Annotated in this window: 53 protein-coding genes and 1 pseudogene; 21 read left to right on the top strand and 33 right to left on the bottom strand. The window is 67.4% G+C overall.

What is annotated here, in order from left to right:
* Complete coding sequence (tcuC, locus tag FBZ88_RS21140) at positions 1-1,299, top strand: MFS transporter (RefSeq protein ID WP_145619130.1); 1,299 nt, start codon at positions 1-3, stop codon at positions 1,297-1,299.
* 543 nt (positions 1,300-1,842) lie between these two features.
* Positions 1,843-3,693, top strand: a complete 1,851-nt coding sequence (locus FBZ88_RS21135; protein ID WP_186464528.1) for a phosphoenolpyruvate carboxykinase (GTP) — start codon at positions 1,843-1,845, stop codon at positions 3,691-3,693.
* A 199-nt stretch (positions 3,694-3,892) separates the two neighbouring features.
* Here the strand turns inward: FBZ88_RS21135 and FBZ88_RS21130 are convergent, their stop codons facing one another.
* Together FBZ88_RS21130 and FBZ88_RS21125 are read right to left on the bottom strand one after the other, a co-directional pair.
* A complete protein-coding gene (locus FBZ88_RS21130) occupies positions 3,893-4,270 on the bottom strand; it encodes an SRPBCC family protein (protein ID WP_088874689.1) in 378 nt (125 codons plus the stop codon).
* Between the two features lie 96 nt (positions 4,271-4,366).
* Positions 4,367-5,707 carry an MFS transporter gene (locus FBZ88_RS21125; protein WP_246138781.1) on the bottom strand — a complete coding sequence of 447 codons (1,341 nt, stop codon included), beginning with the start codon at positions 5,705-5,707 and terminating at the stop codon, positions 4,367-4,369.
* 189 nt (positions 5,708-5,896) lie between these two features.
* On the opposite strand from FBZ88_RS21125, the gene rraA reads away from it, so the two are divergent.
* Positions 5,897-6,373 (top strand): ribonuclease E activity regulator RraA, encoded by a 477-nt coding sequence (gene rraA, locus FBZ88_RS21120; RefSeq protein ID WP_004272192.1) that lies wholly within the window; start codon positions 5,897-5,899, stop codon positions 6,371-6,373.
* A 3-nt stretch (positions 6,374-6,376) separates the two neighbouring features.
* Here the strand turns inward: rraA and FBZ88_RS21115 are convergent, their stop codons facing one another.
* From FBZ88_RS21115 to FBZ88_RS21105, 3 genes are all read right to left on the bottom strand, one after another.
* Complete coding sequence (locus tag FBZ88_RS21115; protein WP_145619128.1) at positions 6,377-7,240, bottom strand: pirin family protein; 864 nt, start codon at positions 7,238-7,240, stop codon at positions 6,377-6,379.
* Between the two features lie 84 nt (positions 7,241-7,324).
* A complete protein-coding gene (locus FBZ88_RS21110) occupies positions 7,325-7,645 on the bottom strand; it encodes an AzlD family protein (RefSeq protein ID WP_145619127.1) in 321 nt (106 codons plus the stop codon).
* Positions 7,642-8,415: an AzlC family ABC transporter permease gene (locus FBZ88_RS21105; protein WP_211102747.1), complete on the bottom strand. Its 774-nt coding sequence runs from the start codon at positions 8,413-8,415 to the stop codon at positions 7,642-7,644. Before FBZ88_RS21105 ends, FBZ88_RS21110 begins: the two co-directional genes overlap by 4 nt.
* 193 nt (positions 8,416-8,608) lie before the next feature.
* On the opposite strand from FBZ88_RS21105, the gene FBZ88_RS21100 reads away from it, so the two are divergent.
* The 4 genes from FBZ88_RS21100 to FBZ88_RS21085 all read left to right on the top strand — a co-directional run bounded on the left by FBZ88_RS21100 (position 8,609) and on the right by FBZ88_RS21085 (position 11,360).
* On the top strand, positions 8,609-9,055 hold the full coding sequence (locus tag FBZ88_RS21100) for a MaoC family dehydratase (protein ID WP_145619126.1): 447 nt from the start codon (positions 8,609-8,611) through the stop codon (positions 9,053-9,055).
* Positions 9,056-9,279: 224 nt separating this feature from the next.
* Positions 9,280-9,705: a hypothetical protein gene (locus FBZ88_RS21095; protein WP_145619125.1), complete on the top strand. Its 426-nt coding sequence runs from the start codon at positions 9,280-9,282 to the stop codon at positions 9,703-9,705.
* A gap of 277 nt (positions 9,706-9,982) precedes the next feature.
* The gene (locus tag FBZ88_RS21090; RefSeq protein WP_145619124.1) at positions 9,983-10,399 is read left to right on the top strand and encodes a hypothetical protein; all 417 of its coding nucleotides are present in this window, start codon (positions 9,983-9,985) and stop codon (positions 10,397-10,399) included.
* 316 nt (positions 10,400-10,715) lie between these two features.
* Complete coding sequence (locus FBZ88_RS21085; protein WP_145619123.1) at positions 10,716-11,360, top strand: hypothetical protein; 645 nt, start codon at positions 10,716-10,718, stop codon at positions 11,358-11,360.
* A gap of 60 nt (positions 11,361-11,420) precedes the next feature.
* On the opposite strand, the gene purU is transcribed toward FBZ88_RS21085, so the two are convergent.
* Together purU and FBZ88_RS21075 are read right to left on the bottom strand one after the other, a co-directional pair.
* Positions 11,421-12,299, bottom strand: a complete 879-nt coding sequence (purU, locus tag FBZ88_RS21080; protein ID WP_246138780.1) for a formyltetrahydrofolate deformylase — start codon at positions 12,297-12,299, stop codon at positions 11,421-11,423.
* Positions 12,300-12,420: 121 nt separating this feature from the next.
* Positions 12,421-13,251 carry an IclR family transcriptional regulator gene (locus tag FBZ88_RS21075; RefSeq protein WP_145619122.1) on the bottom strand — a complete coding sequence of 277 codons (831 nt, stop codon included), beginning with the start codon at positions 13,249-13,251 and terminating at the stop codon, positions 12,421-12,423.
* A 180-nt stretch (positions 13,252-13,431) separates the two neighbouring features.
* Here FBZ88_RS21075 and FBZ88_RS21070 point away from each other — a divergent pair, with 180 nt between their 5' ends.
* The 5 genes from FBZ88_RS21070 to FBZ88_RS21050 all read left to right on the top strand — a co-directional run bounded on the left by FBZ88_RS21070 (position 13,432) and on the right by FBZ88_RS21050 (position 18,284).
* Entirely contained in the window at positions 13,432-14,475 is a 1,044-nt protein-coding gene (locus FBZ88_RS21070; RefSeq protein WP_145619121.1) for an aldo/keto reductase, read from the top strand.
* Positions 14,472-14,789, top strand: a complete 318-nt coding sequence (locus FBZ88_RS21065; RefSeq protein ID WP_145619120.1) for a UxaA family hydrolase — start codon at positions 14,472-14,474, stop codon at positions 14,787-14,789. Before FBZ88_RS21070 ends, FBZ88_RS21065 begins: the two co-directional genes overlap by 4 nt.
* A gap of 10 nt (positions 14,790-14,799) precedes the next feature.
* Positions 14,800-15,996: a UxaA family hydrolase gene (locus tag FBZ88_RS21060; protein WP_211102746.1), complete on the top strand. Its 1,197-nt coding sequence runs from the start codon at positions 14,800-14,802 to the stop codon at positions 15,994-15,996.
* Between the two features lie 135 nt (positions 15,997-16,131).
* On the top strand, positions 16,132-16,860 hold the full coding sequence (locus FBZ88_RS21055) for an SDR family oxidoreductase (RefSeq protein WP_040845686.1): 729 nt from the start codon (positions 16,132-16,134) through the stop codon (positions 16,858-16,860).
* A gap of 92 nt (positions 16,861-16,952) precedes the next feature.
* Positions 16,953-18,284 (top strand): phospholipase D-like domain-containing protein, encoded by a 1,332-nt coding sequence (locus FBZ88_RS21050; protein ID WP_145619118.1) that lies wholly within the window; start codon positions 16,953-16,955, stop codon positions 18,282-18,284.
* Here FBZ88_RS21050 and FBZ88_RS21045 read toward each other — a convergent pair.
* Together FBZ88_RS21045 and fucP are read right to left on the bottom strand one after the other, a co-directional pair.
* Complete coding sequence (locus tag FBZ88_RS21045; RefSeq protein ID WP_145619117.1) at positions 18,281-19,090, bottom strand: amidohydrolase family protein; 810 nt, start codon at positions 19,088-19,090, stop codon at positions 18,281-18,283. The two genes, FBZ88_RS21050 and FBZ88_RS21045, sit on opposite strands and share 4 nt — an antisense overlap.
* An 11-nt stretch (positions 19,091-19,101) precedes the next feature.
* The gene (gene fucP, locus FBZ88_RS21040) at positions 19,102-20,448 is read right to left on the bottom strand and encodes an L-fucose:H+ symporter permease (RefSeq protein ID WP_145619116.1); all 1,347 of its coding nucleotides are present in this window, start codon (positions 20,446-20,448) and stop codon (positions 19,102-19,104) included.
* Positions 20,449-20,686: 238 nt separating this feature from the next.
* On the opposite strand from fucP, the gene folD reads away from it, so the two are divergent.
* Positions 20,687-21,595: a bifunctional methylenetetrahydrofolate dehydrogenase/methenyltetrahydrofolate cyclohydrolase FolD gene (gene folD / locus FBZ88_RS21035; protein ID WP_145619115.1), complete on the top strand. Its 909-nt coding sequence runs from the start codon at positions 20,687-20,689 to the stop codon at positions 21,593-21,595.
* Between the two features lie 82 nt (positions 21,596-21,677).
* On the opposite strand, the gene FBZ88_RS21030 is transcribed toward folD, so the two are convergent.
* The 9 genes from FBZ88_RS21030 to FBZ88_RS20990 form a co-directional block, all read right to left on the bottom strand.
* Complete coding sequence (locus FBZ88_RS21030; RefSeq protein ID WP_145619114.1) at positions 21,678-23,516, bottom strand: phosphatidylinositol-specific phospholipase C domain-containing protein; 1,839 nt, start codon at positions 23,514-23,516, stop codon at positions 21,678-21,680.
* A gap of 111 nt (positions 23,517-23,627) precedes the next feature.
* Positions 23,628-25,838: a tetratricopeptide repeat protein gene (locus tag FBZ88_RS21025; RefSeq protein WP_145619113.1), complete on the bottom strand. Its 2,211-nt coding sequence runs from the start codon at positions 25,836-25,838 to the stop codon at positions 23,628-23,630.
* Positions 25,835-27,325 (bottom strand): tetratricopeptide repeat protein, encoded by a 1,491-nt coding sequence (locus FBZ88_RS21020; protein ID WP_145619112.1) that lies wholly within the window; start codon positions 27,323-27,325, stop codon positions 25,835-25,837. The genes FBZ88_RS21025 and FBZ88_RS21020 overlap by 4 nt, the downstream gene beginning before the upstream one ends.
* Positions 27,326-27,489: 164 nt before the next feature.
* Positions 27,490-28,491: an efflux RND transporter periplasmic adaptor subunit gene (locus FBZ88_RS21015; protein ID WP_145619111.1), complete on the bottom strand. Its 1,002-nt coding sequence runs from the start codon at positions 28,489-28,491 to the stop codon at positions 27,490-27,492.
* 19 nt (positions 28,492-28,510) lie between these two features.
* Complete coding sequence (locus FBZ88_RS21010) at positions 28,511-28,726, bottom strand: DUF1656 domain-containing protein (protein ID WP_145619110.1); 216 nt, start codon at positions 28,724-28,726, stop codon at positions 28,511-28,513.
* On the bottom strand, positions 28,723-30,837 hold the full coding sequence (locus FBZ88_RS21005) for an FUSC family protein (RefSeq protein ID WP_145619109.1): 2,115 nt from the start codon (positions 30,835-30,837) through the stop codon (positions 28,723-28,725). The genes FBZ88_RS21010 and FBZ88_RS21005 overlap by 4 nt, the downstream gene beginning before the upstream one ends.
* Positions 30,834-31,325, bottom strand: a complete 492-nt coding sequence (locus FBZ88_RS21000) for a MarR family winged helix-turn-helix transcriptional regulator (protein WP_145619108.1) — start codon at positions 31,323-31,325, stop codon at positions 30,834-30,836. The genes FBZ88_RS21005 and FBZ88_RS21000 overlap by 4 nt, the downstream gene beginning before the upstream one ends.
* Positions 31,326-31,619: 294 nt before the next feature.
* Positions 31,620-31,925, bottom strand: coding sequence for a hypothetical protein (locus tag FBZ88_RS20995; RefSeq protein ID WP_145619107.1), 306 nt, complete (start codon positions 31,923-31,925; stop codon positions 31,620-31,622).
* Positions 31,926-32,082: 157 nt separating this feature from the next.
* A complete protein-coding gene (locus tag FBZ88_RS20990) occupies positions 32,083-32,760 on the bottom strand; it encodes an XRE family transcriptional regulator (RefSeq protein WP_281290154.1) in 678 nt (225 codons plus the stop codon).
* 93 nt (positions 32,761-32,853) lie between these two features.
* Between FBZ88_RS20990 and FBZ88_RS20985 the strand changes: the two genes are divergently transcribed.
* Positions 32,854-33,048 carry a helix-turn-helix domain-containing protein gene (locus FBZ88_RS20985; RefSeq protein WP_145619105.1) on the top strand — a complete coding sequence of 65 codons (195 nt, stop codon included), beginning with the start codon at positions 32,854-32,856 and terminating at the stop codon, positions 33,046-33,048.
* Positions 33,049-33,074: 26 nt separating this feature from the next.
* Here FBZ88_RS20985 and FBZ88_RS20980 read toward each other — a convergent pair whose 3' ends face one another.
* The 6 genes from FBZ88_RS20980 to FBZ88_RS20955 form a co-directional block, all read right to left on the bottom strand.
* Positions 33,075-33,911: a beta-keto acid cleavage family enzyme gene (locus FBZ88_RS20980; protein ID WP_145619104.1), complete on the bottom strand. Its 837-nt coding sequence runs from the start codon at positions 33,909-33,911 to the stop codon at positions 33,075-33,077.
* Positions 33,912-33,924: 13 nt separating this feature from the next.
* Positions 33,925-35,259: a sigma-54-dependent transcriptional regulator gene (locus tag FBZ88_RS20975; RefSeq protein WP_145619103.1), complete on the bottom strand. Its 1,335-nt coding sequence runs from the start codon at positions 35,257-35,259 to the stop codon at positions 33,925-33,927.
* Positions 35,243-37,090: a sensor histidine kinase gene (locus FBZ88_RS20970; RefSeq protein WP_145619102.1), complete on the bottom strand. Its 1,848-nt coding sequence runs from the start codon at positions 37,088-37,090 to the stop codon at positions 35,243-35,245. Before FBZ88_RS20970 ends, FBZ88_RS20975 begins: the two co-directional genes overlap by 17 nt.
* Positions 37,053-37,844: an ABC transporter ATP-binding protein gene (locus tag FBZ88_RS20965; protein ID WP_145619101.1), complete on the bottom strand. Its 792-nt coding sequence runs from the start codon at positions 37,842-37,844 to the stop codon at positions 37,053-37,055. The genes FBZ88_RS20970 and FBZ88_RS20965 overlap by 38 nt, the downstream gene beginning before the upstream one ends.
* A gap of 3 nt (positions 37,845-37,847) precedes the next feature.
* Entirely contained in the window at positions 37,848-38,669 is an 822-nt protein-coding gene (locus FBZ88_RS20960; protein ID WP_145619100.1) for an ABC transporter permease, read from the bottom strand.
* Between the two features lie 75 nt (positions 38,670-38,744).
* Positions 38,745-39,740 (bottom strand): ABC transporter substrate-binding protein, encoded by a 996-nt coding sequence (locus FBZ88_RS20955; protein WP_145619099.1) that lies wholly within the window; start codon positions 39,738-39,740, stop codon positions 38,745-38,747.
* A gap of 352 nt (positions 39,741-40,092) precedes the next feature.
* Between FBZ88_RS20955 and FBZ88_RS20950 the strand changes: the two genes are divergently transcribed.
* A complete protein-coding gene (locus tag FBZ88_RS20950) occupies positions 40,093-40,440 on the top strand; it encodes a hypothetical protein (RefSeq protein WP_145619098.1) in 348 nt (115 codons plus the stop codon).
* Between the two features lie 113 nt (positions 40,441-40,553).
* A complete protein-coding gene (locus tag FBZ88_RS20945) occupies positions 40,554-42,665 on the top strand; it encodes a S9 family peptidase (RefSeq protein WP_145619097.1) in 2,112 nt (703 codons plus the stop codon).
* 57 nt (positions 42,666-42,722) lie between these two features.
* Here FBZ88_RS20945 and FBZ88_RS20940 read toward each other — a convergent pair whose 3' ends face one another.
* The 3 genes from FBZ88_RS20940 to FBZ88_RS20930 form a co-directional block, all read right to left on the bottom strand.
* The gene (locus tag FBZ88_RS20940) at positions 42,723-43,094 is read right to left on the bottom strand and encodes a DUF5615 family PIN-like protein (protein WP_145619096.1); all 372 of its coding nucleotides are present in this window, start codon (positions 43,092-43,094) and stop codon (positions 42,723-42,725) included.
* On the bottom strand, positions 43,091-43,321 hold the full coding sequence (locus FBZ88_RS20935; RefSeq protein ID WP_145619095.1) for a DUF433 domain-containing protein: 231 nt from the start codon (positions 43,319-43,321) through the stop codon (positions 43,091-43,093). Before FBZ88_RS20935 ends, FBZ88_RS20940 begins: the two co-directional genes overlap by 4 nt.
* A 74-nt stretch (positions 43,322-43,395) precedes the next feature.
* Entirely contained in the window at positions 43,396-44,661 is a 1,266-nt protein-coding gene (locus tag FBZ88_RS20930) for an MFS transporter (protein WP_326485808.1), read from the bottom strand.
* 169 nt (positions 44,662-44,830) lie between these two features.
* Between FBZ88_RS20930 and FBZ88_RS20925 the strand changes: the two genes are divergently transcribed.
* Positions 44,831-45,634: an AraC family transcriptional regulator gene (locus FBZ88_RS20925; RefSeq protein ID WP_145619094.1), complete on the top strand. Its 804-nt coding sequence runs from the start codon at positions 44,831-44,833 to the stop codon at positions 45,632-45,634.
* Between the two features lie 64 nt (positions 45,635-45,698).
* Here FBZ88_RS20925 and FBZ88_RS20920 read toward each other — a convergent pair whose 3' ends face one another.
* Positions 45,699-45,962: a hypothetical protein gene (locus tag FBZ88_RS20920; RefSeq protein ID WP_145619093.1), complete on the bottom strand. Its 264-nt coding sequence runs from the start codon at positions 45,960-45,962 to the stop codon at positions 45,699-45,701.
* Between the two features lie 186 nt (positions 45,963-46,148).
* Entirely contained in the window at positions 46,149-46,925 is a 777-nt protein-coding gene (locus tag FBZ88_RS20915) for a cyclase family protein (RefSeq protein WP_145619092.1), read from the bottom strand.
* Between the two features lie 361 nt (positions 46,926-47,286).
* Here FBZ88_RS20915 and FBZ88_RS20910 point away from each other — a divergent pair, with 361 nt between their 5' ends.
* Positions 47,287-47,934, top strand: coding sequence for a TetR/AcrR family transcriptional regulator (locus FBZ88_RS20910; RefSeq protein WP_145619091.1), 648 nt, complete (start codon positions 47,287-47,289; stop codon positions 47,932-47,934).
* Here the strand turns inward: FBZ88_RS20910 and FBZ88_RS20905 are convergent.
* The 3 genes from FBZ88_RS20905 to FBZ88_RS20895 are packed head-to-tail and all read right to left on the bottom strand — an operon-like array spanning position 47,906 to position 50,897.
* On the bottom strand, positions 47,906-48,781 hold the full coding sequence (locus tag FBZ88_RS20905; protein ID WP_186464526.1) for a carboxylesterase family protein: 876 nt from the start codon (positions 48,779-48,781) through the stop codon (positions 47,906-47,908). The genes FBZ88_RS20910 and FBZ88_RS20905 overlap by 29 nt on opposite strands.
* Before the next feature lie 14 nt (positions 48,782-48,795).
* Positions 48,796-49,581 carry an ethanolamine ammonia-lyase subunit EutC gene (gene eutC / locus FBZ88_RS20900; protein WP_145619089.1) on the bottom strand — a complete coding sequence of 262 codons (786 nt, stop codon included), beginning with the start codon at positions 49,579-49,581 and terminating at the stop codon, positions 48,796-48,798.
* On the bottom strand, positions 49,581-50,897 hold the full coding sequence (locus tag FBZ88_RS20895; RefSeq protein WP_246138788.1) for an ethanolamine ammonia-lyase subunit EutB: 1,317 nt from the start codon (positions 50,895-50,897) through the stop codon (positions 49,581-49,583). The genes eutC and FBZ88_RS20895 overlap by 1 nt, the downstream gene beginning before the upstream one ends.
* A gap of 241 nt (positions 50,898-51,138) precedes the next feature.
* Here FBZ88_RS20895 and FBZ88_RS20890 point away from each other — a divergent pair, with 241 nt between their 5' ends.
* From FBZ88_RS20890 to FBZ88_RS20880, 3 genes are all read left to right on the top strand, one after another.
* Positions 51,139-52,197 (top strand): DUF5700 domain-containing putative Zn-dependent protease, encoded by a 1,059-nt coding sequence (locus FBZ88_RS20890; RefSeq protein WP_145619087.1) that lies wholly within the window; start codon positions 51,139-51,141, stop codon positions 52,195-52,197.
* Between the two features lie 126 nt (positions 52,198-52,323).
* Positions 52,324-52,809, top strand: coding sequence for a TspO/MBR family protein (locus tag FBZ88_RS20885; RefSeq protein WP_145619086.1), 486 nt, complete (start codon positions 52,324-52,326; stop codon positions 52,807-52,809).
* Between the two features lie 97 nt (positions 52,810-52,906).
* Positions 52,907-54,265 carry a S41 family peptidase gene (locus tag FBZ88_RS20880; protein ID WP_145619085.1) on the top strand — a complete coding sequence of 453 codons (1,359 nt, stop codon included), beginning with the start codon at positions 52,907-52,909 and terminating at the stop codon, positions 54,263-54,265.
* A 289-nt stretch (positions 54,266-54,554) separates the two neighbouring features.
* Here FBZ88_RS20880 and FBZ88_RS20875 read toward each other — a convergent pair.
* A pseudogene (locus tag FBZ88_RS20875) lies at positions 54,555-55,132 on the bottom strand (transposase family protein); the annotation flags it as partial.

Below are 55,132 nucleotides of genomic sequence, written 5' to 3'. Positions count from 1 at the left end.
ATGCCGAGTTCCAATACCAAGCAGCCGTCCCGGCTGGCCACGGTGCTGCGTGTGACCAGCGGCAACTTCCTGGAGATGTTCGATTTTTTCCTCTATGGGTTTTACGCGCCTTACATCGCGAGTACCTTCTTCCCCAGTGGGAACGACACCGCGTCGCTGATGCTGACTTTCGCCACCTTTGGCGCCGGATTCCTGATGCGGCCGGTGGGCGCGGTCATCCTGGGCAGCTACATCGACAGGATCGGGCGCCGCAAGGGCCTGGTGGTGACGCTGGCCATCATGGCGCTGGGCACGGTGCTGATCGCCTTCGTGCCTGGGTACGCCAGCATCGGGCTGCTGGCCCCCGCCCTGGTGCTGATCGGCCGCCTGCTGCAGGGTTTCTCCGCCGGGGTGGAGATGGGCGGCGTCTCTGTCTACCTGTCGGAAATGGCCACGCCGGGCCGCAAGGGCTTTTACGTCAGCTGGCAATCCGCCAGCCAGCAGGCGGCCATCATGGCCGCCGCCCTCATCGGCTATGGGCTGAGCCGGATTTTGACGCTGCAGCAAATCCACGACTGGGCCTGGCGCATACCCTTCTTCATCGGCTGCCTGATCGTGCCGGTGATCTTCGTCATCCGCCGCTCGCTGGAGGAGACGGCGGAGTTCCAGCACCGGCGGCATCGTCCCACCTTTCGGGAAATCGTCCGGTCCATCGCCGCGAACTGGCGGCTGGTGCTGGCCGGCATGATGATGGTGGTGATGACGACGGTGTCCTTCTACCTCATCACCGTCTACGCGCCGACCTATGGCAAAAGCGTACTGAAGCTCGATGCCGGGCAAAGCCTGCTGCTCACCTTCTGTGTCGGCCTGTCCAATTTCATCTGGCTGCCGGTGATGGGGGCGCTGTCCGACAAGGTGGGCCGCCGGCCTCTGCTGATGGCCTTTACCATCCTGGCCATGCTGACGGCGTATCCGGTGCTGAACTGGCTGGTCCATGACGTCAGCTTCGGCACCATGCTGGTGGCCGAGCTGTGGTTGTCCTTCCTCTACGCCAGTTACAATGCGGCGGCCCTGGTGGCCCTGACGGAGGTGATGCCCCCGGAGGTGCGGACGGTTGGGTTTTCCCTGGCCTACAGCCTGGCCACGGCCCTGTTCGGCGGCTTCACGCCGCTGGTGTCGACCTGGCTGATCGATCTGACGGACGATAGGGCCGCGCCCGGCCTGTGGATGGCCGCCGCCGCCCTCTGCGGTTTGCTGTCCGTCCTCATGGTTTACCGGCGTGACCCGGCGACTGTGCGGATGCTGGCGGATACGCCATGATGTTAATACCTTGGATAAAGGCGCCCGGCCTTCCCAACCGGGCTGGTCGCCGTTGACACAGCCAAGCCACTGGACATCCGGTGGCGCGGCGGTAGAAGATGGAACAGGCACGCGCCCGGCGACAGGGCCGGCCATATTTTGAGGGTGGAGCTGGCGGTAAAGACCGGCCCACCCGTACTCAACTTCGGGGAGTAGCGCACAATGACCTTCACCCACGGAATCCATCGACGATCCCGTTCGCGGGGCGATCGCCCTGCCGCACCCGGACTGTCCGGTGCCAGGGAGGCTTGCGCGTATAGTTGACCTGTCAACGGTCGGCCGTCGCGCCCTTCAACGCCCCACACCAATCATGACCGTCTGCGCCGATGGAAGCGGCGCGGCATCATTTGCCATCGGCTGTGCCCACACCCTGCCGGCCCCCGGGAACGATGCTGCGAACCTGACGCTTTCGTCGATGGCCGGCGCCCCTTCCGGGCCAGGCAGGCCGGGACGGCACCGGGCCAACCGCCAGCGGTTTCGCGGATCGAAAGGTAGAATATTTCCATGAGCAGCTCCGTCACGAGGTCCTCCCCCCTGAGCGGCGCCACCGGCGCGCCCACCACCAACCAGGCCCTGCTGGACTGGGTTGATGAGGTCGTCGCCCATTGCCAGCCGGCGGCCGTCCATTGGTGCGACGGCAGCCAGGAGGAATATGACCGGCTGTGCGAAGAGATGGTGGCCCAGGGCACCTTCATCCGCCTGAACCCGGCCAAGCGGCCCAATTCCTTCCTCTGCCGGTCCGACGCCGGCGACGTCGCCCGGGTGGAGGATCGCACCTTCATCTGCACCCCGACGGCGGAAGAGGCCGGCCCGACCAACAACTGGGCCGATCCCGCCGAGATGCGCCAGACGCTGCAGGGCCTGTTCAAGGGCAGCATGCGCGGCCGCACCCTGTACGTGGTGCCCTTCAGCATGGGCCCCCTGGGCTCCCCCATCTCCCACATCGGCGTGCAGCTGTCCGACAGCCCCTATGTCGCCGTGAACATGCGCATCATGACCCGCATGGGCGAGGCGGTGCTGCGCCAGCTGGGTGATGGCGGTTTCGTGAAGTGCCTGCACTCCGTCGGCGCGCCCCTGGCCGCCGGCCAGAAGGACGTGGCCTGGCCCTGCAATGCCCGGCACAAGTACATCGTCCACTTCCCCGAGACGCATGAGATCATCAGCTATGGCTCCGGCTATGGCGGCAATGCCCTGCTGGGCAAGAAGTGCTTCGCGCTGCGCATCGCGTCATCCCTGGGGCGCGAGGAGGGCTGGCTGGCCGAGCATATGCTGATCCTGGGTGTGGAAAGCCCGGAGGGCGAGAAGACCTATGTCGCGGCGGCCTTCCCCTCGGCTTGCGGCAAGACCAACTTCGCCATGATGGTGCCGCCGGCCGCCTTCGACGGCTGGAAGGTGCGCACCATCGGCGACGACATCGCCTGGATCAAGCCGGCGGCGGACGGCACCCTGCGCGCCATCAATCCGGAGGCTGGCTTCTTCGGCGTGGCGCCGGGCACCAGCCTGAAGTCCAACCCCAACGCCCTGCTGACCCTGCACGCCAACGTCATCTTTACCAACTGCGCCCTGACCGATGACGGCGATGTGTGGTGGGAAGGCCTGACCGAGACGCCGCCGGCCCACCTGATCGACTGGGAGGGCCAGGACTGGACGCCCGCCAGCGGCCGCAAGGCGGCGCATCCCAACGCCCGCTTCACCGCCCCGGCCAGCCAATGCCCCAGCATCGATCCGGCCTGGGAAAACCCCGCCGGCGTGCCCATCAGCGCCTTCATCTTCGGCGGCCGCCTGTCGCGCACCTTCCCCCTGGTGTTTGAAACCCGCGGCTGGAACGAGGGCGTGTACTGGGCGGCGACCCTGGGGTCGGAGGCGACCGCCGCCGCCGTGGGCCAGGCCGCCATTCGCCGCGATCCCTTCGCCATGCTGCCCTTCTGCGGCTACAACATGGCGGAGTACTGGCGCCACTGGCTGGACATGGGCAACAAGATCAATGACCTGCCGCGCATCTACCGCGTCAACTGGTTCCGCAAGGACCAGGACGGCAAGTTCGCCTGGCCGGGCTTCGGCGATAACATGCGGGTGCTGAAGTGGATCGTGGACCGCGTGCGCGGCCGGGCCGTGGAGACGGAGGAGAACCTGTTCGGCCTGACGCCGCGCTATGAGGACCTGACCTGGACCGGCCTGGACTTCGGTCGCGACCAGTTCGACGCCGTCATGGCGGTGAACGAGGTGGAGGCTGAAACGGAACTGCGTGACCAGTCGGAGCTATTCGGCCGCTTCGGCGGCGACACGCCGCAGGAACTGATCGACCAGCAGGACGCCCTGCTGGACCGCCTGGCGCAGAACCGCGAAGCGGCCTAATACCTTTGGCAGCGACGTGAGGCACAGCCTCATGTCGCTGTAGGACGCGAGACTGCGTCCGCTGGAGCGGGCGCCGCCCAGTTAGTGTATAGGGGGCCCAGCGAGGACAAGCCAAACCGCCGTCCGGCAACGCTGGGCGTTTGAGAGAGCACTAAAAACCCCGGATGGTTCGCCATCCGGGGTTTTGTATATCAAGGACTCAGTAGCCCTTTGCCCAATAGACGAAGGCCACCGTGTTCCAGCTGGCCGGGCCATTGGGGCGGCCGCCGGCATCCTGGCCGCCGATGACGAAGCCGGTCAGGCTGGGGTCGTCGAAGGGGATCTTCACGACGGTGGAGGGGGCGAAGCCGCCGCCCGGATCATAGGACATGGTGATGCTGACCTGCCGGCCGTTGCCGGGCGGGATCACCACCTGGCCCACCAGCTTGTTGTTCTGGGCGCCGGTGCCGTTCCAGGTGATGGGCGCCTGGCCCGTGACCTCGATCACGATGCGCTGGGCCCAATAGGCGGAATTGGTGAAACCGTTGATCTTGATGGTGGTGCCGTCCGGCACAGGGAAGGTGGCGGTGTTGTACATGCTCTTCTCCAGGGCTGGCGCGACAACCTACGCGCGCATAAGCGATATTCCTCCTCATACATCTTTTTGCGGGAGCTTCCTACAAAAATAGATTTCTCAGGTTGTGGCGTTTCTGCTTGCCCCCGAAAGGGAAAGGCCGGCCGTTGGCACCGTTTCATCGGTTGACGCCATGGCGGCCAGGCTGGCGGCATAGCGGCGGCACGCGATCAGCGCCAGCACGATGCAAGCACCCAGCATGGCGGGCAGGGTCAGCAGCAGCGACAGGTCCAGACGGCTTTCGTCGCGCAGCACCTTGTCCGTCACCAGGGCCACAACTGACGGGCCCGCACCCAGGCCGAGCAGGGTGGCGATCAGTGCCGCCACGGCGTGTTGGAACCCGCGCAGGCGATTGGGAGTGATCTCCTGCAAGGCCGGGGGGCTGGAGCCGATGGCCAGGGTCATGCAGCCGATCAACGGCCCCAGCCATGCCAGCGCGCCGTCGCCGTCCGGCGCGCGCAGGGCGGGGTAAAGCAGCAGGCAAGACGCGGCGGCACCGGCGATCATCACGACCAGGCGTCCCTGGACCAAGCCCCGCCGGCGCAGGAGGTCACCCAAGATGCCGGCCAGCAAGGCGCCGCCGGCGCCGAACACCATCAGGCGCCAGCCCATGCCCTGGCCGATGTCCAGCGGCTTCATGTGGTGGATGCGGGCCAGCAGATGCGGCAGCCAAGCGCCCAGGCTGTACAGCGCCATGGCGGCGAAGGTGCCGGCCAGGTTGACCAGCAGGGCATTGCCCCCATGGGCGTGGTAGTAGGCCCGCACCTCGGCCCAATTGGGCGCGGTGTGCGCCCCGGCGCCCGTTCTTTCCGGTTCCCGCACGGTGACGACCCACAGCGCCATCAGCAGGCCCACGGGCCCCAGCAGCAGGAACACCACCTGCCAGCCGCGCAGGTTGTCCAGCAGGGGAAGCACGACATCCGGCGGCAGATGGTGCAGCACCAGTCCGCCCAGTATCAGGGCCAGCCCGGCCCCCACATAAGGGCCCATGTTGTACAGGCCGATGGCCAGACCAAGCCGGCGGCCGTGGAACAGGTCGCCAATCAGGGAGTAGGCCGACGGGACCATGGTCGCCTCGCCAAAGCCCACGCCCACGCGCGCCAGGAACAGGGCTGGAAAGGATCGCGCCAAGCCGCAGGCCGCGGTGAACAGGCTCCAAGCCGCAACACCGGCGGCCAGCACCGCCGTGCGCCGCCGCCGATCCACCAGGCGGCCGATGGGCAGGCCGCCAATGGCCAGGAACAAGGCGAAGGACAGGCCCTGCAGCAGGCTGAGCTGTAGGTCGCTGAGGCCCAGATCGGCCTTCATCGGCACCGCCAGCAAGGTCAGGATCTGGCGGTCGATGAAGGCCAGCACATAGGCCAGCACCAGCACCACCAAGACATAGACGGAATAAGCCACGGAAATTCCCCACCGTTCCTGGTCCAGCGCTAGCCTTGATTTCCCAGTCCGGCACCAGACCTTACCGCTGCAGTATACACATCCATGTAGTCACTTAAGAGTGTGGTCGCGGTTCCATCCTCGCCGCTGCCGTGCCGGCCAAAATGCGCTAGGATGAAACGGAATCTTGGCAGGGAAGGGAGGGGCGGCATGACCCATCGCACCGCCGATTTGGTCGACGCTTATGAGGACAGCCTGCAGAGCTGTGAGATCCAGTTCCGCTCCTTCGGGGCGCGGGCGTCCTTCCATGGGCCCATCCGGACCGTGCGCTGCCATGAGGACAACGCCCTGCTGAAGCATACGCTGTCCGAGGCGGGCGAGGGTGCCGTCCTGGTGGTGGACGGCCACGGCTCGCTGCGCACCGCCCTGGTGGGCGACGTCATCGCCGGCCTGGCGTTCAAGCACGGCTGGGCCGGCTTGGTGCTGTGGGGCGCCGTGCGCGACAGCGTGGCCCTGGCCCACATCGACCTCGGCATCAAGGCGCTGGGCACCAACCCGAAGAAAAGCACAAAGACCGGCGCCGGCCAGGTGGACGTGCCCTTGTCCTTCGGCGGTGCGCAGTTCACGCCCGGCGCCTGGCTCTATGCCGATGAGGACGGTATCGTCGTCAGTGCCGTGAGGCTGTGACGCTCACCCCGGCAGCGGAATGAATTCCTTGTCGTCCAGGTCCGGCAGCTTCATGCGGCCGGCGCGCCAGTCGGCCTTGGCCTGCTCGATCCGCTCCTTGCGGGAGGAGACGAAGTTCCAGTCGATGTAGCGGTCGCCCAGCGGCTCCCCGCCCAGCAGCATGACCACGGCGGGGGTGACGGCGGTGAACAGCACCGGCTGGCCAGGGGTGAACACCAGCATGTGGCCGGCCTCCACCGTCCTGCCTTCCACCTCCACCGAGCCGACGGCGACGTAGGCTGCGCGCTCCGGATACTCGGCCGGCAACTGCGCCTTGGTGCCGGGCTGCAGCATCCAGTGCACATAGAACAGGGGGGAGTGGGTCTTGACCCCGGCCTTGGCGCCAAAGGCCTCACCCGCCACCAGTCGGGCCCACAGGCCGCCATGCTCATAGGTCGGCAGGTCGTCCGCACCGTAATGATGGAAGCTGGGGTCGGTCTCCTCATCCGCCTCCGGCAGGGCGACCCAGGCCTGGATGCCGTGCAGCGCGCCGCCCTCGGCCCGAGCCTTTTCGAAGCGCTCGGAATGGGTGATGCCGCTGCCGGCGGTCATCCAGTTGACCTCGCCCGGGCGGATGGCCTGTTCGGAGCCCACGCTGTCGCGGTGCATGATCTCACCATCGAACAGGTAGGTGACGGTGGACAGGCCGATGTGCGGGTGCGGGCGCACGTCCCGCTCCAGCGGGATGCCCTTGGGGAAGTCCACCGGTCCCATGTGGTCGAAGAAGACGAAGGGGCCGACATGGCGGCGCTGGGCCACGGGCAGGATGCGCCCGACCTCGAACCCGCCCAAGTCGCGCCGCCGCTGGTCGATGACGAGTTCGATCATGATGCTTTTCCCCCATAGGCCTTGGGCGGGAAGGATGCCAACGACGCGATTGGGGTTCAACCGTTTAGCGACGGCCGCCCCACTTCATAGCACATGGCGCAACAGGGCGGTGACGGCCACGCCGACGATGACGGTGGGCAGCATGGGGAAACGGCAGGCCATGGCCAGGGTCACCGCCAGGCCCAGCAGATCCGCCGGATTGGTGGTGGTGAAGGCCGGCGCGATGACGGAGATCAGCACGGCACCCGGTACCGCCTCCAGCACCGCGGTGGCGCGGGGGCTGAGGGTACGGTTGCGCAGCACCAGGTATCCCGTGACGCGGGTGGCGTAGGTCACCGCCATCATGGCCAGGATGGCCAGCAGCGACGGGACGTCCAGGGCGAAATAGCGGGCGAAGTCGCTCACGGCGCGGCCTTCCGGGTTTCAGTGCCGGCAACGAAATAGGCGACAACCAGGCCGGCCAGCGTGCCGGCCGGCACATACCAGGCGCCTGGCACCGCCAGATGGGTGACAGCGGCCACGCCCAGGCTGACCGGCCAGGGCAGGGCGCGGCGCCAGCCCTTCCACATGCCGCGGATCAGCACCAGGAAGACGGCTGTGAAGGCCATGTCGAAGCCATAGGCGTGCGGGTTGCCCAGCACCGGCCCCACCACGGAGCCCAGCACCGTCACCGCCACCCAGGCGACGTAGAGGGAGACGGCGAGGCCGGCATAGTAAGGCAGGCTGATGCCCGGCCGGCCGGTGACGGCCATGCGGCGGCGGGCGTCGTCCATGCCCAGCGCCCAGGTCTCATCGGCCATGACGAACAGCACAAGCGCCGCCTGCCAGGGGCGCAGGCGCCGCAGGTGCGGGGCGAATGAGGCCCCCATCAGCAGATGGCGACAGTTGACCAGCAGGGTCATACCGGCGATCAGCGCAATCTGCGGCGGGCTGCGCCACAGCTCGATGGCCACGAACTCCGACCCGCCGGCGAAGTTCAGGCCGCACATCAGCGCCACCTCCAGCGGGCTCAAGCCCTTCATCGCCGCCTGGGAGCCCAGCACCAGGGCGAAGGGCGCCACGCCCAGCAGAATGGGCGCCATGGCGGCCAGCCCCCGGCGGAACTCCGCCCATACCGACCGGCCGGGCTCCCGCTCGTCCGGGGCGACATCGTCGGGCAAGGCGGTGGCGGTCATGGATGGTCCGTTGGTCAGGGCGGGCCAAAGGCGGGGCCACAGGGATGGGGATGCGCATGGTAGGCGAATGGTGCCTGTGGGGAATTGCATAGTCCGTGCCCTTGCCCCGCCAATTTGGCATCCTGCCACCGCGTGCAGGACCCTCGTGTCACGGGATATCTCTTGGTGCGCCAACAACGAGGAGGGAAACAGAATGCTGACCGTGGATATGGCCGACTTGCCCGCCCTGGTGGGGCGGGACCTGGGCTACTCCGACTGGGTGGTGGTGGATCAGGAGCGCATCAACGGCTTCGCCGACGCCACCGAGGACCATCAGTGGATCCATGTCGACGTGCCGCGTGCCACGGCGGCGCTGGGCGGCACCATCGCCCACGGCTTCCTCACCCTGTCATTGCTGGCCGCCTTCAGCTATCAGACGCTGGAGGTGCGGGACGCCGGCAAGGGCGTGAACTATGGCTTCAACAAGATACGCTTCCTGGCGCCGGTGCCGGCCGGCTCGCGCCTGCGCAGCCGCCAGACCCTGGATTCGGTTGAGGAAAAGGGCGGCGGCTGGTTGCTGACCCGCACCGTCACCATTGAAATCGATGGTCAGGAAAAGCCGGCGTTGCTGGCCGAATGGCTGACCGCCGTCTATCCATGATGGCTAAGTGATGAGTGCTTCGTTCGGGCGGCATGGAGAGTATATGCCGCCCGTCGATTCTCCTATCCATTTTAAAATACACCGGAGTCCGCGAAGGGGTTAAGCAAATAGAGCCATTATTATTGCCAAATTCCAGCCATATTACGGGGCTGAACTCTGGTCGGTAACAGGCAGGCGCATCGTTTCATGTGATGCCCGCCGTACGCAGATACGGAGGAATAACCATGAATACCCGTCTTCTTCTGAGCAGCGTGGCTTTCGCCAGCCTTCTGGCCGGTGCGGCGTGCGCCCAGTCCGAAACCACGACCTCGCGCACCACGACGACCACGGCCGCTCCGGTGGCCCAGTCGCGCACCACCACCACGGAAACCACCACGCAGCAGCCCCCGGCCCCGGATGCGGCCTCGGATGCGGCCATGCCCGGCACCACCCAGTCGACGGAGACCTACAGCTCCCAGTCCGGGTCGGATGATGATCGGACGGCCAAGTCGAAGACCACGACCACCACGTACCCGGATGGCAGCAAGTCCACGCGCAGCAAGAGCAAGGTGGAAACCCCAGACGGCAGCACCGTGGAGCACCAGTCGACCCAGACCGACGGTTACGGCAATTCCACCAGCACCACGACGACCACCAGCACACCGCGCTGACGGTGATCAGGGAGGTGAACGGCGCCTCTCACTGTTTTGACAGCAAAGAAGGGCAAGGCATCCTGCGATGTCTTGTCCTTCTTTGCCTTTTATTTAATTTATTATGTAGAGTATCCGGATATTAAAGTGAAATACGACAAAGATATTCCCATTACGTGCCGAAATCCAGCCATATTCGGAAATAATATTCAATTCCGTAGCGAGCGGGCGCGTTTATTCAACTCAATGCGCCCGTCAAAAATGCGCAATGCCAAAAACGCACAACGGAGGAAGTATCATGAATACCCGTCTTCTTTTGAGCGGTGCGGCCCTGGCCAGCCTTCTGGCCAGCGCGGCCTGCGCCCAGTCCGAAACGACCACGACCCGCACGGTTACCACCAGCTCGGTGCCGGTGGCCCAGTCCCGCACCACCACCACCGAAACCACCACGGTGCAGCCGCCGGCGCCTGACGTGATGGCGCCCGGCACCACCCAGTCGACCGAAACCTCTTACAGCTCGGTCACTGGCTCGGATGACGATCGTGTCACCAAATCCCGCACCACGACCACGACCTATCCGGACGGCACCAAGGTCACACGCAGCGGCAGCAAGGTGGAGACGCCGGACGGCAGCGTGGTGGAGCGCCAGTCGACCCAGACGGATGGCTACGGCAACACCAGCACCACGACCACCACCACCAGCACGCCGCGCTGAGCGCCGTTGGTGTGACCGGTCCTTGTGTCCGGCGAAAGCAGGGCGGGATGTCCCCGGGATGTCCCGCCCTTTCTTATGACTCTGGAAAATTCGCATAACTTCCGGAAGTGCGTGGAGGGAGATCTGATCTCAATTTCATTTTTAATAACGCGCTGAATATTTTAAATTTTAAACCATTATGGCCTTCGCTATCGGCTAATTGAATCCATTACCTTGCCAAATTGCCGCCATCATTGGGTAATGAACTGGCATCCGTAGCAAGGGCAGGCGCGGAAAACTTGAAGGCGCTTGCCGCACTGCGATACGGAGGAACACCATGAATACCCGTCTTCTCCTGAGCGGCGTGGCTGTCGCCGCCCTGCTGGCCGGCGCCGCCAACGCGCAGTTCATCGGCGGCCGTGCCACCGGTGCCGTAACCGGTGGCGTCAACAGCACCTTGAACACTGCTACCGGCGCCAACCTGGGTGCCCAGCAGAATGCGATGGCCGGCTTGAACGCCCAGGCCGCCCCCCGTGCCGCCAGCGCCAGCCAGGTGAGGGACGGCGCCGCCGTGACGGCGCAGGACACCACCAATGCCGCGACCGATGCCGCCAAGGCGAACGCCAACGCCGCCGGCAACACCGCCGCCAGCGCCGCGGCCACCACCCAGGAGGTCGAGAACGGCACCACCGCCGGCGCCATGGGCGTGACCAACGGGACCGCCGCCGGTACGACCCAGACCACCGGCAGCACGAGCACCACGGCCGTGGGCGCCGCCAAAGTTCCGACGCCGCTGAACGGTGGTGCCGGCGTGTCGGCCGGCACCACCGGCGGCGCTGATGTCTCGGCCGGCAAGTCCGGCGTGTCCGCCAACGACCATGCCAGGGTCCAGAGCCAGGACAGCGTGTCCGCCGGGGGCGCATCGGCCAAAGTGAACGCCTCGGGCGGCACATCGACCAGCACCAGCGTAACGCCGCGCTGACCGTAGTGGCGCCTGAAGTCTAAGGGCGGGACGGCTGGCTAGCTGTCCCACCCTTTTCGTTCAGCTGAACACGATGGTTTTCTGGCCGGTCACCAGGATGCGGCGCTCGATGTGCCAGCGCACGGCACGGGCCAGGACGGCGCATTCGATGTCGCGGCCGATGTCCACCAAGTCTTCCGGCGTTTGGGTGTGGTCCACCCGCTCGATGCCCTGTTCGATGATGGGGCCTTCGTCCAGGTCGGTCGTCACGTAGTGGGCGGTGGCGCCGATCAGCTTCACGCCACGGGCGTGGGCCTGGTGGTAGGGTTTGGCGCCCTTGAAGCTGGGCAGGAAGGAATGGTGGATATTGATGCAGCGGCCCGCCAGTTGGCCGCAGAGGTCGGCCGACAGGATCTGCATGTAGCGGGCCAGCACGACCAGGTCGGCACCGGCCTGATTCACCACGTCCATGAACGCCGCCTCCTGCGCCGTCTTATCGCCCTTCACCGGCAGGTGGTGATAGGGGATGCCGCTCCATTCCACGAAGGAGCGCATGTCGTCGTGGTTGGAGATCACGGCCGGGATGTCGATGGGCAGGGAGCCGGAGCGGGCGCGGTGCAGCAGGTCGTAAAGGCAGTGGCCGAACTTGGACACGGCGATCACCACCTTGGGCTTCACCGTCATGTCCACCAACTGCCAGTCCATACGGAAACGGCGGGCGATCAACTGAAAGCCCTGGCGCAGGCTGTCCAGGTCTGGGAATCCCGGGCCGTCCGGCCGGAAGGCCGTGCGCATGGAAAAGCTGTTGGTCAGCTGGTCGTTGAAATGGTTGGATTCAGTGATCGAGGCGTCGTTGTCGGCCAGATAGCTGGAGACGGCGGCCACCACACCCTTCACGTCGGGGCAGGTCAGTACCAGGACGTAGGGGCTGTGGGGGGCGGGGGTCGGCTGCGACGTCACGGCGAACGATTCCTCAAGGCATGCGGCTGTTATTTGGAATGAAGTTGCCCGGGTCTAGCATAAACCATGGCTCTGTCACAGCCCTGGGCGCGTGCATGCCGGCCATCCCGTGCGGGCCGGTTCACGCCCGTTCCGTGAGGTCCTGGGCGATCTGCCGGGCGGTGGCTTGCACCATGCCTATGGTTTCCGCCAGGGAACGGACCAGGGGCGTATGCTGCATGAAGGGCACGGTCAGGGCCGCCACCGCCGCCCCGGTGCCCCCTATGACGGGGGCGGACAGGTCCATGACACCCAGGGCGTAGTCGCTGGCGGCCTGGGCATAGCCCTGGGCGCGCACGGCATCGGCGCGGGCGGCGAACGGGGCCACCCGTTCCGGCCCCACGGCGCGTTCCAGCATGGCGCGCCACAGGGCCTGGGTGAGAGGCGGCTGGAAGGCGTACAGCACCATGCCGGACGTAGCCTCCACCAAGCTGCGGTGATAGCCGGGACGTACGGAGAAACCCAGGTGGCCGGGGTTCTCGATGCGCGCCACCACCACCATCTGGTCATCCGAAGCCACCGCCAGGTGGCAAGATTGGCCGATGGCCAGCGCCAACTCGCGCATCAGGGGCAGGGCCGCCTCCAGCAGGGTGCGCACCGACGCCCGCGCCATGCCCAGAGTAAACAACTTGTTGGTCAGCTCATAGCCATCGGCCGCCGCCGCCGGCGCGATATAGCCCCGGAACTCCAGCACCTGGATCATGCGGAACAGCTCGCTGACCGAGCGGCCCAGCCGGGCGGAAATCTGCGACGGCGTCATGGGGGCGCCGTGGCTGGCCATCAGCTCCAGGATGTCCAAGCCCTTCTCCAGGGCGGGCGCCCGGTACTTGCGCACGGCTTCCACCGCGCCGTCGCCGTTCAACCCGTCGGTGGCGTCGAGGTCGGGCACGGTATCATCAGGAAGGGTGGTCATGGATAATCCGGCCTGGGCCTGAGGGCTGGGTTTGCGGCTCTCCGGCTATGCCATCAGGCTGCCCGCCGGGCAAGAGATGGCGTGAGGCGCCTTGACTTACGGAATGCGGACGGCGATTTTATATGCGGAAGGCGATTTCGTATATGAATGGAAAGTCGCCCCACCCTGGGAAGGCCCCCGATGGACTCTTCTTCTTCCTTCAGCCCGACATGTCCGCCCTTGCCCCCACTGGGCTTCGGCGCCGCGGCCATCGGCAACCTGTACCAGCCGGCGGCGGAGGAAGCGGCCCGGGCCGCCGTGACGACGGCGGTGGCGGCCGGCATCCGCTATCTGGACACGGCCCCCCATTACGGCTTCGGTCTCAGCGAGAGCCGCCTCGGTGCTGTGCTGGCGGAGCTGGACCCCGGTGAAGAGCTGCTGGTTTCCACCAAGGTGGGGCGGGTGCTGGTGCCGGTTGGCGCGGGCGCGGGCCCGGTGAGGCACGGCTTCGCCGAGGCTGCCCCTTATGAGCCGGTGTTCGACTACAGCTATGATGGCGTCATGCACTCCTACGCTGAAAGCCGGCGGCGGCTCGGGCGGAAGCGCATCGACCTGCTGCTGGCCCACGACCTGGGCACTGCCACCCATGGCGAAGCGCATGCCGTCCACTTCCGCCGCTTCCTGGAGGGCGGCTACCGCGCCATGCGGGAACTGCGGGACCAAGGGGCGGTGCGCGCCATCGGCCTGGGCGTCAATGAGTGGCAGGTGTGCCTGGAGGCGATGGGCCATGCCGACTTCGATGTCGTGCTGCTGGCGGGCCGCTACACCCTGCTGGAACAGACGGCCCTGGATTCCTTCTTCCCCGCCTGCGCCGCGCGCGGGGTGAGGGTCATCGTAGGCGGCCCCTACAATTCCGGCATCCTGGTGAACGGCACCCGGTGCGCCGCGCCGCTGTACTACAATTACGAGCCGGCACCCACCGCCATCGTCGACCGCGTGCGCCGGCTGGAGGCGGCTTGCGACCGCTTCGACGTGCCTTTGGCTGCGGCGGCCTTGCAGTTTCCCTTGGCCCATCCGGTGGTGGCCAGCGTCATCCCCGGTATGGCGGACACGGCGCAGGTGGCCCAAACCCGGGCCTTGATGGACACCGTCATTCCGCCCGAGTTGTGGCAGCTCCTGCGCGCCGATGGCCTGCTGCATCCGGATGCCCCCGTTCCCACCCCCAACGCACCGAAAGCCGCATGAGCACGCCCATCTCCCCCCTCATCCTGCTGCATCCGGATGACAATGTGCTGGTGGTCCGCGCCGCCATCCGCGCCGGTGACGCCCTGGACATCGATGGCACCCGGGTCACCGCCGCCCAGGACGTGACCGTGGGCCACAAGCTGGCCCGCCGCACCCTGGCGGCGGGGGACAAGGTGCTGAAATACGGCGCGCCCATCGGCTCCATGACCGCCGCGGTGGATGTCGGCGGCCATGTCCACATGCACAACATGAAAAGCGATTACATCGCCAGTCATACACGACAGGTGGTCGGCGGCAGCGAAGGGGGCCATTGATATGGCGGAGATGCGTGGGTTTCTGAGGAGCGATGGCCGCAAGGGCATCCGCAACGTGGTGGTCGTGGCCTATCTGGTGGAATGCGCCCACCATGTTGCCCGCCGTATCGTCACGCTCAGCGACGACATGGACGTGCACCTGATCGGCTTCCCCGGCTGCTATCCTAACAGCTACGCCTTCCAGATCATGACCAAGCTGTGCACCCATCCCAACGTGGGCGGCGTGCTGCTGCTGTCGCTGGGCTGCGAGAGCTTCAACCGTGAGGCCCTGCGCCAAGTGGTGGCGGCCAGCGGCCGGCCGGTGGAAACCCTGGTCATCCAGCAGGCCGGCGGCACCAGGGCCACCATCGAAGCCGGGCGCGCCGCCGTGGCCCGCCTTAAGGTCCTCGCCGACCAGACGCCGGTGGTGCCCATGGCCCGGCACGAACTGGTGGTGGGCACCATCTGCGGCGGGTCAGATGGCACCAGCGGAATCACCGCCAACCCCGCCGTGGGGCGCTGCTTCGACTGGCTGGTCGAGACCGGCGCCACCTGCATCTTCGAGGAGACGGGCGAACTGGTAGGCTGTGAGCGCATCATGTCCGACCGGGCCGTGACGCCGGAGCTGGGCGCCGAGATCGAGGCCTGCGTGCAGAAGGCGGAGCGCTACTACACCATCATGGGCTTCGGCAGCTTCGCCCCGGGCAATGCCGAGGGCGGCCTGACCACGCAGGAAGAGAAGTCCATGGGCGCCTATTCCAAGTCCGGCTCCTCCCCCATCAGCGGCCTGATCAAGCCGGGCGACATTCCGCCGTCAGGTGGACTGTACCTGATGGACGTGGTACCGGATGGGGAGCCGCGTTTCGGTTTCCCCAACATTTCCGACAACGCGGAGATCGTGGAATTGATCGCGTCGGGCAGCCACGTCATCCTGTTCACCACCGGCCGCGGCTCCGTCGTCGGTTCCGCCATCTCCCCCGTCATCAAGGTCTGCGCCAACCCGGAGACCTACGTGCGCCTGTCGGAGGATATGGACGTGAACGCCGGCCGCATCCTGGAAGGCAAGGCCACGCTGGATGAGGTGGGGGCCGAAATCCTGGGCTTGGTCGAGGCGGCGGCGGCGGGCGACCGCACCGTGTCCGAGGCCCTGGGCCACCAGGAATTCATCCTGACCTACAAATCGTTCGAGCCGGTGGGCCCCGCCTGCCTGCCCACGCGGGCTGCGTAAGCCAGCGGGGTGGGCTAGTCTCACCCCCGCTGGTGGCCCGCGACCGCGGGCCCCGAAGTGAGTACCGCAGGGCGGAACGAGGACAGCCAAGGGACGGATCCCCCGCCGGCGCTTGAGGAACAAGGGAAGACTCACATGGGACGTCTTGAAGGCAAAACGGCGCTGGTGACGGCGGCGGCACAAGGCATCGGCCGGGCGGCGGCGGAACTGTTCGCGCGCGAGGGGGCCACCGTCCATGCCACCGACATCAACACCGACAAGCTGGCCGAGGTGGCGGGCTGCCGTCCCCACCGGCTGGACGTGCGCAGTGACGCGGATGTGGCCGCGATCGCGGCCGAGGTAGGCCCCATCGACGTGCTGTTCAACTGCGCCGGTTTCGTCCATGCCGGCACCATTCTGGAGTGCGATGCGGCCGCCTGGGATTTCTCCTGGGATCTGAATGTCACGGCCATGGTCCGCACCATCCGCGCCTTCCTGCCCGGCATGCTTGAGGCGGGCAGGGGCAGCATCGTCAACATGTCGTCGGTCGCCAGCTCCATCAAGGGCGTGCCCAACCGCTTCGCCTACGGTGCCACCAAGGCCGCCGTCATCGGCCTGACCAAGGCGGTGGCGGCTGACTTCGTGGGCCGGGGCGTGCGCTGCAACGCCATCTGCCCCGGCACGGTGCAGACGCCCTCGCTGGATGAGCGCCTGGCCGCCACCGGCGACTATGCCGCCGCGCAGGCCGCCTTCGTCGCCCGCCAGCCCATGGGTCGCCTGGGCCGGCCGGAGGAGATCGCGGAACTGGCGCTGTATTTGGCCAGCGACGCCTCATCCTTCACCACCGGCGCCATCCATGTCATCGACGGTGGCTGGACGGCATAAGCCGGTGTACTCACCCGCATAAGCCGGAAATCGGGTCCGCCCCGCCGCTGGTCGCAATGGCCGGCCGGCGGTGGCGGTGGCACGATCCGGCCATGCCGCCCCGCCTAAGCTTCGCCAGAACCGCCCTCATCGCCCTTGCCTTGGTCGGCAGCCTCGCCGGCTGCGCCACGCTGCCCTCGGCCGACCCCGACATCGCCCGGGCGCTGGCCACGGCGGACGCGACCAGCCGGCTGGATCTGCTGCGCCGGCAGGGGGAGATCATCGGCGGCACGCCCTTCGTCGGTGGCAACAGCGTCACGCTGCTGCGCAGCGGCACCGAGACCTATGCCGCCATGGATGCCGCCATCGACGGCGCCCGCACCCGCATCGACATGGAAAGCTATGAGTTCGACGGGGTGGAGGGATCCCGCTTCGCGGAGAAGCTGGTGGCCAAGCGGGCGCAAGGGGTGGAGGTCAACCTGATCTATGACGCCTGGGGCTCGCAGGACACGCCCAAGGATGTGTTCGACCGCCTGCGCCAGGGCGGCGTGAACCTGCTGGTCTTCAACCCGGTCGACCCCGCGACGTTGCTGACCCTGGACGTCAACCGCCGCGACCATCGCAAGCTGCTGATCGTGGACGACGCCGTCGCCATCGTGGGCGGCGTGAACATCAGTGAGGTGTATGATCGCCGCCATCACGCCGGCGCGGGCGCTGAGAATCAGGATCCGGAACAGCGCCCCTGGCGCGACACCGACGTGCGCATCGCCGGCCCGGTGGTGGCGGAGTTCCAGCGCCTGTACGCCGAGACCTGGGAACAGCAGCGCCAGGCCCAAGGGGCCGACGCCGCCCCAGCCTTGAGCGCGCCGCCGCCGGGCCCACGAACCCGGCCGGGCGACATCGTCCTGCAGGCCTTGAGCGGCGCGCCGACGGAGGGCCGGCCGCTGATTTACCGCAGCCTATTGGTGGCCATCACCCTGGCGCGCAAGTCCATCCACCTGACCACCGGCTATTTCGTGCCGACGCCGGATCTGGCCCGGGCGTTAAGGCAGGCGGCCGCGCGGGGCGTGGATGTCACCGTGCTGGTGCCGGGCCCCAGCGACAGCCCCCTGTCGGTCATGGCGGGGCGCGGCTATTACAGCGACCTGCTGGCCGCCGGCGTGCACATTTACGAGTATGCGGACGCCATCCTGCATGCCAAGACCGCTGTCATCGACGGTGACTGGTCCACCGTCGGTTCCTCCAACCTCGATTGGCGCAGCGTCGCCTTCAACAACGAGATCAACGCCGTGGTCCTGGGCGCCGGGTTCGGACGGGAGATGGAGGCCATGTTCCAGCATGACCTGACTCACGCCCGGGCTATAGAACCCGATGCCTGGCGCCATCGCGGCCTGGACGAGCGCTTGGGCGAATGGGGCGCCCGGCTGGTGGAGGAGGTGCTTTAAAGACGGTAGAAGCGGCGTGCCGTACCGTCGAACACCGCCGGGTGCACCTCGGCCGGCACCAGATCGCGCGCCATGGCCAGCCAGCCGGCGTAATCGCCCGCCAGGTTCAGCACCGGCCAGTCGCTTCCCCACATCAGGCGGTCGGGGCCGAAGGCGTCCAGCAGGATGTCCACGTAGGGTTTCAAGGCGTCGTCCGTCGTCCGGTCGCCAGCCTCGGTCAGCAGGCCGGACAGCTTGGCGTGGACCTGGGGCAGGGCGGCCAGGTCACGCATGCTGGCGGCCCAGTCGTCGATCTCGCCCCTGGCGATGGGGGGCTTGGCGCCGTGGTCGATCACCATGGCCAAATCCGGGTGCCGGCGGGCGAAGTCCAGCAAGGCGGGCAGGTGCGGCGGCAGGACCAACGCGTCGAAGCTCAGGCCGCACGCCACCAGGACCCGGGCGGCGGCATCGATGGATGGATCGGCGATCCAGTCCACGGGCAGGGACTGTAGCATGGGACGCAGGCCGCGCATCTTGGGACGGACGGCCAGGGCGGCGATGCGCGCGGGCGCGTCCGGTGCCTTCATGTCCGCCCAGCCCACCACACCCCGGACGAAGGGCTGGTGTGCCGCCTCATGCAGCAGGAAGTCGGTGTCCTCGTCACAGGGCTGGGACTGCACCAGCACGCTGCCGGTGACGCCCAGGGGGGCGGCCAGGGCCTCCAGGTCCGCTACCTCATGGTCGCGGTGGATGACCGCCAGGTCGGGGGTGGGCCAGCTGTGCCCGTGCCGGCCCAGGCGCCAGATGTGCTGGTGGGCATCGATCATGCCGGTCGCCCTCAGTGGGTGGCCACGATCTTCAGGCGCTCATCGCGCTCGCCCACCGGCGCCGCGCGCCCCGCCAGGCTGAAGGCGCCGACGACGGCGAAGCACAGCCCCGGCACCACCATGGCGACGGCAATGCTGGCCATGTCCGACACGCGGCCCATGACCACCGGGATGGCGGCGCCGCCGATGATGGCCATGACCAGCCAGGACGATCCCAGCTTGGTCAGCGGCCCCAGGCCGCGCAGCGACAGGGCGAAGATGGTGGGAAACATGATGGACATGAAGAAGCTGGTGGCGATCATGGCGCCCAGCCCCAGCCAGCCGCCGCCAAACGCCCCGACCAGGCACAGCGCGACGTTGATGGCAGCGAACACGCCCATCAGCCGTTCCGCCGGCACCCGGCCCATCAGGACCGTTCCCGCGAAGCGCCCGGCCATGAAGGCCACCAGGGACAGGGTGAGATAGGCGGCGGCCGTCTTCTCCCCGGTGCCGGGCAGGGCGTGCTGGGAATAGCGGATCAGGAAGCTCCACACCCCCACCTGGGCGCCGACGTAGAAGAACTGCGCCGCCACACCGAACAGGAAATGGCGGTGCCGCAGCAAACGGCGGAAGCCGCCTCCATCACCCGCCGCCGGCCCATCCACCCTTTCCTCCAGCCGTTCCTCCGGCCCATCGGTCAGGGTGGGGAAGCGCACGGCGAACACCACCACCGCCCACAGCAGGACCAGAAGGCCCAGCACCAGATAGGAGGACTGGGCCGCCATGGCCTCTGTATCCCGGAACTGGGCCAGCGCCTCGGGCGACAGGGCAGCCAGCTGCTCGGGCGTGTATTCCACGCCGGACAGGATGAACTGCCGCCCCACCAGGACGCCCGCGACGGAGCCCAGGGGATTGAAGGCCTGGGCCAGGTTCAGCCGCCGCTCCGCCCCCGCCGGGTCGCCCAGCACGGTCATCAGCGGGTTGGCGGAGGTTTCCAGGAAGGCGAGGCCGCTGGCGATGACAAACAGGGCGCCCAGGAAGGCGCTGTACGCCCGCAGCTCGGCAGCTGGATAGAACAGCAGCGCGCCAATGCCGTAGAGCGCCAGGCCGAGGACAATGGCGGCCTTGTAACCGTAGCGCCGGGCGAACAGGGCCGCCGGCATGGCGCAGAAGAAATAACCGAGGTAGAAGGCGGACTGCACCAGGCCGGACTGCCAATCCTGAAGGTCAAAGGCTTTGCGGAACTGCGCGATCAGCACGTCGTTCAGGTTGTTGGCCACGCCCCACAGGAAAAACAGGCTGACGATCAGGGCGATGGGAATCGCCCATTTCGGCTGTGCGGCTTGGTGCTGATGCGGATGCGCGCGGCCGTCCGACATGTCCCCTCCCAGGGTGTTCTTTTGGCCGGCGTGCGGCCCGGCTGATGATCAGCACATCAAATATGAACACACGCGTCAAATATAAAACTTCGATCGGTTCCTTGTCACGGTGCCGAGGGGACCGACAGCGCCGCATGGCAGGGTTCGGAAGGCTTTTGAGCCCAAGGGATTGGCGACGCAGTGCGCTGCGGCTAATGTCCCGCGCAATTCTCAGGTTTCGCTGGCGGAGGAGCAGGTCATGGCGCATATCATCGACGGCAAGGCATTCGCGGGCGCCCTGCGCGAACGCATCGGCGCCAAGGTCGCCGACCTCACCATCCGTCACGGGCTGAAGCCCGGTCTGGCCGTGGTGCTGGTGGGCGAGGATCCGGCCAGCCAGGTCTATGTCCGCAACAAGGGCGAACAGACCCACGCCGCCGGCATGCACTCCGTCACCCACCGGCTGGAGGCCAGCACCACGCAGGAAGACCTGCTGGCCCTGGTGCATAGCCTGAACGCCGATCCCGCCATCCACGGTATCCTGGTGCAACTGCCCCTGCCGGCCCATATCGACAGCAACGCCGTGCTGGGCGCCATCGACCCCAACAAGGATGTGGACGGCTTCCACGTGGTCAACGCCGGACGCCTGGCGGTGGGCCTGCCGGGCATGGTGCCGTGCACCCCGCTGGGCTGCCTGATGCTGCTGAAGGACCATCTGGGCAGCCTGAAGGGCAAGCACGCCGTGGTGGTGGGCCGGTCCAACATTGTGGGCAAGCCCATGGCCCAGCTGCTGCTGCAGGCCGACTGCACCGTCACCATCGCCCACAGCCGCACCGCCGATCTGCCCGCCCTGTGCCGCACCGCCGACATCCTGGTGGCCGCCGTCGGCCGGCCGGGGATGGTGAAGGGTGATTGGGTGAAGCCCGGCGCCGTGGTCATCGACGTGGGCATCAACCGCGTGCCCGCCCGCGATCCCGAGGCGGCTGCCGCCGGCAAGACCCGCCTGGTGGGCGACGTCGCCTATGACGAGGCGGCCGCCGTGGCCGGCGCCATCACCCCGGTGCCGGGCGGCGTGGGCCCCATGACCATCGCCGTGCTGCTGCTGAACACCCTGACCGCCGCCTGCCGCAGCCGTGGGCTGGAGGCGGAACTGGCGGAGTTCAACTGATTACCGGCCGTCCCTGGAAAATGGCCCTGGTCAGCGTCTGAAGCCGGCCAAAGCCATTTCCGGATGCCCGGCGCCTGGAGCTTCAGGCCGCAAAGCCTGGCAAATGATTCAGCAGCAGCGCGATGTCCGTCGCCCGTGAATACTGGACATAATCGACATAAAGCAGATTCACGATCTGCTTATGGCTGTTGGGAATGCTGAGTGTTCCCAGCGAGGCGGCAAGCTCACGATTCGCCTCTTTGGAGTACAGCCAGACCGCCGTGGCTGGCGTCAGTGTCCATGACAGGAGGAACATGTCGCAGACGTGGTCGACACTCTTGCACTTTCCCGTGTATTCTTTGAAATTTTTGAACTGGTCCGACTGCATGTCTGAAAAGGAGGTGGTGTTGGAATACTGGTCGTAGACGATCAGGTCACCCTTGTTGGCGTCGCCATCCTGCCAGTCCCGATAAACCCACAAGCCATCGCGTTTGATATCCAGCGGATAGCCACCGTCACAGACGACAAGCACCCGACCCCCATTTTGCGTCAATTCCGCCAGGCTGAGGTCGCGAAGCGGCTTTTCAGCCTTTTCCTTGACCAGCCACTTGCCGATCTTGCTTTCAACCAAGTTCGCGAGTTCGCGGTAAACCATCTGATTGAAAAGGCTGAGATCGGGCTTGTCGACATCCAGAATGGCCTTGGTGGCTTTCCCGGCCAGATCGACGGCCTCGCTCACGAGCGAGCTGTAATGCGAGAGCTTGAGAATAACCAGCTCCCTATGGCCTTCGCTCATGAATTTGGCTACGTCATCGAGAACTTTTGAAAGCAATGGCCCCCTGATAGCCGCAAATCCGTGGTAGATGTAGAAATCATTTATAAACTTGCTGGGACGCAGGTCGAAATATCTGACGCCGTAGCTGAGTTGGTCATACATGTCCAAATTTTGCGTCAGGCCGGCCACGTTGCCTTCGTACATGCCGGCGTCATGCGAGGCCGACATGACGATTTCGCCCAGGCGGCGGGACCCGAGCACCGGCATGTTGTTTTCCATCCATTTTGCCCGGTCGGCCAGCAGCGACACCGAACTCCATAGGGAACGGGCGGCCAGTTCCCCCTGGTGGACCTGAACGGCCCGGTTGCCGCTGACGGCGACCGAAGGCTTGGCGCCATTATCGAACTCGGTGGCGCCCCCGATCCATTCAATGCTGTCGCCGACCACGCGCCCGACCCGTTGCCACAGCCCGTTCAAGGTCTGGGATTCGTGCACCTCGACCACTAGGCCATCGTCGCTGAGGGCCACCGACGGTGCCGCCCCTTGGTCATAGGACCGGGCAGGACCGAAGCTCTGTTTGCCATCCCGCAGGTGCCCGACGGCGTAAAGCAGATCGCTGCCCCCGCCCTGGTAGACGACCACCACCGTGCCCTGGTTGTTGAGCGCTACCTTCGGGGTGCTGCCATTCCCGAACGAGACGCTGGAATTGAAGGCGATGGTTTTGCCGGTGACCTTGCCGGTCCGGTACCACAGTCCTGAATTGGACTGGGACTTGTGGACTTCCATGACGTCGCCGGCATCGTTGATGGCGATCGCCGGCTGGGCGCCGCTGTCATACTTGTTGCTGCCGCCCCATTCAATGCCACTGGGGGAGGCGGAGCCGACGTGATACCACAGCCCAGAACTGAGAAAGCCATTGGACGCGTGAACCTCGACCACCACGCCCGCGTTATTGAGGGCACAATGCGCGGGTTCGCCTTCATCGAAGTGCGCCACCGGGCCCCAGATCACCGACAGGCCCTCAATCCGGCCGACGCGGGACCATAGCTTGCTGGAGGCACCCTCGGATTGGTGGACTTCAACAGCAAGGCCGCTGGCATTCATCGCCACGGACGGCTGATAGCCGGTGTCATACTCAAGCCCAAGGCCAAACTGCACGGCGATCATGACTATCTCCAAAACGCGTTAAAGAATGCGCCCCAGAGTAGCATAAAAATATGATCTCACTATTTAGGATATACCCATTTTAAGTGGGCGATGGCCCGCCGGTCCCCGGGCTCACCGACCCGCCTCCACCTGTAGAGCGTCGCACACCCGCGCCATGACGCCCGCCCAATCGCCAGGAACCATCTGGTTGAACAGGCGCAAGGTGGGGTACCACGGGCTGTCGTTCCGGTTCCGGAACCATCGCCAGCAGCTATCGTGGCGGTTCATCACCCAGACCGGCTTGCCCAGCGCGCCGGCCAGATGGACGACCGAGGTATCGACACTGATCACCAGGTCCAGGTTGGCGATGAGGGCGGCGGTGTCGGCGAAGTCAGCCACCTCGGCCATGTGGTCCGTCACAGCGAGGGAAGGTGGCGGCGTGCGGTCCTTCTGCAAACTATAGAGGTGCACGCCGGGTACGGTGCCCAGCGGCATCAGCAACTCTGGCGCCACGGAGCGGCGGCGGTCCACGGCCGCCAGCTCCGGCCGGTCGCGACGGGGGTTGCCGGCCCAGGCCAGGCCGACGCGCTGGCCCGGGCCGTCCCCGGCCAGGCGGTCCCGCCAGGCGGCCACGTCCCCCGCGTCGGCGGTCAGGTAGGGCACCTCCGCCGGGATGGTTTCCACCGTGGTGCCGAAGGCCAGCGGCAGGCTCATCATCGGGCATTGCAGGTCGAAGGGCGGCAGGGGCTCCCCCTCCACCAGGATATGGGTCACGCCGGGCAGGGGGCGCAGCAGGCGGGCCACTTGCGGCTGGACGGCCAGAATGATGCGCAGGCCCCGCGCCGCCACCAGATGCAGGTAACGGCTGAACTGAAGGGTATCGCCCAGGCCTTGTTCGGCGTGGATCAGGATGGTCTTGCCGGCGGCGTCCTCACCCCGCCATTGCGGCTGGGGAAACTGACGGGCGTAGGGCGTCATCTGGCGGGTGCGCCAGCGCCATTCATATTCGCGCCAGCCCTCCTCATACTGTCCGGCGGCCAGCAGCGACATACCCAGGTTGTTGTGGCTGGCGCCGTAGTCGGGCTTCAGCGCGACGGCGCGGCGGAAACAGGCGGCGGCCTTGTCCAGCTCACCTTTCGCCTGAAAGACGGCGCCCAAGTTGTTGTGTGCCTCCGGATAGTCCGGGTTCAGAGCCAAGGCCGCCTGGATGCTGGCCTGCGCCAGATCCATCCGCCCCTCGGCATGCAGGGCCATGCCGAGATTGTTGTGTGGCTCGGCATAGTCCGGCTGGGCGTCGATGGCCAGGTCGAATGCCCGCGCCGCCTCCACGTCCTTGCCCTGCGCCAGAAGGGCGAGCCCTAAGTTATTGTGGGTCTTGGGATTGCCGGGCAACAGCGCAATGGCGCGGGCGAAACAAGACTCCGCCTCGGCATAGCGGCCGTGGACGTAAAGGATAAGGCCCATGTTGTTGTGGGCGTCGGCGAAATCCGGCTTCAGCGCCAGCGCCCGCTGATAGCACAGCAGCGCCTCCGGCGCGTGCCCCAAGGTTTGCAAGGTAGTGCCCAGGCTGCTGTGGGGGACAGGATCGTCGGGGCGTAGCGCTGCCGCCCGGCGCAGGTGCGGCAGGGCGTCGTCATGCCTGTCCAGGTCCTGCAAGGCGAGGCCCAGGTTGAAGCAGGCTTCGGCATGGTCGGGCGCCCGGTCCACCGCCTGCTCCAGCCAGGGCAGGGCCTCTTCCAGCCGGCTGGTCAGGCGCAGCACCAGACCCAGGTTGTAGAGGGCGTTGACATAGGCGGGCTTGGCCGCCAGCGCCTGACGAAAGCCGGCTTCGGCCTCCGCCCAGCGGCTTTGCAGGCGGTGGACCACGCCCCGGTTGTTGTGCGCCTCCGCATAGGCGGGGCGAAGCTCCAGCGCCCGGTCCAGCGCCGCCAGGGCTTCCTCCAGCTTTCCCTGTGCCTTCAAGGCGTTGCCCAGGTTGTTGTATCCTTCGGCGAAGTCTGGTTTCAGCGCCACGGCGCGCTGGAAGCAATCGGCGGCGGCATCGATGTCGCCCTGCGCCTCCCGCACCGTGCCCAGGTTGTTCAGCGCCTCGGGGAAGGCCGGCCTCAAGGCCAAGGCCTGGGTGATCAACGCCACCGCCTCATCCATGCGCTTCTGCTGGAAGGCGACGACGCCCAGCAGGTGCAGGCTTTCCGGGTGGCGGGGCATCAGCGACAGCGCCTTACGGTACAGCACCGCCGCCGCCTCCAACCGACCGGCCCTGTGCTGTACCACAGCGGCGGCGAAGGCCTTCTGCGCTGGCGGCAGGGGCGGTTTGGGAACGGCGGCGGGGCGGGCGGTCATGGGCGGTTTCCAGAGGTGAAGGTGGCGGCCAGGGCCGCGCGTACGGATTTAACGACGTCTCCCCAGTCACCCAGGCGCGCTTGCCGGAACTGACGCAGGTTGCCGGGGTACCAGGGACTGTCATCCCGGCCGCGCAGCCAGCGCCAGCAACTGTCGAAGCGGTTCAGCAGCCAGACGCTGACGCCCATGGCCGCCGCCAGATGGGCCACGGCGGTGTCGATGCTGATCACCAGATCCAGGTTGCTGACCAGGGCGGCGGTGTCGGCGAAATCCGCCACGCTGTCGATCAGGCTGCCCAGGTCGGGCGGCACCTCCATCTCCGCCGCGTCCTTTTGCAGGCTGATGAAACGCACGCGGTCATTGTCCAACAGAGGCATGAGGGCGGCTAGGCCCATGGACCGGCGGCGGTCGGCCACCGCCACGTCGGGCGTGCCGGCGCGGGCGGCCCCCGCCCAAACCAATCCCACCAGGGGGCGATTGTCGCCCGGCGCCGCCAGCACCAGGCGCCGTTGCCAAACCTCCACCTCCGCCGGATCGGCCGACAGGTAGGGGATGGGCACCGGGATGGTGGCGAGGCTGGTGCCGAAGGCCAGCGGCAGGCTCATCATCGGGCAATGCAGGTCGAACGGCGGCAGGGCCTGGCCATGGGCCACCACCTGCTCCACCCCCGGCAGACGGCGCATCAGCCGGACCAAGGGCTGGGGCACTTCCACCACCACGCGCAGGCTCCGGTCCGCCACCAGGGGGATGTAGCGGCAGAATTGCAGGCTATCGCCGTAGCCTTGCTCCCCATGGATCAGCACGATGCGGCCGGGCGCCTCCTCGCCGCGCCATTGCGGGCAGGTGAAGGGGCGGCGGGTACCGGCCAACTGGGCGTCCTGCCAGCGCCACTCGAACTCCCGCCAGCCTTCCTCGTACTGGCCGGCGGCCAGCAGGGTCATGCCCAGGTTCTTGTGGGCCGCGGCATAGTCGGGGCGCAGCGCCACGGCGCGGCGATACAGCGCGATGGCCTGATCCAGCCGGCCCTGCATCTGCAGAACCACGCCGCTGTTGTTCAGCGCCTCCGGATAGTCCGGGCGCAGAGCCAGCGCCCAGTCGAAGAAGGCCAGCGCGTCGTCCAGCCGGTTTTCGACCTGCAGCAGGTGGCCCATGTTGTTGTGCGCCTGGGGATTGTCCGGGTCGCTGGCCAGCGCATCCTCGAAACAGCTCATGGCCTGGGCCAGGTCGCCGGCGTCGTGGTGCGCAATGCCTAGGGCGTTGTGCAGACGGGCGTCGAAGGGATTGAGCACTAGCGCCTGGCGGTACTGCGCCACGGCCTCATCCCGCCGGCCGTCTGCCTGCAGCAGGACGCCCAGGTTGAAGCGCGCATCAATGGATGTGGGGCTGTCCGCCACCGCACCTTCCAGCCGCAGGATCGCCCGCTGGATGGCCTCGGCGCTGGGCATGCCGCCCGTGGGCACGGTCGCCGTGCCGAATGCCCCTTCCATGATGCCGATCGCCCCCAATACCCAGGTACCCACCCACGGGGCGCCTGGGTCATTAAACGGGGCGGGCCCCGCGGGCTGTCGGGAGCCTATCGGCCTGCGACGTCATGTCCCTGAATGAAGAGGGCGGCGGCGCCCCTTTCATGTTCTTCCTTGTACAGTCTTCATCACCGCGCCTTGGGCTTGTTGGTGGGAACCGCCGGCTGGGAAGCCGGCGCGGCGGGGGTGGCCTGTGGCTGGGCGCCCTGCTGCGGGTCGATGGGATGGGGCAGCTTGGTCAAAGGGGTCTTCAGCACGGCGTCAGAGCCCACGACCGCCACGGTGGCGGTGCGGCCGGGGATCAGGCGCAGGTCGGCCGGCGGGTTGTCCAGCACCACCCGCACCGGGATGCGCTGGGCCAGGCGCACCCAGCTGAAGGTGGGGTTCACGTTGGCCAGCAGGTTGCTGCCGTCCGTGCGTTCCCGATCCTCGATGGCGGCGGCCACGCTCTCCACATGGCCACTGAAGCTGCGCGGGTCGCCCATCAGGCGCACGGTCACCGGATCACCCACATGGATGCGGCCCAGCTTGGTTTCCTCGAAATAGCCCTGGACGTGCAGGCTGTCGCTGTCCACCAGGGCGGTCACGGCCTTGCCGGCGGTGACGTAGTCGCCGGGGCGCAGGTCGAAGTTGGTGATGTAGCCATTGACGGTGGCCATCACCTCCGTCCGGTCCAGGTTCAGCTTGGCGACGTTGCGGTCGGCCACGGCCTGCAGGTAGATGGCCTCGGCCTGCTTGGCGGCGGCCACCGTCTGCTCCTGCTTCTCCCGCGACACGGCGGAGCTGCTGAGCGATTCATAGCGGTTCCGCTCCAGCACCAGTTCGTCGAAGTTGGCCTTCTTGGCGGCCACCGCGGCGTCGGCCTGCTGCAGCGCCAGGGTGAAGCGGGCGCGGTCGATGCGGAACAGCACCTGGCCCTTGGTCACGGTCTGGTTGTCATGCACCAGCACCTCATCCACCAGGCCGGAGACATCGGGCGTCACGCCCACGATGTCGGCGCGCACCCGGCCGTCACGGGTCCATGGCTCTTCCATGTAGTAGATCCAGAAGCGCCAGCCCACCAGGGCGGCGATGGCGACCACGACCAGGGTGACGGCAAGGCGGGTCAGGGCGGTGATGAAGCTGCGCATGGCGGCGAGGTCCAGACGATCAGGGATGAGACGTGTAGTGGGTGAAGGCGGCGGCGACGCCACCCAGGACGATGACGTAAACGGCCAGGTCGAACAGCGGCCGATGCCAGACCAGGCGATAGGCGCCCACCAGGCGCAGCACCCAGCGCACGGCCATGGAGATGAGGAAGGCGATCACGCCCCAAACCAGCAGGGGGGAGACGAAAACGCCGTGAATGTCCATTTCGCCGATCATGCGGCCAGGCTTTCTTCCGGGGTGGGAGGGGCGGGAACGGCGGGGGTGGGCGGCGGCAGGTCGGGCACGCCATCCGACAGGGCCCGGCGGATGCCGGCCAAGGCCAGCAACGCTTGGCGCGGCTTGCGGTCTGGCAGGGGCATCAGCGCCGCCAGGGCGGCGTCGATGCCGGCCAGCAGCTGCGGCGAGGGCGGGCGCGGGGCACCGGCGCGGCAGACCGCCCGGTAGTGGTCGGCCAGCTGGGACAGCGCCCCGTCCACCGCCGCCCGCGCTGGGATGGGCAGGGCCCGTTCCACCCCGCGCAGCTCCAGCACGTTCATGCCGGTGCGGATGTCGGCCAGGGCGTCGGCGGCCGCGATTTCCGACCCTGGGGGCAGTGCGGCCAGGCGCGGCACCAGCAAGCCCATGCGGTCCAGCAGCTTGCCGGCGAACACGGGGCGCAGGCCGCCGTCGGGCGCGGGGGTGCGGATATCGGCCACGGCCCGGATGTCGTACCAGCAGGCGCGCAGGATGCGCCGGGCGCCCCATTCCGCGCCCACCGCGCGCACCAGCGCCGTCACCAGCCCCGCGAACCCCATGCCCAGCACCAGCGCCAAGGCGCTGTTGAGGTAGGAGGCGAAGTCGGCGCTGTAGGTGTTGCTCAGGCCCGCCAGGGTGGGCAGGGTGGCGCCTACCGCCAAGGCCCGGCCAGCCAGGCGCGGATTGGCGATGACGCGGCCCAGCAGCAGGAACATGGGCCCCAGGGCGAAGGCCAGCATCACGAAGCCGTCGATGTGCGGCATGATGGCGAAGATGTAGATGCCGGCCAGCACCGCGGCCACGGCGTTGTACAGCGCGAAGTCCAGGATGGCCGGCACCGGGTTGTCCTGCGCCGCGAAGAAACAGCAGGCGACGGCCGCCATTTCCAGGGCGATGGCGCCATCCGCCCATTCCGTGCCGATCCAGAAGGCGCTGCCCAGCAGGATGGTGATGGCGGCGCCGGCGCCGGACCACAGGGCCATGCCCAGGTCCCGGTGCATCACCACCTCCGCCCCCGCCCGGCCGCCCCGGCGGCGGCGCACCTTGGGCCCATGGCCGCCGCTGATTATGTACCGGCGCAGGTCGCGGCAATCCTGCAGGGCGTCCATCAGGTCCTTCAGCCGCGTCAGCAGGTTCAAGGTCAGCACGTCGTGCCAGTTGGCCGGCGCCGTGCGCAGCGCTGCGATGCGGGTGCGCAAATCCGCCGTGCGGTCTGCCGGCGCCTCCAGGTCCGCCACCCAGCCGCCGACGTCGGCCAGCAACGCCTCCAGCGCCGCCGGCAGCGGACGGCCGTCGGCTTTCAAGGCGCGGACGCGGTCGCCCAGGCCCGAAAGGATGGGCAGCAGCATGACCAGGCGCTGGCGCAGTTGCCGCACCTCCTGGCTCATGCCGTGCAGGTGGCTGGTGTCGTAATCCAGGTGCGTGGCCATCATCTGCAGTTCGACCGCGTCGGCAGCCAGGCGGCGCCGGTCGGAGCGGGTGGCCGCCGTTTCTTCCGCCCCGGCCAGGGCGTCCCGCGCCCAGCGGGTGACATCGGCGGCGAAGGCATCGATGCGATCGCTGACCACGGGGCCGATGCCGCGCGGGAAGATGACGCTGCCGATGACGGTGGCGCAGAGGATGCCGACGGTGATCTCCTCCACCCGGGCCAGGGCGGCGTCGAACACGGTGCCGGGGTCGGTGACGGTGGGAAAGCCGATCAGCGCGGTGCTGTAGGCCGCCAGCATGAAGATATAACTGCGCGGCGTGCGGTCCAGCAGGGCCAAGGTCAGGCAGACCATCGTCCACAGCGCCATGGCCACGCACAGCAAGGGCGGGGCGTCCACCAGGTTGGGAATGATGGCCACCGTGGCCACGGCGCCGATGACCGTCCCCATCACGCGGAACACGCCTTTGGACCGCATGGCGCCGGCCAGCGGCTGCGACACGATGAAGACCGTGCCCGCCGCCCAATAGGGGCGCGGCAGGTCCAGGCTGAACCCGATGTACAAGGCCGCCAGGGCCGCGGCGGCCGTCTTGGCGGCGAACATCCAGTCGCCGGCGCCCTTGGAGAATCCCCGGAAAAGAGATGAGAACCAGGCGGCGGCGGTCACGGCCCATCTCCCTCGGTGCCGTCCTTGGCGCCCGGGGACCGGCCCAGGGCGCGTTCGACGGCCGCGAAGACGGTCAGCGCGGTATCCAGCTGCTCCGGCGTCACCTCGGCCAGCAGGCGCTGGCGCATGCCGTCCAGCGCGTCGTCCAGCCGGATGGCCAGGGCCCGGCCCTCCACCGTCAGGTGCAGGGTCTTCACCCGCCGGTCGCGCGGGTCGCTGCGGCGTTCCAACAGACCGTCCCTTTCCAGCATGTCCACCAGCCGCACCAGCGACGGTCCCTCGACCCCCACATGGTCGGCCAACTGACCCTGCCGGATGCCGTCGCCCAGGCGGGCCAGCACCACCAGGGGCAGTGTGGTCGCCTCGGATTGACCATAGGCCTTCAGGGTCGCATCCGCTTCCCGCCGCCAGCGCCGGGTGAGATAGAGGAGCGTCAGGCCGAAGGCCCGGTGCCGGGGGGTAATGGGAAGGGGGGCCGTTTGTTCCATGTCCAGAATATTAGAATCCTAACGATTAGCATTCAAATGTTCATAGACGGGAGCCAGATCTGCGTCTGCATGATGGCGCCGCCGGCAACAGGGGGGCAGAGGTAGGAGTGGGAAGAACGGGATGGGGCGCAGCGGCAGCGGTGTCACTGCCGCAGGCAGGTCATAACAGGCCAAACAGCGGGCAGCGCCACGGCCTCTCATTGCCAGGTGAACCCGCCACTGATGAGGGTATGCGCCACCATACCACTTATGATTGCTCATGAACCAGACGCCCGCTTATCCCCTCGGGCGCCCCTATCCCTTCGGACAGCCGGTTTTACGCGCGAATGGCGGAGCTGGCCTGCAAGGAACCGGCCAGCTCGGCGCGGCGGTCAGTGCCACCGCCGCCTGTTCCAGCCGATCCGCATTCAGGAAATGATGCGCCCGCGCGGCCACGCCAACATGGGCGGCGGCGGCCCGGCGCAAGCGATGGCTGGGGGCAGTGCGCGCTACCACGGCCAGCCCGTCCAGGCCACGCACCACCAGGTCCAGGAAAGTGTCGTGCCGCGCCAACTGGGCCAATTGCCAGTAAAACTGTGTCGTGCGCTCAAGACGGGTCATCAGCCTCTCCAAGGGGAAAGGGCTCCTCAGGCGGTCAGCGCTTGGGGAAGGGGAACATCGGCAGAACAGCCGATATCCTGACGGTGCCTGAACGGCAACCGCCCGTCAATTCATAAGTTGCTTCTCTGGCAACTTGCGCATCGAAGACGGGTGTCGCTCACAGGCGCCGGCCCACCCAGACGACACGGCCGATGATGTCGATATCGGCCGCCGCGCGTTCATAGACGCGGTGGTGCGGGTTGTCCGACCGGATTTCCACCAGGGGCGGATGGCTGGCCACGATCAGTTCCAGCCGCTTGATGACCACGCCCTGGCCGTCCCACAGGGCGAAGATGCCGGGGGGCGAGGGCGACTGGTCCGCCAGGTTGACCATGACCCGGTCGCCGGGCAGCAGCGTCGGCTCCATGCCATCGCCCCGCACCTCGACGATGCGCACGGCGGCGGCCCGCACCTGCAGTTCGGCGGTCAGATAGGCGGCGGGGAAACGCCACTGGGCGATGGTCTCATCCTCGCGGAAGCCTTGCGGCTTGCCGTCATGGCTGGCCAGGAAGCCACCGCGCCGATCGCCGTAGATGTCGACCTCCGCCACCTCGACCGAAGAATCCTGCCCCCAGTCGGCCGGGGCTGGGGACGCCGCCACCGGCTCCAGCAGTTCCGCCACACCGCACCCCAAGCTGGCGGCGATCGCCATCATGCGTGGCTGGGACAGGCGGGTGCGGCCGGATTCCAGCTTGGAAATCACCGTCTTATCGGTGCCGATCAGGGCGCCCAGCTGTTCCTGGGTCATCCTTTTGGCTTCACGAAGTTCACGGATACGGTTGGGCGGGCGGTCCATCATGACAGCGAAGTTGCCACAGCGGCTACCAATCGCCAGTCGCCATGCGGGCAACGCGTTGACAGAAAGTTGCCCATTCGGCACCATTCATCCATGACGCTCGCCGACTACCTCCAGGCGCATGGCCTCACCGCCGCCGAATTCGCCCGCCGCATCGGACGCAGCCGTTCCACCGTCGCCCGGTGGTGCAACGGCCAGCGCCACCCCGACGCCGCCGCCATGCGGGTCATCATGGACGTGACCCAGGGGGCGGTGATGCCGAACGACTTTTTCAGCAGCGCGACTTAGTTCAGCACCGCGATTTAGGGTGCGGGTCAACCGAACCGCGCCCGCACCCCGTCCGCCGTGGCCAGCGGGCGGCCCATGAGGCGGCTGCCTTGGGCGGCGGCGGCCACGAGGGCGGCGTTGTCGGGGGCGAGGGTGCCGTCCGGCAAGTGCAGGTTGTTCTCGAAGCCGACGCGGATGTGGCCGCCCAGGCCGGCGGCGGTCAGCACGCAGGCGTTCTCCCGCCGGCCGAAGGCACAGACGGCCCAGGGCACGTCGCCGGTGTTGTCATCGGCCGCGTCGGCGACGGGCGCCATGAAGGGCAACAGGTCGCGCGGATCGCTGACTTGCCCGGCGGTGTAGCGGCCCAGGACGTACAGCAGGAAGTGCGGCACCTCCGGCACGACACCGCGATGGCGCAGATCGTGCCAGCGCAGCAGGTCGTCACGGGAATAAAGAATGGTTTGCACCATGATCCGCTCCCGCGCCAGCCAGGCGAAGAAGTCGGCGGCTTCTTTCTCGTGCACGGCGTCCGGGGCCAGTTCGCGGATGGCCAGGGACACCGCCTCCGGCTTCAGGGCGCGGATGACGGCCATCTGGTGGGGCGGGTGGTAGATGCCGGCGGCCTCCGTCGTCACCTGGATGACCAGGCGATCGCCCACGGCCTGGCGCACGGCCGCCGTGGCGGCGGCATAGGCATCGGCGTCCAGCAGGTGGCGCCCCTGGGCGTCCCGCACGTGCATGTGGATCATGGCGGCGCCCGCCTCCAGGCAGGCGGCGGCATCCTGGGCGATCTCCGCCGGCTCCAGGGGGATGGCCGGGTGGTCGGTCTTCAGCCGGCGGGCGCCGTTGGGCGCTACGGTCAGGATCACGGGATCGGCGTTCATTCGGTGCCCCAATTCATTCCGCGCCGCCAATATTCAGGCGTTTCATCTTGTCGTATAGCGTTTTGCGCGGCACGCCCAGCGTCTCCGCGGCGCGCGTCACCTGGCCGCCACTGGCACGAAGGGCCTCGGTGATAAGGTGCCGCTCCACCCCATCCAGGATGTCGGCCAGGGAGCCGCCGTCGGTTCCAGGACCCTCGTCTTCAGCCAGTCCCAGGACATGGCGGTCGGCGGCGTTGCGTAGTTCGCGCACATTGCCCGGCCAGTCCTTCAGCATCAGGGCGCGCAGCAGGGCCGGCGTGGGCTCGGCATAAGGACGGCGGAAGCGGGCCGCCGCCTGCAGGGCGAAGTGCTGGAACAGCAGGGGGATGTCCTCCCGCCGGTCGCGCAAGGGCGGCAGGGTCAGGGTGACGACGCTCAGCCGGTAATAGAGGTCGGCGCGGAACCGGCCAGCGTTGGCGAGATCCAGCAGGTTCTCCTTGGTGGCCGCCACCACGCGCAGGTCCACCGCCACCCGGTCGTTGCCGCCCAGCCGTTCCAGCGCCCGGTCCTGCAGCACCCGCAGCAGCTTGACCTGCAGGGCCAGCGGCATGCTCTCGATCTCATCCAGGAACAGGGTGCCGCGATGGGCGTATTCGATCTTGCCCACCCGGCGCTTGGCCGCCCCGGTGAAGGCGCCGGCCTCGTGCCCGAACATCTCGCTTTCGAACATGCTGTCCGGGATGGCGCCGCAATTCACGGCGACGAAGGGGAATGCAGCCCGCGGCCCGCCCTCGTGCAGGGCGCGCGCCACCTGTTCCTTGCCCGTGCCCGTCTCGCCCAGCACCAGCACATCCACGTCCGTGCCGGCCAGGTCCGCCACCAGGCGGCGGGTGCGCACCAGGGCCGGGCTTTGGCCCAGCAGATGGTTCTCCACCGCCGCGTTCTGGTCCAGGGCCTGGCGCAGGCGCCGATTCTCCCGCACCAGGGCGCGCTTCTCCAGGGCGCGGCGGATCACCTCCACGAAATGGTCGGTGACGAAGGGCTTTTCGATGAAGTCGTAGGCGCCGTCCTGCATGGCGCGCACCGCCATGGAGACATCGCCCTGGCCGGTGACCAGCACCACCGGCAGCTCCGCATCCAGCGCCCGTACCCGCGACAGCAGATCCAGCCCGCTCATCCCCGGCAGGCGCACGTCCGTCACCAGGACGCCCGGCGTGTCGGCTGAGATATCGGCTAGCGCCGCCTCCGCCGTCGGGTAGGTTGCCACGGCCAGGCCCGCCAGCTCCAGCGTCTGGCGCACGGTCAGGCGGATGATCTCCTCATCATCCACGAACAGGACAACGGGTGCGATATCAGGCGGTTGGGTCATCGCGCTCAACTGAGGTCAAAGGCAGGGTCAGCAGGAAGACGGCGCCGGTATTTTCACCATCGCGGGCGTCCCCGTCGCGGGCCTCCAACTGCCCGCCATATTCCTGTGTGATGGCCAGGGAGATGGCAAGGCCCAGGCCCAGGCCCTGGCCGCCCGGCTTGGTGGTGACGAATGGGTCGAACAGCCGGTCGCGCACCGCCGGGTCCAAGCCCGGGCCATTATCGGCCACCGTCACCCGCACGGCGGCGCGCTGGTCCAGTAGGGCGGGCACGGCGGTGATGGCGATGCGGGGCTCGGCCACCCCGGCCGTCGCATCCTCCGCGTTGCGGATCAGGTTGACCAACACCTGTTGCAACCGGACGGGATCGAAGGCCACCGTCACCTCCGGCACGTCCACCGTCACCTGGACCCGCGCCTCCTTCAGGCGGCGGTCCAGCAAGGCCAGCGCCTCCTGCACCGCGCCGGGCAGGGCAACAGGCTGGGCCGGTCCCTCGCTGCGGCGGGAGAAATTGCGCAACTGGCTGGAAATCTTGGCCATGCGGTCCACCAACCCGGCGATGTGGGTCAGGTTCTGGCTGACCTCCGCCTGCCGGCCCTGGTCCAGCAGCAGGCGGGCGTTGTCGGCCAGGGCGCGCAAGGCCGTCAGCGGCTGGTTCAGTTCATGGGTCACGCCCGCCGCCACCTGGCCGATCATGGCCAGCTTGGCGGCCTGCACCAGTTCGGCCTGGGCGTCGCGCAGGTCCGCGGTGCGCGCTTCCACCTGGCGTTCCAGGTCCTGGTAGGCGCGGTCCAGGGCCGCTTTCGCCAGCCGCTGTTCCCGCAGGCGCTTCACCCGCTGGCGCACGTATAGGCCGATGGCCAGCGCCAGCAGCAACAGCAGCGCCAGACCGATACGGGCCGTGGCGGCGGCCTGGGCCACGGGGTGGGCGTCCGCGGCCAGCGCGATGGTCCAGCCATAACGGCTGAGCCCCCGTTCGACCAGCAGATCCGGATGGGTCCGGAGGGAGCGGGGCAGCACCAGCGGCGGATGGTCCAGCCCGACATATTCACGGGTCTCATTCAGGTACGTCACGGTGTCCGGGTCCAGCGGCCGGCGGGCACGGAACTTCCACTCCGGATTGGACGACAAAAAGACGATGCCAAAACGGTCGGCCACCAGCACCGCGTCGTGGGAGGTGCGCCAGCCATCCTCCAGCGCGTCCAGCACGATCTTGACCGCCAGCACGCCCACGCGGCGTCCGTCCCGCTCCACCGGTGCCGCGATGAAATAGCCGGGCAGCCGGGTGACCGTGCCCACGCCATAGAAACGGCCCACGCCCTGGTCACGCGCGTCCTTGAAATAGGGGCGGTAGGAAAAGTCGACACCCAGGTAGCTGTCGGGCCGGTTCCAGTTGCTGGACGCCACGGTCCGCCCCTCGGCGTCCATGAGGTAGAGGACGGCGGATCCGGCACTTGCGTTCACCGCCTCCAGATACCGGTTCACCCGGTCGACCTCGGCCGGATCGGTATGGCCGAAGCCCGCCGCTGCCAGCGCCGCCACCGCCGGATCCCGCGCGGCGACGGAGGGCAGGTAGTCGAAGCGCTCGACCGCGCTGTCCAGGTTGTTGGCGTAGATCTCCAGCCGGTGACGGGCGTCGGCGGCCACGGCCTCCACCGCCCGCCGCTCGGCATGGCCCACGGCTAGCACCCATATCCCCACGGCCCCCACCGCCGCCAGCAGCAGCGCCAGGGCGCCGCCGGTGCTCATGCCGCGCAGGCGCGCCGTGAAGGGGAAGGGGCCGGCCAAGTGGGGATCAGTCGGTGGTGAGGCCGGCGCGTTCCGCCGCCTCATGACGCTGCTGCTCCTCCGACACCAGGCGGGACAGTTCGCGCTTCAGCGTGTTGAACTCGGGCGAGGCGGCGTCGCGCGGTCGCGGCATCTCCACCCTTATGTCGCGCTTCACGGTGCCGGGGCGGTAGGTCAGGACGACGATGCGGTCGGCCAGGTAGATGGCCTCCTCAATGGAATGGGTGACGAAGACGATGGTCTTGCCCAGGCGCGCCCAGATCTTCAGTAGTTCATCCTGCAGGGAGCGGCGGGTCAGGGCGTCCAGCGCGCCGAACGGCTCATCCATTAGCAGGACGGGGCTGTCCAGCGCCAGGACGCGGGCGATGGCCACACGCTGGCGCATGCCGCCGGAGAGATCCTTGGGGAAGCGCTCACCGAATTCCGACAGGCCCAGCATGTCCAGCAGCTCGCGCACCCGGGCGTCGGCCACGTCATTGGCCACGCCCTTGACCTCCAGCCCGAAGCGGACGTTCTTGAACACCGTCATCCATGGGAATAGGGCGTATTCCTGGAAGACCATGCCCCGGTCGGGCCCGGGGTCCACCACCGGGCGGCCACCCACGGTGATGCTGCCCTCCGTGGGGTGGGAGAAGCCGGCGATGGCGTTCAGCAGGGTGGACTTGCCGCAGCCGGACGGGCCCAACAGGCAGACGAACTCCCCCGACGCGATGTCCAGGTTGATGTCCTTCAGCGCCACCACCTCGTTCCCCGGGACTGCGAAGCGCTTGTAGACGTGATTGATCAGGATGTCGGACATGGTTCAGTGCTCCAGCCCGCGGTGCCAGCGCAGCAGGTGGTTGTTGATGCGGGTGACGCCGCTGTCGATGGCCAGGCCCAGCAGGCCAATGGTCAGCATGCCGGCGATGATCTTGTCGGACCAGAAGTACTCCCGCGCCTCCAGGATGCGGAAGCCCAGGCCGTTGTTGACGGCGATCATCTCCGACACGATCACGACGATGAAGGCGGTGCCGATGCCGATGCGCACGCCCGACAGGATATAGGGCGTGGCGGCGGGCAGCATGACGCGGCGGAAGATGGTCAGGGGCCCGGCGCCCAAATTGCGGGCGGCGCGCAGATAGATGCCGTCCACCTGGCGCACGCCGGCGATGGTGTTGACCAGCACGGGGAAGAAGGCGCCCAGCGAGATCAGGAAGATGGCCGGCGGATTGCCCAGGCCGAACCACAGGATGGACAGCGGGATGTAGGCGATGGGCGGAATGGGCCGCAGCACCTCCACCAGGGGGTTCAGCCAACGGAAGGCGGCCCGGCTGGCGCCCATGGCCAGGCCCAGCGGCAGGGCCAGGACGGCGCCCACCAGGAAGCCCATGACCACGCGGTACAGGCTGCCGATGGCGTCCGTGATCAGCTCACCGGAGAACAGCCAGGCGATGTAGCCGCCGTTGGCGGGATCATACGGATCGCCAGGGGCGAGATAGGCCCACCAGCGCACGGCCACCGCCACGGGCGAGGGCAGGATCTTGGCATTGACCAGGCCGCAACTGGACGCCGCCTGCCAGATGGCAAGCAGCACGAGCGGCACGACGGCCCCCTGCAGGGCCGCCAACCAGGTGTTACGCCGCATTCGGGTACTCCCCTTAAAGGCGGAAAGGGCGGATGGGAAAAGGCCCGCCGCCTGGAGAGCGGCGGGCCCAGGCGCTTACTGGATGCCCAGGTCCTTCTTGGCGTCGGCCAGCAGGTCCAGCTTCACGTAATCGGTGGCGGTCGGCACCTTGGCCATCTTGGACACGCCATACTTGGCCATGGTCTCGCCCGTGATCTGGATCTGGGCGGGGTCGATGTCATAGCTGTACTGGGCGTTGCCCATGGCGCTGTTGAAATCGGCCTCGGTCAGCTGCTTCTTGAACAGCGTCTCGCGCACATATTTGGACGCCACCTCCGGCTTGTCGATGAAGGTCTTGGTGGCCTTCACGAAGCAGCGCATGAACTTCTCGGCCACGGCCTTGTGCTTGTCGTGGAATTCCTCCGACATCACCAGGGTGCGCACTGGGCTGCCGATGGCCGTGTCATAGGGTTTCATCACCTCCACCCCGAAACCACCGTTCACGGCCTGGGAGCCCTGCGGCTCTGTCTGCATGATGGCGTCCAGTTGCTTCAGCATCAGGGCCTGGTTCAGGTCCGGATAGTTCAGGTAGATGATCTGCACGTCCTTGCCCGGCTGGTCGGACCAGGTGAGGTTGTTCTGCGCCAGTTCGGCGGCCAGCAGCACCTCCTGGATACCGCCCCGGGTGACGCCGACCTTCTTGCCCTTCAGGTCGGCAACCTTGGTCACCTTGGCCTCGGGTGCCGCCACCAGGCGGGCGCCGCCCTTGGCGAAACCGGCGACGATGTAGATGGGTGCGCCGGCGGCGCGGCCGGAGATGGCGGCCTCGGACGCGGTGGCGCCCACGTCCAGCTCACCGGCCACGATGGCCTGCATGATGTCCGGGCCCTTGGGGAAAATCCGCTCCTCCACCTTGATGCCGCAATCGGTCAGCATCTGGGTGTAGGACACGGCGCCGAAGTGGGCCAGCTTCAGGTTGCCCAGGCGCACCACATCCTCGGCGGCGGCCGGCAAGGCCGTCAGCGACAGGGCGGACGCGGCCAGAACGGTGGCCAACAAGGTCTTCTGGGACAGGGTCTTCTTGGACTTCATCTAAGATGCCTCCCGGGCTTTGGTATCCAACGGCCGCCGATCGATGCCGGCGGTTCCTGATAGTCTTGGAACTGTTACGGCCATAGCAGAAGTCGTGCCAATCGCCGGACGAGCCGCCAACGGAACCGGTTGTCCTGACAAAACACCAAGGTTTCGGCGGCTTAACTGTCTCAAGGGGAAATGACGGGGCAAGGGGGCGCCGCCGGCGTTCCGGCGGATTTCCCGGCAGTGCCGGGTCGGGTTTGTAACCTTTTCCGCCGTTGAGGATGACGTGGGGCCGGCTGATAGTCCATGGGGGAACCATGCCCCGGTGTCGTCCGGGGCCAATAACGGTAAAGGGAAGGGGGCGCCCATGTCCGGCGATAGTTTGCTGCGCGCGACGCTGTTCGGCCTGGTTCTGCAATTGGTCATGGTCGTCGCCGGCCATTTCAGCCCGGCCGTGGCCCAATTCTTCGCCGTCGGGGGCATGCTCATCTCGCTGCTGGCCGGTTTGGTCCATGGCCGGACGCGGCTGACCTGGGGACCGGCCGCCGCCGGCGGGGCCGTCGCGGGTGGGGCGTGCGCCCTGCTGGGCATCTTCGTCTCATGGATTCTGGGCGACGTGCCGGCGATGATCCTAGCCCTGGGCACCGCCATGTCGGCGCTGACCGGTGCCATTGGCGGCCTGATCGGCTGGCGCTTACCTCGGGTCCTGGCATAAGGCACGGCGGGGCTTGTGCGATCAAGCGCCGTAGGCGATCGGATTGAATTGCGCTATGACGGCGTCCAAGCGGCCGCAAGGCCGATGGGGTTCCTGCCTTTCGGAGAGCTTGGATGAACCGTTCCCTGTACGCCCTGGGCGCGCCTTTGGCGTTGGCCCTGGCCGTCACCGTTTCGCCCGTGGCCATGGCGGCGGAGGCCGCGCACGGTCTGACGCCGGCCATGGCCGGCCACGGCCTGACGCCAATGGAACTGGCGACGATGGACCGCGCCAGCGACGCGCGCGTCTCGCCCGATGGCCGTCTGCTGGCCTTCGACGTCCGCACCGTCGATTACGCCAACAACAAGGCCGCCCACTCCCTCTGGGTGAAAGAGATCGATGGCAAGGGCGACGGCCACCGCCTGGCCATTTCCGATGGTGGCGCCAGCACCCCGCGCTGGTCGGCCGATGGCAAGAGCCTCTATTTCATGTCCGGCCGGTCCGGCAGCCAGCAGGTGTGGAAGACTGATGCGGCTGGCACCCAGGCCACCCAGGTGACCGCCCTGCCGCTGGATGTGGGCAGTTTCAACCTGGCGCCGGACGGCACGCACATCGTCGTGTCCATGGCTGTGTTTCCCGGCACCGAGACGGGTGACAAGCCGGCCAGGCCGGCGGACATCGCCAAGTCCAGCGGCGTGGTGTTCGACAAGGTCTTCGTCCGCCATTGGGACGAGTGGGCGGACGGCACCCGCAATCATCTGTTCGCCCTGGCGCTGAACGGCGAGGGTGTGGCCAGCGGCGCGCCCGTGCCGCTGATGAAGAGCTTCGACGGCGACGCGCCGGGAAAGCCCTTCGGCGACGACAGCGAAATCACCATCAGCCCGGATGGCAAGACCGTGGTCTTCACCGCCCGCCTGGCCGGCCGGACGGAACCGTGGAGCACCAACCTGGATCTGTGGCAGGTGCCCATGGACGGCGGCGCCGCCCCCGTCAACCTGACGGCCGGCAACGCCGCCATGGACACGGGGCCGGTGTTTAGCCCCGACGGGTCCAAACTGGCCTGGCGCGCCATGAAGCGGCCGACCTTCGAGGCCGACCGCTTCGGCATCATGGTCCGCGACCTGAAGAGCGGCGAGACGCGCGAGATCGATCCCAATTGGGACCGTTCCGCCGACACGCTGGCCTGGACCGCCGATGGCCGCACCCTGCTGACCACGGCCTACGACGTCGGTCAGTCCAAGCTGTTCTCCGTCGATGTGAAGTCGGGTGCCGTGAAGGCGCTGACGGGCGACGGTCATGTGACGGCCATCGACTTGGTGAAGGGCGGGGACAAGGGCGTGGTCTATATGGCCGACAGCCTGTCTGGCCCGTCGCAGGCCTATAAGGTGTCGCTGAAGGGCGGCAAGGCGGAGCAGCTGACCCATGTGGGTGCCGACAAGCTGGCCGGCGTCACCTTGGGCGCCTATGAGCAGTTCAGCTTCCCCGGTTGGAACAACGAGATGGTGCACGGCTATGTCGTGAAGCCGGCCAATTACCAGGAAGGCCACAAGTACCCGGTGGCCTTCATCATCCATGGCGGCCCCCAGGGCTCCTTCGGCAACGCCTGGAGCTTCCGCTGGAACCCGCAGGCCTACACCGGTGCCGGCTATGCCGTGGTCATGATCGACTTCCACGGCTCCACCGGCTACGGCCAGGCCTTCACCGACGCCATCAGCCAGCATTGGGGCGACCGCCCGCTGGAAGACCTGCAGAAGGGTTGGGCCGCGGCGCTGGCCAAGTACCCCTTCCTGAACGGCGACCGGGCCTGCGCGCTGGGCGCCAGCTACGGCGGCTTCATGATCAACTGGATCGCCGGCAACTGGAACGGCCCGTGGAAGTGCCTGGTCAACCATGACGGCGTCTTCGACAACCGCATGATGGGCTATTCCACCGAGGAGCTGTGGTTCAGCGAATGGGAGAACGGCGGCAAGGTCTGGGAGAACCCGGCCGGGTACGAGCGCTTCAACCCCGCCAACCACGTCGATCAGTGGGTGAAGCCGCAGCTGATCATCCACGGCGGTCGCGACTTCCGTATCCCCTTCGAGCAGGGCCTGGGCGCCTTCACCGCCCTGCAGCGCAAGGGCGTGCCCAGCAAGCTGGTCTACTTCGCCGACGAGAACCACTGGGTGCTGAAGCCCCAGAACTCCGTCCAATGGCACCAGGAGGTGCTCGGCTGGCTGAACACCTGGACGGCCGAGGCCAAGTGAGGCCGGGTGTCACGATGAGCTGAATGGGAAGGGGCCGTCCGTGGGGGCGGCCCCTTTCTATCGCGGAGTCAGAGGCAGCAGATGTAGGCGGCTGCGCCTTGGATTGATTGTCAGCAGCGCCCCTTGTTCCAGTTCGTCGGCGACTTGCCGCAAACCAGAAAGCACACTGTCAGCAATGGCCGATGGACTGACGTCATCAGCCCGGATTTGCACGACGCTTGGTTTTCGACCCTGCGTCGCTGCCAAAATAGCGCTGAAATCAAGATCATGCGTCAGCACGATATAGTCATGGGCAAGCGCGAAGGCCATGATGGCGCCGTCCGGGGCATCCACCGGGCCGAGCGTTGACCAATGCTCAGCCTGGTATCCAGCGGCGACCAGAACCGCCACCCACCGGGGTGACAGGTTCATGTCCACCAGCAGCTTCATGCGTTAACCAGTACGATTTCCCGTTCTTCTGAACGCCAAGCCGCGTACCGCAGCGCCTGAAGCACATCTTCCCTTTCCAGATAGGGGTAATCGGCAAGGATCTCCTCTATGGCATGACCAGCGCCGATTTGGCCGACGATCATCCCTACGGTCACCCGCATCCCGCGGATACACGCCTTGCCACTCATGACATCGGGCTGCTGAGTAATGCGGTCCAGCTTTTCCACGTCGCCCTCCATGGCCTTCTGAAAACGATAGGCGGTTGGACTTGTCGCCACAAGGGCCAACCGCCTGACGGAGTTCACCCCGCCCGGCGCGCCCGCCTCATCGCCCCTTCGATATCCGGCAGGAACACCGTCAGGATACCCAGGGCCGGCAGGTAGGCGCAGATTTTGTAAACGGTGGTGATGCTGGTCAGGTCGGCCAGCCAGCCCAGGGCGGCGGCGGCCACGCCAGCCACACCGAAGGCCAGGCCGAAGAACAGGCCAGCCACGGTGCCGACCTTGCCCGGCATCAGTTCCTGGGCATAGACGACGATGGCCGGAAAGGCGGAGGCCAGGCAGACGCCGATGACACCGCTCAGCACGCTGGTCCAGAACAGGTTGGCGTAGGGCAGGACCAGGGTGAAGGGCAGCACGCCCAGGATGGACCACCAGATGACATGCTTGCGGCCGAAGCGGTCGCCGATGGGGCCGCCGGCGATGGTGCCGACCGCCGCCGCGCCCAGGAAGATGAACAGGTGCAACTGAGCCGCCTTCACCGACAGGCCGAAAGTCTGGATGAGATAGAAGGTGAAGTAGCTGGTGATGCTGGCCAGGTAGACGTACTTGGAGAAGATCAGTGCCAGGAGGATGGCGAAGGCCAAGCCCACCTGGCGCGGCGTCAGGCCGGTCAGATCCTCCTTCACCGTTTTGGCGGCCTTGGGCTTGGCGTTGCGCTTGTACCACAGGCCGATCCTGGCCAGGACGATCATGCCCAGGAAGGCGGCCAGGGAGAACCAGGCGATGCTGCCCCGGCCGTGCGGCACGATGATGAAGGCAGCCAGCAGCGGCCCCAGGGCGGAACCGGCGTTGCCGCCCACCTGGAACAGCGACTGGGCCAGGCCGTGCCGCCCGCCCGACGCCATGCGGGCCACGCGTGAGGATTCCGGATGGAAGACGGATGAGCCCGTGCCCACCAGGGCCGCCGCCGCCAGCACCAGGGGAAAGCTGGGCGCCGTCGCCAGCAGCACCAGGCCCACCAGGGTGAAGCCCATGCCGATGGACAGGGAATAGGGCTTGGGCTTGGCGTCGGTGTAAAGGCCGATCAAGGGCTGCAGCAGAGAGGCGGTGATCTGGTAGACCAGGGTCACCAGGCCCACCTGGCCGAAGCTGAGGTCGAAACCGCCCTTCAGGATGGGATAGATGGCCGGCAGCATGGACTGCATCATGTCGTTCAGCAGATGGCAAAAGCTGATGGCCCCCAGCACCGAGAACACGGTGCTCCCGGTCTTGGCCCCAATCTGCCCCATAGCCGTCTGCACCACGGGCGATGGTGCGGACGCACCCACGCTTTCAGCCTGACTCACTGGTGACACTCCCATCCCATGGGGCCGCGTGGCGCCGCGACCTCCTGATTTCCCAACCAGCCCCCCTTGCATTTCGGCGGCCGATGGACAAGCTAGCGCGCATGCTGGCGGCCTGCTTTCGTCTTTAGGCCAAACTATTGCGGGACTGGGCCAAGGGGGAGACACGACGATGGTGCGGGACGTCCGCTCCCAGGTGTATGAGATGGCGCCGCAGCCGGTGTTCGCCCTGGGCAATGATTATCCCCCGGGACATGTCCTGCCGCCGCACCAACACCGCCGCTGCCAGTTGCTGTACAGCATCCGGGGCGTCATGACGGTGGCGACGGCGCAGGGATCGTGGATGGTGCCGGCGGAGCGGGCCGTGTGGATCCCGGCCGGCGTGGTGCATGAGGTGGCGGTGGTGGTGGGCCCCGCTGCGATGCGCAGCCTGTACATCGACCCGGCCGTGCTGCCGGCGGCGCGCGGGCCCGACACGCTGGACCCTGGGGGCGGGCGCTGCCAGGTGGTGGGCGTCACCCCTCTGGTGCATGCCCTGTTGATGGAGGCGGCGGAGCTGCCGGTGGACGATGTGCCGGCGGAGAGCCGCAGTGGCATGATCATGGCCCTGCTGCTGCATGAGCTGGCATCACTGCCTGTACTGCCATTGTCCATGCCGCTGCCCACCGACGCGCGGCTGGCGGCCCGCTGCCGCGTCTTCGTGACCGATCCAGACCCGCACGCCACCATCGATGGCTGGGCCGATGATCTGGGCATGAGCCGCCGGGCCTTCACCCGCCAGTTCCGCCGCGAAACAGGCCTCAGCTTCGCCGCCTGGCGCCAGCAGGCCTGCCTGTTCGCGGCCTTGCCCCGCCTGGCGGCGGGGGACGCGGTGACCACCGTGGCGCTGGATCTAGGCTATGACAGCCCCGCCGCCTTCACCAGCATGTTCAAGCGCCTGCTGGGCGTGCCGCCCAGCCGTTACCTGCGCACGTGAACGAACAGGGCGGCGCCCACCAGACGCCGCCCCGCCCTTAATTCCGGAGTGCCCATGCGGATGGTCAGAGCGCCTCGAAGGTGGCGATGGCCGGCGCGCCGGTCATCTGGCCCGTGTAGGTGACGACAAAGGGAACAGGCAGCGCCGGTCCCAGCAGGACGGTGGCGGTGATGATGTATTCCTCACCCTTCGACAGGCCCTGGCCCGTCACGGCGAAGATGGTGACGTTGGGGGACGGGCCGCCCCAGACATAGCTGCCGATGCCCCCCGCGATGTTGGCACCGTGGCCCGAGATGCGGGTGTTGGTGAATTCAGTCACGCCGGCCATTCCGATCTCCATTTTTCAAAGGGTTGACGCCCAGGACGATGCGTGCCGCAGCGTGCGGCCTTAAATTGTTCGCATGTGCGATAGGGCACGCATAAGGTGTTCCGCAATGCATCAACCGTCAATTTTAAAAGTGGCAGAGTCGAAAAAATTTCTTATTATGGTTGTACAGTGTCGCGTCAATTGGCACTACCCATCGATGATGGCGACCGCCCGGGTCCACCCGGCCGAGGCACCTTTGATCTTGGCGGGGAAGCAGCTGACGGTGAAGCCCGTGGCGGGTAGGGCCTCCAGATTATGCAGCTTCTCCAGGTGGCAATAGCCGATGTCGCGGCCGGCCTTGTGGCCTTCCCAGATCAGGCCCACGTCCTTGGTCTGGGCGAACTTCTTGGCGGTGTGGGGGAAGGGGGCGTCCCAGCTCCACGCGTCGGTGCCGGTGACGCGCACGCCGCGTTCCGTCAGGTATAGCGTCGCCTCCCGGCCCATGCCGCAACCCGCGCCCAGGAAGTCGCCATGGCCATAACGGGAACCGGCACGGGTGTTGACCAGCACGATGTCCAGGGGCCGTAAGGTGTGGCCGATGCGGGCCAGTTCCGCCTCAACCTCCGCCGCGCTGACCACATGTCCGTCGGGCAGGTGGCGGAAGTCCAGCTTCACACCGGGGTTGAAGCACCATTCCAGGGGCACCTCGTCGATGGTGATCGCCCGCTGCCCCTTGTTCATGGTGGAGGCGTAGTGCCAGGGCGCATCCAGGTGGGTGCCGTTGTGGGTGGAGAGGCGCACGGTCTCGGCCGCCGCGAACTCCGCGTCCGGCATATCGTTGGGGTCCAACTCGGGGAAGAACATCGTCAGCTCATGCAGCGTATCCTTATGCGTCTGATACTCGATATGCGGGCGCATGAAGGGCGGGTCGGCCACCACGTCGTTGTCGAGGGTGACGGAGATGTCGATGAAGGTGCGGGCCATGCTGCCGGTTCCTGTCTGTACCGCTACGGACGACGGGACCGCCCCGAGTTCACGACCCGGCTACGCTGGTGTCCTTGTTCCTCCCGTCTTGGGTCCGCATTAGACCGGGGTACGGGGGTAAAAGGAAAATCGATAAAACCCATGCGTTGTTATCGATGGGCCGGATGGATCATGTCCCATCCGCCACCCGCGATAGTCTGGGCATCGACACCACCGTCTTCGCCGCCCGCCCTCTGCTGCCACATTCGGACCAAGGCCCCCTTTAAAAGCGTTCTTTGAAGGGGAACATCTGTACCCTTAACCCCAGCCGCAACCGCCGGTATACAGGCGGCTTACGGCTGGAATTGGGGATGTGTCGGCCATGGCTGTGGAAGAGTACCGGGAACGTGTGAAGTCCGAAAAGCGCGCCGCGGCCCTGGCCGCCGCCGGCCGGGCGTTCCTGTCCCACGGCTACGACCGCACCACCCTGGCCCATGTGGCCAGGGAGGCCGGGATCTCCACCGGAACCCTGTTCAAGCACTTCCCCACCAAGGCCGCCTTGTTCGAAGGCATCATGGAAGAGCTGTGGGAGGTTGATCCGGAGTTGCAGCGCCCGCTGCCGCCGGCCGGCAACCCCACCGCCGGGCTGACCGCCATCGGCCACGATTATGCCGGCAAGCTGCGCCAGCCCGATACCGGCCCCCTGTTCCGCGTCATCATCGCGGAGGCGCCGCGTTTCCCGGAGCTTGGCCAGGCGCTGTTCCTGCGGGGCAAGGCACCCTACCTCAACCACCTGCATGCCTACCTGCGGTCCGAAATCGCCGCTGGCACCATGGACATTCATGACGTGCCCCTGGCGGCGCGCCAGTTCCTGGGCATGATCAACGATCTGATCTTCTGGCCCACCTTCCTGGCCGCTGACCAGGTGGTGGACGATGCCGAAGTGGGCCGGGTGATCGACGAGGCGGTGCTGACCCTGCTGGCCCGCTACGGCCGGCCCGTCAAGGACGGGGCGGCACGGCCGGCGTGAGCCGCTGGGCGAACAGCCACTCCCGCCAACCGGGCGCCAGGATCATGTCCGGCGGCACCCGGTGCTCCATGCCTTGATAGCGCACGAACACCGGCGCGCCGCCGGCCGCCGCGACCGCCTCCGCCCAGGCGTGGTCGGGGGCGTAGGGGTTCTCGGTGTCCTGGTCGCCGTGCACCTGCAGGGTGGGCACGGTCGCCACCCCTGGGGCTTGCGCCCTTTCCGGCGGCACGGACGAGAAGGCGACCGCCGCGGCGAAGCGCCCGGGCTTGGCCACCAGCGCGTCCAGCGCCGCTGACGCCCCCATGGAGAAGCCCACGACATAAATCCGCGCCGGGTCGACCGGCAGGCGTCCCGCCAAGTCGTCCACCAGGGCCAGCACGGCGGGCAGCGTCGCGCCGGGGTGGGAGGCCGGCAGGCCATCGGCCCCCAGGGCATAGTCGGCGCTGCGCGCATCCACCTGCGGCACCACCACATAAGCGGGGAAGCGGCGGCGCAGGTCGGGCAGGGCCCAGGCCTTGGCGAAGCCGGTCATCTGCCCGGCATTATCCTGTCCGATGCTGCCGGAGCCGTGCAGGACCACCACCAGGGGCAGCTTGGCCGCCATGGGCTGGGCCGCCACCGCGGCCGGGGCCAGCAGGCGATAGGGCACGGTGCGGCCGTCCGGGGCGGTATAGGTCTTGGCCACGAAGTCGTCGCTGAGCGGCGCCTTGATGATCTCGTCCACCGCCTTGAGGTCGGCCGGCAGCGGCGCATAGGGCAGGGTTCGTTCCTCGATGCGGCCGGCTTCCGCCTGGGCCCCTGAAGCCAGCGCCATCATCGACAACGCCACCAAACCTGTCCGCAGCACGGCCATCCTCTTCCTCAGTCCGCCAGCAACATGGGGCTGCGGCCATCGACCAGCAAGCGGTCGCTTTCGTCCTTCAGGGCCACACCCGTCACCTGGCGGCGCAGCGCCTGGCGCAGCAGCCAGGCCAGCTTGAAGGCCGCCAGGTCGTGGGACAGGCCGCCGTCGCGAATATTGGACAGGCAGTTGCGTTCGGCATCCAGGCGGCCGGGCGCGGGATTCAGGGTGAGGTAGACGCCCAGGCTGTCGGGGGCGGACAGGCCCGGCCTCTCCCCGATCAGCACGGCCACGGCACGGGCGCCCAGCGCCTGGCCCACCGCATCGCCCAGGGCCACCCGCGCCTGGGATGCCACCACCACCGGGGCCAGGCGCCAGCCTTCCCGGCGTGCCCAGGGCAGGAAGGCTGTCAGCAGGGGCATGGCCTGGCGGTGCACCGCCGTCGCCGACAGGCCGTCGGCGATGACGATGGCCAGGTCCGGACTGGTCGTGGGCAAGGCCGTCAACGCCTGCCGGCCCACCGGATCCAGCAGGCGGCCCAGATCCGGACGGCTGAGGTAGGTGGCGCGGTCGGGTGCGGCGCTGTGCACTGCCACCGGCGCCAGATCCCAGGCCGCCAGTTGCTCCACCAGGCCGGCGGCGTCGAAGGGCGTGTGCACGGCGTCGCGCGCCTGGGCGTGGGCCAGGGCGAAGCGCAGCACCTCCGCCGTCGGCAGGCTGTCGCCGGCGCGGCCGAGGGCGATGCGCGCCGGCGTGGCGGCGGCCAGGTGCGCCCAGGCGTCGGCCGTGACCGTCGGCTTGTCCATCAGCGCCATCCCCGCAGCAAAGGCTGGCTGGGCGGCTGGGGCAGGGGCCGGCCGTCGGCGCCGGTGATGCCCATGGCGGCCAGCCAGGCCTCGAACTCCGGCGCGCGCTTCAGGCCCAGCAGGCGCCGGACATAGAGGGCATCGTGGAAGGAGGTCGACTGGTAGTTCAGCATGACATCGTCCGCCCCCGGCACACCCATGACGTAGGACACGCCGGCCGTGGCCAGCAGGGTCAGCAGCGTGTCCATGTCGTCCTGGTCGGCCTCGGCATGGTTGGTGTAGCAGACGTCGCAGCCCAGCGGCAGGCCCAGCAGCTTGCCGCAGAAATGGTCCTCCAGCCCGGCCCGGATGATCTGTTTGCCGTCGTAGAGATATTCCGGCCCGATGAAGCCGACGACCGTGTTGACCAGCAGGGGCCGGAACTCCCGCGCCACGGCGTAGGCCCGCGCCTCCAGCGTCTGCTGGTCCACGCCGTGGTGGGCGCCGGCGGACAGGGCGCTGCCCTGGCCGGTCTCGAAATATAGGGCGTTATCGCCCACCGTGCCGCGTTTCAGCGCCTGGGCCGCCTCCATGCCCTCACGCAGCAGGGCCAGGTTGATGCCGAAGCCCTGGTTGGCCGCCTGGGTGCCCGCCACCGATTGGAACACCAGATCCAGCGGCACACCCCGGTTCATCAGCTCAATGCTGGTGGTGACATGGGTCAGGATGCAGGCCTGGGTGGGGATGGCGAAGCGCTGAATGACCCCGTCGATCAGGCGGGCCAGGTCGGCCAGCACCGACAGGCTGTCCGATACCGGGTTCAGGCCGATCACGGCGTCGCCGCAGCCATAGAGCAGACCGTCAAGGATGCTGGCCGCCACGCCGGCGGGGTCGTCCGCCGGGTGGTTGGGCTGCAGCCGCACGGCCAGCGTGCCGGGCAGGCCGATGGTGTTGCGGAAGCGGGTGACGACGCGGCACTTCCGTGCCGCCAGGATCAGATCCTGGTTGCGCATGATCTTGGACACGGCCGCCGCCATCTCCGGCGTCAGGCCGGGGGCGAGCGCGGCCAGCGCGTCCGTCGTCGCCTGGTCCGACAGCAGATAGTCGCGGAAGCCGCCGACCGTCAGGTGCGACACCGGGGCAAAGGCCGCCGCGTCGTGCCGGTCCAGGATCAGGCGGGTGACCTCATCCTCCTCATAGGGCACCAGCGCGTCGGTCAGGAAGGTCTTGAGCGGCAGGTCGGCCAAGCACATCTTGGCCGCCACGTTTTCCTCGGCCGACTGGGCGGCAATACCGGCCAGCCGGTCGCCCGATCGGGGGGGCGTCGCCTTCGCCATCAGATCCTTGAGATCGGCGAATGTCCAGGTGCGGGCGCCCAAGGCGATGCGGTATGGCGCGCGTCCAACCAAGCCCACATCTCCCTTCAATGGATTCACGGCGGGGCTGATCATGACATCGAATGCCGGCGTGGAGAAGGTGGCCGCGCGACGAGTGGCCCCAACCGGGCACCGGCAAGCGGTCTGGGACGCCGGACTGCGTCCTGGTATTTTTGCCCTGGACTGGAGGGGGAGGCAGGGCATGAACGGAGCGATATGTTCCGCCATCGTCGGGGCGTGGCTTTTCCTGGCGGGCACGGCCATGGCCCAGGCGCCGGTGTCGCTGGCACTCGACACGTCGGAGGCCGATGAGGCCCTGCGCATCCTGGACAAGAGCGCGGCGCATGAGCCGGTCACGACGGCGGATTGGAACCGTTTGTTCGCGACCCGGCCCTATCAATGGCTGAAGGCCCGGGAGGCCGCGATGGGACGCCCCCTTTCCAACGAGGACTTCCAGCGCTTCCTGTTGTCGCCGGAAGCGGCGGCGCAGCGGTCGGATTGGGCATCGACCCTGGCCGCCATGAAACAGGCGGACATGGCCCGGCTGGGCGCCGGGGTTCTGGCGTGGCTGCCGCCGGGCGCCAGCATCCACGCCCAGGTGTTTCCGGAAATCAAGCCGCAGCGCAACAGCTTCGTCTGGAAAAAGCCCGCTACGGCCGCGGCGGATGATGGCGGCGGCCCGGCCATCTTCCTGGCCGTCAACCGGCAATCGCGGGACCAGTTCGAGAATACGGTGGCCCATGAATGCCATCACATCGGCCTGGAAAGCCTGGCGGCCCGGCAGGAGGAACTGCAGGCGGGGCTGCCCCCCAATGTGAAGCGCGCCGTGACCTGGCTCAGCGCCTTCGGGGAGGGGGAGGCCATGCTGGCCGCCGCCGGCGCCGACCGGCACCCCCACTGGGAGGACGATGCCCCCGTCCGCGCCCGCTGGGACGGTGACATGCAGCGCTTCGCCACCGACCTCGACGCCATCCAGCAATTGCTGCTGGACATCCTGGACGACAAGCTGACCCAGGACGCGGACATCATGAAACGCGCGGCCCCCTTCTGGGGCGATGCCCAGGGCGCCTGGTACACCGTGGGCTATGAGATGGCCGTGCTGGTCGAAAAGCGCTTCGGCCGCGCGGCCTTCAACGATTGCCTGCTCGACCCGCGCAAGCTGCTGGAGCTCTACAACCAAGTGGCGCAGGAGGCCAACGCGCATGGCGCCCGCTTGGCCACCTGGTCGCCGGATCTGCTGAAACGGCTGGAAGGCGCCTGACCAACCAGGCCCTGACAAACCAGGCATCGTACGGGATGTATGGAACGGGCGCGACAGTCACGAAGTTATTGTGTACCAATGCCTTGGTAGACACCGTTGGGTAGACACCATTTAGGGAACGCGCCCATGACGCCCCATGAGGATGAACCGCCGGCGCCATCGTCGGTTTCCCGGGCCCTCATCCTCTTCGTCGTCCTGGTTCTGGGCATAGGTCTCGCCATCGGCTACCTGACGGTGCCCGGCCTCTGGTACTTGCGCCTGGCAAAGCCTGGTTTCACGCCGCCCAATTGGGTGTTCGCGCCCGCCTGGACCACCCTTTACGTGCTGATCGCCATCGCCGGATGGGTGGCATGGCAGCGGGACAGGGACAGCCGGCCCATGCGGCTGTGGTGGATCCAGATGCTGCTGAACTTCTGCTGGTCGCCCATCTTCTTCGCCGCCCACCTGACGGGGCTGGCGCTGGCCGTCATCCTGCTGCTGCTGGTCACCATCCTGGCCTTCATCGCGACAGCCTGGCGCAGCGACCGGATCGCCGCCCTGCTGTTCCTGCCCTATGCCGCCTGGGTCGCTTTCGCCTCCGCGCTGAACGCCGGGGTCTATCTCCTGAACTGAGATGCGACAAATTCGCCACCGCCTGCATAAGGGGTGACGAATCTTGAACCATCAATAGGATGGGGGCGTTTCCTCACCCTGGATCGCCTGTCGTCCCATGTCACGCGCCCTGACGCTTCTTGCCGGTGCCTGCCTGCTGATCAACACGGCGGCTGGGGCCGCCGATGCCGGGCCGGCGCCGCTTGATCATGGGCAGGTGGCGGATGCGGTGGCGACCATCAGCCGCCTGCTGCGCGACCACTATCCTTTGCCTGACATTTCCGCGCGATACGGAAAGGCGCTGGCACGCGGGCTGAAGGCTGGGCGCTATGACGGGCAGGCGCCATGCCCCCTGGCCAAGAGGCTGACCGAGGATTTGCGGGCCGAGCATGCGGACCTGCATCTGAGCGTGCGGTGCGACGCGGCGCTTGGCGACGATCCAGGCCCGGAGGAGGTGGCCGGCCCCTACCACGGCATCGCCGCCGTCACCGTCGATCCCGACCTTCCGGTCACGACCATCCGCTCGCCGGGCCCGTGGACGGCCAATGAGGCCGGCTTCGCCAGCGCCGCCGCCGCCATGACCCTGGCCGCCCGGTCGCACTACGTCATCATCGACGTGCGCGGCAACGGCGGCGGCAATGGCGAGATCGGGGTGTTCCTGGCGACCTACTTTTTCCGCGTGGGGCAGGAGCGCCTGCTGGTCCGGGGTGTGCACCGCGATCCGGCCCGTGAGGAACAGGAGTGGACCTACGGCTATGTCCCCGGCCGCCGCCTGGCCGACGCCAAGCTCTACATCCTGGTCGACGCCCACACCGGTTCGGCGGCGGAGGGCTTCGCCTTCGGCCTGCAGCGGGCCGGCCGGGCCACCATCGTGGGCCAGACGACGGCGGGTGCGGGCATCGCGGGCCACCTGGAGGATCTTCCGGGCGGCCTGTCGCTGTTCCTGCCCACCAAGCTGCTGCGGGCGCCGGATGGTGGCGACGGCTGGGAAGGGGTGGGGGTGCGGCCTGACGTGGTGACGGAACCCGGCCAGGAAAAGGCCGCCGCCTACGACCTGATCCGCGCCGACTGGCCCACGGCGCCCCAGAACCCGGACTTCGCATTGACCACCACGCTGCCGCCCGGCCAGCGTCCCCCTCTGGACGCGACGGCCACGCCCTGGGATTTGGGACAGGCGACGCTGCCCCAGGCGGAGCGCTGCCGTCATACCGAGCCCGATCCGGACGACGCCGGCGTCCGCCTTATGACCAACGTCTGTCCCCAGCCCATCACCTTGGAACAGCGCCGCAGCACCAACCCGAACACGCTGCGCCTGGACACGTTGGACAGCGGCCAGACCCTGGCCACGCGGGCCACGCCGCGCGGCGGCTGGCGGATCATGGCCGTCTGCCCCGCCGGCTATCGCAGCAGCGTGCCGGTGACGAGGGACAATATCACGGCCATTTCCAATGGCACCTATGAGTGCGTACGGGAGTAGGGCCGCAAATGAGAGACCGGCAGCAAGACCGGCCTCAATCAGCCGACGTTCCGACAAATCCAGGTGAGAGTAGTGAGACCCCATCTGCGACCTCCTGCCCAACTCACTGAGAACGTTGGAAAGTCGCACTTCGTTTTTGAGTCCACCCCGCCTACATGCTATGTTTCAACCGGATAGAAGTGTCAGGGTGTCCCGCAAAGTAGAACTGTCAGTGCTGGGGGTGGGCGGGGAGCGGAGCCGAAGGCGCAGTGGACCGGCCACCCCCAGCACACAGTGACGTCGAGCCCCTCTTGCGACCCGGCTTTCCCCCCGTCTTGGCGTAACCGATGCGCTCGCTGTTGGTCTGCACCTGGGGCGCAAGCCTGGTGTCCTGCATCGTCTTGATCTCTGCCAGAACCGCCGACAGCCGCTTGTTCTCAACCACCGCCCCCGGGCTCACCCGCTGGCTCTTGTCGAACTCGGTGTAGGGCAGGGCAACGCCCTGCCAGCGGAACTCCACCCAGCCGTCGGCAAAGGCGTAGCTGTCCACATACTGCCCCACCAACCCCCGCGTCACCGCCGTCTCTTCCAGCATCACCCGCCGGCGCTCATACGACAGCGTCAGCTGCCGCCCCACATATCGCCGCTCCCGCCAGCACAGGATGTCCCCCAACCGCTCAGCCAAAGCCCCCAGCGGCCGGTGCAAATCCTCCGGCCGGGCAGGGACCACGGCAAACTGGGCATTGAAGCCTTCCATGAACCCTTCCAGGAAAGCGTTGCCAGCCGCCATGTCGCCGATCCCGGCAAGCCGCAGCTCCTTCACCAGCCTATCCTGCAGCGTCCGGTTTACCCGCTCAACCCGGCCCTTCGCCTGGCTGGAGTTCGCAC

Source organism: Nitrospirillum bahiense, assembly GCF_007828025.1.
Taxonomy (GTDB): domain Bacteria; phylum Pseudomonadota; class Alphaproteobacteria; order Azospirillales; family Azospirillaceae; genus Nitrospirillum; species Nitrospirillum amazonense.
This window is presented reverse-complemented; position numbering and strand designations above follow the sequence as displayed.

Excerpts from the sequence above, each read along its gene's own strand:
- FBZ88_RS21095 (WP_145619125.1), top strand. The coding sequence starts at position 9,280 with ATGAATACCCGTCTTCTTCTGAGCAGCGTGGCTTTCGCCAGCCTTCTG.
- FBZ88_RS21090 (WP_145619124.1), top strand. The coding sequence starts at position 9,983 with ATGAATACCCGTCTTCTTTTGAGCGGTGCGGCCCTGGCCAGCCTTCTG.
- FBZ88_RS21075 (WP_145619122.1), bottom strand. The coding sequence starts at position 13,251 with ATGACCACCCTTCCTGATGATACCGTGCCCGACCTCGACGCCACCGAC.
- FBZ88_RS20970 (WP_145619102.1), bottom strand. The coding sequence starts at position 37,090 with ATGAGGCGGCGGAACGCGCCGGCCTCACCACCGACTGATCCCCACTTG.
- FBZ88_RS20940 (WP_145619096.1), bottom strand. The coding sequence starts at position 43,094 with ATGAAGCTGCTGGTGGACATGAACCTGTCACCCCGGTGGGTGGCGGTT.
- FBZ88_RS21020 (WP_145619112.1), bottom strand. The coding sequence starts at position 27,325 with ATGGAAGGGGCATTCGGCACGGCGACCGTGCCCACGGGCGGCATGCCC.
- FBZ88_RS20980 (WP_145619104.1), bottom strand. The coding sequence starts at position 33,911 with ATGAACGCCGATCCCGTGATCCTGACCGTAGCGCCCAACGGCGCCCGC.
- FBZ88_RS20950 (WP_145619098.1), top strand. The coding sequence starts at position 40,093 with ATGTCCGGCGATAGTTTGCTGCGCGCGACGCTGTTCGGCCTGGTTCTG.
- FBZ88_RS20885 (WP_145619086.1), top strand. The coding sequence starts at position 52,324 with ATGACGCCCCATGAGGATGAACCGCCGGCGCCATCGTCGGTTTCCCGG.
- FBZ88_RS20995 (WP_145619107.1), bottom strand. The coding sequence starts at position 31,925 with ATGACCCGTCTTGAGCGCACGACACAGTTTTACTGGCAATTGGCCCAG.
- FBZ88_RS20960 (WP_145619100.1), bottom strand. The coding sequence starts at position 38,669 with ATGCGGCGTAACACCTGGTTGGCGGCCCTGCAGGGGGCCGTCGTGCCG.
- eutC (WP_145619089.1), bottom strand. The coding sequence starts at position 49,581 with ATGGACAAGCCGACGGTCACGGCCGACGCCTGGGCGCACCTGGCCGCC.
- FBZ88_RS20955 (WP_145619099.1), bottom strand. The coding sequence starts at position 39,740 with ATGAAGTCCAAGAAGACCCTGTCCCAGAAGACCTTGTTGGCCACCGTT.
- fucP (WP_145619116.1), bottom strand. The coding sequence starts at position 20,448 with ATGTCGGACGGCCGCGCGCATCCGCATCAGCACCAAGCCGCACAGCCG.
- FBZ88_RS20985 (WP_145619105.1), top strand. The coding sequence starts at position 32,854 with ATGACGCTCGCCGACTACCTCCAGGCGCATGGCCTCACCGCCGCCGAA.
- FBZ88_RS21010 (WP_145619110.1), bottom strand. The coding sequence starts at position 28,726 with ATGATCGGCGAAATGGACATTCACGGCGTTTTCGTCTCCCCCCTGCTG.
- FBZ88_RS20990 (WP_281290154.1), bottom strand. The coding sequence starts at position 32,760 with ATGGACCGCCCGCCCAACCGTATCCGTGAACTTCGTGAAGCCAAAAGG.
- FBZ88_RS21070 (WP_145619121.1), top strand. The coding sequence starts at position 13,432 with ATGGACTCTTCTTCTTCCTTCAGCCCGACATGTCCGCCCTTGCCCCCA.
- FBZ88_RS20890 (WP_145619087.1), top strand. The coding sequence starts at position 51,139 with ATGAACGGAGCGATATGTTCCGCCATCGTCGGGGCGTGGCTTTTCCTG.
- FBZ88_RS20965 (WP_145619101.1), bottom strand. The coding sequence starts at position 37,844 with ATGTCCGACATCCTGATCAATCACGTCTACAAGCGCTTCGCAGTCCCG.
- FBZ88_RS21100 (WP_145619126.1), top strand. The coding sequence starts at position 8,609 with ATGCTGACCGTGGATATGGCCGACTTGCCCGCCCTGGTGGGGCGGGAC.
- FBZ88_RS20975 (WP_145619103.1), bottom strand. The coding sequence starts at position 35,259 with ATGACCCAACCGCCTGATATCGCACCCGTTGTCCTGTTCGTGGATGAT.
- FBZ88_RS20945 (WP_145619097.1), top strand. The coding sequence starts at position 40,554 with ATGAACCGTTCCCTGTACGCCCTGGGCGCGCCTTTGGCGTTGGCCCTG.
- FBZ88_RS20915 (WP_145619092.1), bottom strand. The coding sequence starts at position 46,925 with ATGGCCCGCACCTTCATCGACATCTCCGTCACCCTCGACAACGACGTG.
- FBZ88_RS21050 (WP_145619118.1), top strand. The coding sequence starts at position 16,953 with ATGCCGCCCCGCCTAAGCTTCGCCAGAACCGCCCTCATCGCCCTTGCC.
- FBZ88_RS20895 (WP_246138788.1), bottom strand. The coding sequence starts at position 50,897 with ATGGCGAAGGCGACGCCCCCCCGATCGGGCGACCGGCTGGCCGGTATT.
- FBZ88_RS21060 (WP_211102746.1), top strand. The coding sequence starts at position 14,800 with ATGCGTGGGTTTCTGAGGAGCGATGGCCGCAAGGGCATCCGCAACGTG.
- FBZ88_RS20920 (WP_145619093.1), bottom strand. The coding sequence starts at position 45,962 with ATGGCCGGCGTGACTGAATTCACCAACACCCGCATCTCGGGCCACGGT.
- FBZ88_RS21130 (WP_088874689.1), bottom strand. The coding sequence starts at position 4,270 with ATGTACAACACCGCCACCTTCCCTGTGCCGGACGGCACCACCATCAAG.
- tcuC (WP_145619130.1), top strand. The coding sequence starts at position 1 with ATGCCGAGTTCCAATACCAAGCAGCCGTCCCGGCTGGCCACGGTGCTG.
- FBZ88_RS20925 (WP_145619094.1), top strand. The coding sequence starts at position 44,831 with ATGGTGCGGGACGTCCGCTCCCAGGTGTATGAGATGGCGCCGCAGCCG.
- FBZ88_RS21085 (WP_145619123.1), top strand. The coding sequence starts at position 10,716 with ATGAATACCCGTCTTCTCCTGAGCGGCGTGGCTGTCGCCGCCCTGCTG.
- FBZ88_RS21025 (WP_145619113.1), bottom strand. The coding sequence starts at position 25,838 with ATGACCGCCCGCCCCGCCGCCGTTCCCAAACCGCCCCTGCCGCCAGCG.
- FBZ88_RS21115 (WP_145619128.1), bottom strand. The coding sequence starts at position 7,240 with ATGATCGAACTCGTCATCGACCAGCGGCGGCGCGACTTGGGCGGGTTC.
- rraA (WP_004272192.1), top strand. The coding sequence starts at position 5,897 with ATGACCCATCGCACCGCCGATTTGGTCGACGCTTATGAGGACAGCCTG.
- FBZ88_RS21055 (WP_040845686.1), top strand. The coding sequence starts at position 16,132 with ATGGGACGTCTTGAAGGCAAAACGGCGCTGGTGACGGCGGCGGCACAA.
- FBZ88_RS21135 (WP_186464528.1), top strand. The coding sequence starts at position 1,843 with ATGAGCAGCTCCGTCACGAGGTCCTCCCCCCTGAGCGGCGCCACCGGC.
- FBZ88_RS21045 (WP_145619117.1), bottom strand. The coding sequence starts at position 19,090 with ATGATCGATGCCCACCAGCACATCTGGCGCCTGGGCCGGCACGGGCAC.
- folD (WP_145619115.1), top strand. The coding sequence starts at position 20,687 with ATGGCGCATATCATCGACGGCAAGGCATTCGCGGGCGCCCTGCGCGAA.
- FBZ88_RS21015 (WP_145619111.1), bottom strand. The coding sequence starts at position 28,491 with ATGCGCAGCTTCATCACCGCCCTGACCCGCCTTGCCGTCACCCTGGTC.
- FBZ88_RS21000 (WP_145619108.1), bottom strand. The coding sequence starts at position 31,325 with ATGGAACAAACGGCCCCCCTTCCCATTACCCCCCGGCACCGGGCCTTC.
- FBZ88_RS21030 (WP_145619114.1), bottom strand. The coding sequence starts at position 23,516 with ATGATCGCCGTGCAGTTTGGCCTTGGGCTTGAGTATGACACCGGCTAT.
- FBZ88_RS20880 (WP_145619085.1), top strand. The coding sequence starts at position 52,907 with ATGTCACGCGCCCTGACGCTTCTTGCCGGTGCCTGCCTGCTGATCAAC.
- FBZ88_RS20910 (WP_145619091.1), top strand. The coding sequence starts at position 47,287 with ATGGCTGTGGAAGAGTACCGGGAACGTGTGAAGTCCGAAAAGCGCGCC.
- FBZ88_RS21105 (WP_211102747.1), bottom strand. The coding sequence starts at position 8,415 with ATGACCGCCACCGCCTTGCCCGACGATGTCGCCCCGGACGAGCGGGAG.
- FBZ88_RS21065 (WP_145619120.1), top strand. The coding sequence starts at position 14,472 with ATGAGCACGCCCATCTCCCCCCTCATCCTGCTGCATCCGGATGACAAT.